Genomic DNA, 52,620 nt, shown 5'->3' with positions numbered 1-52,620 from the left:
TTGCGCGAACACATGCAGTACGAACTGAAGGCGCTGCACGAGAAGCTCGGCGTGACCTTCGTGTACGTGACGCACGATCAGGGCGAGGCGCTGACGATGTCCGATCGCGTCGCCGTGTTCGACAAGGGCATCGTGCAGCAGCTCGACACCGTCGACCGCCTGTACGAATCGCCGTGCAACGAATTCGTCGCGAACTTCATCGGCGACAGCAACCGGCTGCGCGGCACCATCGCACGCGTCGACGGCGAATTCTGCGAATTCCGGCTCGACGACGGCACGAAGCTCGTCGGCCGCCATATCGGCGAAGCCGCCGAGGGCGCATCGGCCGTCGCGTGCATCCGCCCGGAGCGCATGAGTCTCGCCGCGCACGGCGTGAACGGTGCGAACGGTGCGAACGGCGCCGCCGCCAATTGCGTGAGCGGCGAGGCGCGCAGCCTCATCTATTTCGGCGATCACGTGCGCATGCGCTGCGCACTGCCGGGCCAGGACGAATGTTTCGTGAAGGTGCCGCTCGGCACCGGCGCGCTCGACGCGTTCTCGCCCGGCGCCCCGGTCTCGCTTGCGTTCTCGCCCGAACACCTGCGCGTGTTCGCGTGAGCATGGTTTACCCCGGTTTTTCGCAGCACGTCGTCAACAACAAAGCCCACTTCCACCACGAGAGGAGAGGAACCATCATGAAACGAGCAAGCTTTACCGCGCGCCGCACGGCGCTCGCGCTGGCCCTGGTCGCATTCGGCGCATCGGCCACCGCTGCCGAGCTCACGGTCGTCAACTTCGGCGGCGCGAACGGCGACGCACAGAAGGTCGCGTTCAACCAGCCGTTCGAGAAGGCGACCGGCAACAAGGTCACGGCCGTCGAATACAACGGCGAGCAGGCGAAGGTGAAGGCGATGGTCGAGGCGAAGCACGTCAACTGGGACGTGGTGGAAGTCGAATCGGGCGACCTGAACCGCGGCTGCGACGAAGGGCTGTACGAGAAGCTCGACTGGTCGAAGATCGCGAAGAAATCCGACCTGATTCCGGAATCGCCGCAGGTGTGCGGCGTCGGCTTCTTCGTGTGGTCGACGGCGCTGTCGTACAACGCGGACAAGCTGAAGTCGGCGCCCACCGGCTGGGCCGATTTCTGGAACGTGAAGAAATTCCCCGGCAAGCGCGGGATGCGCAAGGGCGCGCGCTACAACCTCGAATTCGCGCTGATGGCCGACGGCGTCGCGACGAAGGACGTCTACAAGGTGCTCGGCACGAAGGCCGGCCAGGATCGCGCGTTCAAGAAGCTCGACGAGCTGAAGCCGTACATCCAGTGGTGGGAAGCAGGCGCGCAGCCGCCGCAGTTCCTCGTCGCCGGCGACGTCGTGATGTCGACCGCGTACAACGGCCGCATCGACGCCGCGCAGAAGGAAGGCAAGAACCTGAAGGTCGTGTGGAACGGCAGCATCTACGACCTCGACTACTGGGCGATTCCGAAGGGTTCGCCGAACAAGGCGCTGGCCGAGCAGTACATCGCGTACTCGCTGACGCCGAAGCCGCAGCAGGCGTATGCGCAGCACATCGCGTACGGTCCGGCGAACATCGCGGCGATCAAGGCGCTCGACGCGAAGACGCTCGCGAACCTGCCGAACTCGCCGGCCAACGGCAAGAACGCGGTGCTGGAGGACATCGGCTTCTGGACCGACCACAGCGACGAGCTCGAACAGCGCTTCGCCGCATGGGCAACGAAGTAACCGGTCAGGCATCCTCACGGGTGTCGTGATGCAACCGGCCGCGCGACGCGTCGATCGCGTCGCGCGGCATTCCGCCGGCACGTGTCCGGCCGGAGAGACCAGTTGAATACGATGACGATCGCGCCTTCCTCGCCGTCGACCGCGGCGCTCAAGCGCGAGCTGAAGGCCGCCGAGGCCCGCAAGCGCACGATGGCGCTGCTGCTGGTCGCGCCGCTCGCGATTTTCCTGCTGCTGATTTTCGTCGTGCCGATCGGCACGCTGCTCACGCGTGCGGTGCAGAACCCGGAGATCGCGACCGCGTTGCCGAACACGGTCGCCGCGTTGTCGGGCTGGGACCGCAAGACGCCACCGGCGGACGCCGCGTATGTCGCGCTCGCGGCCGACATGACGAAGGTGGCCGACAGCGAGGCGATGGGCGCGCTCGCGCGGCGCCTGAACACCGAGATTCCCGGCTATCGCTCGCTCGTCGCGAAGACGGCGCGCGCGATGCCGCTGAAGGGCGACAATGACGCGGCGCTGACGCCCGCGCAGACGCGCGCCAAATTCATCGACCTCGATGCGCGCTGGGGCGACGTCGCGTACTGGCAGTCGATCGCGAAGAACGGCAGCCAGGTGTCGCCGTTCTACCTGCTCGCCGCGCTCGATCACAAGCAGGACGGCTTCGGTCACATCGTGCAGGCCGATCCCGACCAGTCGATCTATCTCGCGATCTTCGGGCGCACGTTCGTGATCGGCATCGCCGTCACGCTGTTCGCGCTGCTGCTCGGCTATCCGCTCGCGTACTGGATCTCGACGCTGTCGGAACGGCGCGCGAACCTCGTGATGATCCTCGTGCTGATTCCGTTCTGGACGTCGGTGCTCGTGCGCGTCGCCGCGTGGATCGTGCTGCTGCAGAGCGAAGGGCTCATCAACACGGCGCTGATCGGCAGCGGGCTGATCTCGCATCCGCTGACGCTGCTGTTCAACCGCGTCGGCGTGTACATCTCGATGACGCACATCCTGCTGCCGTTCATGATCCTGCCGCTCTACAGCGTGATGAAGTCGATTCCGCCGACCTACCAGCGCGCGGCCGTGTCGCTCGGCAGCCATCCGTTCGCCGCGTTCTGGCGCGTGTACGTGCCGCAGACCTATCCGGGCGTCGGTGCGGGCGCGCTGCTCGTGTTCATCCTCGCGATCGGCTATTACATCACGCCCGCGCTGCTCGGCGGGCCGAACGACCAGATGGTCAGCTATTACGTCGCGTACTTCACCAACGTGACGATCAACTGGGGCATGGCGTGTGCGCTCGGCGGGCTGCTGCTCGCGGCGACGCTCGTGCTGTATGCGGTATACGGGCGCTTCACGCGCACCAACGTGAGCCTCGGCTGAGCGCCGGGCACAGGGAAACGGGAAGGGGATGCCGACCATGAAACTCGCCAGGCCGCTGTTCGCGCCGCACATGTCGTTCGTCGAGCGCGCGTGGTACGTCGCGTTGCGCGTGCTCGTCGTGCTGACGCTGCTGTACCTGATCCTGCCGGTGCTCGCGATCGTGCCGCTGTCGTTCTCGTCGAGCACGTTCCTCGTGTATCCGATTCCGGGTTTCTCGCTGCGCTGGTACGAGAACCTGATCGCATCCGACGAGTGGCGCATGGCCGCGAAGAACAGCTTCATCGTCGCGCCGTCGGCGACCGTCGTCGCGACCGTGCTCGGCACGCTCGCGGCCATCGGCCTGACGAAAGCCGATTTCCGCGGCAAGGGGCTGCTGATGGCCGTGCTGCTGTCGCCGATGATCGTGCCCGTCGTCGTGGTCGGCGTCGGCATGTACCTGTTCTTCGCGCCGCTCGGGCTCGCGAATACCTACACGGGGCTGATCGCCGCGCATGCGGCACTCGGCGTGCCGTTCGTCGTGACGACGGTGGCCGCGACGCTGCAGGGCTTCAACCAGAACCTCGTACGGGCAAGCCTGTCGCTCGGCGCGAACCCGGTCACGACGTTCTTCCGCGTGACGCTGCCGGTGATCGCGCCGGGCGTGATGTCGGGTGCTCTGTTCGCATTCGCGACGTCGTTCGACGAAGTGGTCGTCACGCTGTTCCTCGCCGGCGCGGACCAGACGACGCTGCCGCGCCAGATGTTCACGGGCATCCGCGAGAACATCAGCCCGACGATCGCGGCGCTCGCCACGATCCTGATCATTTTCTCGACGAGCCTGCTGCTCGCGCTCGAATGGCTGCGCGGCCGCAATGCGCGGCGTGCGGTGACCTGACCTGACGCGGTGGCGCGACGGCGGTGCACGCGTGTCAAGCGTCGGCGCATTGTCGATGCTTGATGTCGCCGTCGGACGCGGCCGGGCCGGGCGCCGACACGACGAAGCTGGCCGCGAGCCCGACAGGCTGCCCGGCAATCGCCCGATCGTCGATCGTTGTGCGCATCGACGACGCCGCGCGCAAGGCACGGCATCCCGCAAGCTTTCGTTTCGCTGACTGACGGCGCGGCCGTCTGCACGTTCGGTGCGGCTCTGCAACAATACGGCTCGCGGTGCCGCGCGTTCCGTTCTTGCCGCACGGAGCGCTCGTCGCCGCGCCGCTCAATCCGCGACGCCGCGCGTCGCCCGTCAGCCGAGCCCATCTTGTCCGAATTCGCTTCCCCCGCCGGCGCGCACGAGCCGGCCGTCAACTGGCGCGCGATGTCCGCCGTGCTGCTGGCCGTCGCGCTCGCGACCCTCGACACCGCGATCGCGAACACCGCGCTGCCCGCGATCGCCGCCGACCTGCATGCGTCGCCGGCCGCGTCCGTGTGGATCATCAACGCGTACCAGCTCGCGATGGTCGCGACGCTGCTGCCGTTCGCATCGCTCGGCGACATCGTCGGTCACAAGCGCGTGTATGTCGCCGGGCTGGCGGTGTTCACGCTGGCGTCGCTCGGTTGTTCGCTCGCGTCGACGCTGCCGATGCTGACGGCCGCGCGCATCGTGCAGGGCTTCGGCGCGAGCGCGATCATGAGCGTCAACGTCGCGCTGATTCGCGGCCTGTTTCCCGCGCACCGGCTCGGGCGCGGCGTCGGCTTCAACGCGCTCGTCGTCGGCGTGTCGTTCGCGGTGGGGCCGACGATCGCGTCGCTGATCCTGTCGGTGGCCGCGTGGCCGTGGCTGTTCGCGGTGAACGTGCCGCTCGGCGTGTTCGCGCTTGCAGTCGCGATTCCGTCGCTGCCGCAGACGGCGCGCGGCAAGCATGCGTTCGATCCGGTGGCCGCGCTGTTCAACGTGATCACGTTCGCGTCGCTGATCTTCGCGCTCGGCGAATTCGCGCAGCGTGGGCCGCTCTCGGTCGTGTTCGCGGCTGCTGCGGTGGCATTCTCGTTCGGCTGGCTGCTGATCCGCCGCCAGGCCGGGCACCCGGCGCCGATGCTGCCGGTCGACCTGTTCCGCCGGCCCGTGTTCACGCTGTCCGCGCTGACCGCCGTCTGCGCGTTCGCCGCGCAGGGGCTCGCGTTCGTGTCGCTGCCGTTCTATTTCGAAACCGTCCTGCATCGCAGTGCTGTTGAAACGGGGTTCCTGATGACGCCGTGGTCGGCGATCGTCGCGCTCGCCGCGCCGATCGCGGGGCGGCTGTCGGATCGTTATCCGCCCGGGCTGCTCGGCGCGATCGGCCTTGCATTGCTGAGCGCGGGCATGGTGTCGCTCGCCGCGCTGCCGGTGTCGCCGGGCGTCGTCGACATCGGCTGGCGGATGATGCTGTGCGGCGCGGGCTTCGGTTTCTTCCAGTCGCCGAACCTGAAGGCGCTGATGTCGAGCGCGCCGCCGGAGCGCAGCGGCGGCGCGAGCGGGATCATCGCGACCGCGCGGCTGATCGGGCAGGCGACGGGCGCGGCGCTCGTTGCGCTATCGTTCGGGATCGCGGGGCGCCACGGACCGACGCTTGCGTTGATGCTCGGTGCGGGTTTCGCGGGCGCGGCGAGCGTCGCGAGCGGGCTGCGGCTGTTCGCGCCGTCGCATCGGGCCGGCGCGCCGGTCGTGTCGGAGCCCGTGAAGGAGCCGGCGACGGAGTAGGGCACGGGATGTTCACGACCGGCGCGCGGCAAGCCATCGCCGCGCGCCGGTCTTCACGCTTCGCTCAGAACCCGCCCGACTTGATCAGCTGGTTGAGGTTCGCGATGTTCAGGCTGCCGAAGCCGGTCGTCAGATCCCAGCCGGTGCCGGCCTTGTAGCCATACCCCTGATAGCCGTTGTTGCCCGACACGACGTCGTAGCGCACGAGCGACGGATGCGACGGAATGTCCGCATAGAAGTTGCTGGCCGGGAAGCCGAGGCCTGTACCGTTCGCCGCGAGCAGGCGTGCCCAGAAGCCTGTGAAGATCGGTGCGGCGAGGCTCGTGCCGCCGATCTGCTGCAACTGGCCGTAGTTGTAGATGTACGCGCCCGTGCTTTGCGCGGCATCGAACGCGACGTCCGGCAACTGGCGATTGCTGCCCGACTGCCATGACGGCGCGGGCAGGATCGTGCTGACGCCGCCGCCTGTCGCCCACAGCTTGCCGTTCGAATCGAGCCCTTCGTTCCACACCGTCTCGTTCGAGAACGCGCCCGCCGACGTCGTATAGAGCGTCGTGCCGCCGATCGCGAGCACATGCGGCGACGAAGCCGGCCACGATACCGTGTAGTTCGAGCCGTCCGGATAGCCGCGGTTGTTGCACTCGTACACGCCTTCGTCGCCCGACGATACCGAGAACGTCTGGCCCTGCGCGGCGGCCGTCGTGAAGATCTGCTCCTCCGCGTCGAGCGTGCCGTCCGCGTTCGCATCGGTTTCGCACCAGCCGAGCGACACGTTGATCACCTTCGCGGTGTTGTCCGACACCGCGCGGTTGAACGCCTGTGTGAGGCCCGTGTTGCCGGCGGCGTTCAGGTCCGCCATGTAGAACACCAGCTTGCCGACCTGGCCGCCGGCCGAGCCGACGATCGACTGGCTGTCGAGATCCCATTCGCCCTGGCCGTCCTGGTCGTCGGTGTAGCTGCCGCCCGTGCCGTTGGTCTTGACGGTCTGCGTGGAAACCGTGCCGTAGCCGTTGCTCGACGTGAACTGCTTCAGGTCCTGCAGCGTCTGCGACACGCCGCCGATCGTGATGATGCCGACGGTCACGCCGGCCGCGGTCGGTACGCCGGTCGCGTTGTAGAGGCCCGGGAATTCCTTCGGATAGTGGCCTGTGGCCGTGCCGGCCGCGAGCGCCTGCGGTTTCGCCACGTTGCCGATGCGCAGCAGCGGCCGCGCACGCGCGACACTTTGCAGCCCGAGCACCGAGCCGACGACGTCGCCGAGTGCGCGCGGCACCTGCGCGGTCGACGTGTTGGCGAAGCCTGAACGGCCTGCGTACTCGAAGTGCACGAGCGACGTGTTGAAGGCCGTCTTCACCGTGCCGGCCGTGCCGCTGGCGGAGATCAGCAGCCGGTTCGGCGCGACCTCGACGTTCGTGAAGCCGCTCTTGTGCAGATAGTCGACGACCGACTGCACCTGCGCATCGGTCGGCGCGTAGTTCGCGAGGAACTGCTCGTGCGTCAGGTACTGGCGATAATGCGCGCTGCCGGGCCGGTTCACGTCGCGCGCCAGCTGCTTGAGCTGCGCGGCGTTGCGCAGCTTCAGGCTGACGACGACGTTGGTCGTCTCGCCGGCCGCGAGTTCGAGCGACGGCGCCGCACTGCGCGCCATCAACTGCGGGCCGGTCAGAAAGGCTTTCGTATGGGTATCGACCCAATCCGTCGCCGCATGCGCCGCAACGGCGGCGAACACGAGCGGTGCCACGCACGCCAGACGGCGGGGCGACGGAAGGGGAAGGGCAAACCAGGCGTTCCTTTTCATCGGGAGTCCTTTTTAGGAGAGGCGACGTTACTGGAACCCCCGGCCCTTGTGGGGCCGCGAGCGGTGACGAGCGTAGGGCGTCGGTGGCGTTCGGGTAGCTGCCATTTTCCATAGCTGTCAGTTCTGACAATGGGACGCATGAGTGCGCGCGCGGCGTCGTACATGTTGACGATGGCGAGGCCGGCGGGCGGAACCGGTTCGCGGTACGACGGTGCGGCGACGCGCGTCGCTCACACGCACGAGTCGTTCGTTGCAGCGTTGGAATGTGCGCGTTCGTGGAGGTGAGACCGCGTGGATGCATGACGTTTGCGTGTCAATGGCGGCACGCCGTATCGCACTATGTGGTCATTGGAAGCAACCCGTCAGGAACGGCTTCGTGCAGGCACAAGAACGGGGCAGGCCGACTCCGGACGTTTCCCGAACTGTGGAACGGCGCGTCGGGCAGTCTTGCAGGCTGCTTTCGGATCGCGCGTCACAATCGCCGATTAGAAGAAATGCTCGAATCCGGCGCGGGCGCGGGCCGGTGCGACGCACGCACCCGTGGCGCGAGATCGAACGACGTCGTTCGCGAAATCCCGCCTTGACGTGCGGCGCTCAGCAGATATTATCCAATTCATAACCATCGAGTTATGGATTTTGCCCGGCATGCAGACCGCTCACGACACGCTGTTCCGCACACTCGCCGATCCCACGCGCCGCGCGCTTTTCGAGCGGCTCTGCGCGGAGGGCGAGCTGACGGTTGCCGCGCTGACCGCCCACGCGGGCGTGTCGCAGCCGGCCGTGTCGAAGCACCTTGGCGTACTGAAGCAGGCCGGGCTCGTGAACGACCGTCACGAAGGCCGGCAGACGCACTACAGCGCGCAGCCGCAGGCGCTGGCCCCGTTGATCGACTGGACGAGCCAGATGGCGGGCTTCTGGCAGAGCCGGTTCGATGCCCTCGAAGATCTGCTCAAAAGGATGGATCAGTAATGAACCAAGCCACTACCGAAACGCGCTCCGTCGTCGTCGACCGGGAACTGCCGCATCCGCCGGAGAAGATCTGGCGCGCGCTCACGCAACCGCACCTGATCGAGGCTTGGCTGATGAAGAGCGACTTCGAGCCCGTCGCGGGCCGTGCGTTCAGCTTTCGCGCGGACTGGGGCTCGGTCGACTGTACGGTCCTCGCGATCGAGCGGCACCGCACGCTGTCCTATACGTGGGCGGCCCACGGCCTCGAAAGCGTCGTGACGTGGACGCTTACGCCGACGCCGGCCGGCACGCACCTGCGCATGGAGCAGGCGGGCTTCCGTACGGATCAGGAACAGGCCTACCGCGGTGCGCAGCACGGCTGGGTGCGGTTCTTCGATTCGCTCGAACAGGTGCTGGCGCACCCCGACGAAGGCACGGAGGCCCGCTCATGAGCGCAGCATCGGACCCGACCCCGTCGGAGCGTATCGATGCGCTGATCGCCGGCATCGTCGACTGGCGCGGCAAGACGTTCGCCGAGCTCCGGCAGACGATTCTCGCGGCGGACGACAGCATCGTCGAGGAATGGAAGTGGATGGGCAGCCCCGTGTGGTCGTGCGACGGGATGATCGCGGTCGCGAACGCGCACAAGGGCAAGGTGAAGCTGACGTTCATGCACGGCGCGAAATTGCCCGATCCCGACCAGCTGTTCAACGACGGCCTCGAAGGCAATGCGCGGCGCGCGATCGATTTCTTCGAAGGCGACAAGCTCGACAAGCGGGCGTTGAAGCACCTCGTGCGCGCGGCGATCGAATACAACCGCACCCATCTGAAGAAGAACGCGCGGGCGGGTTCCTCCGCGGGCGCGAAGGTGCGAAGCAGCAAGGCGGCGTGACGCGCGAGCCGGATGCCGGCCGGTGACATCCCGCGAAAGCGTGGCGCCGCCGTGCGGTCGACGCTACGCCGCGGGCCCACCGAGCGACAGACGAAAAAAAGCCCGACACGAGGTCGGGCATCCAAATCGGCCGCAACCGCCCGCGAGGCGGCTGCGGCACCTGCAACAGCCGCGCGCTTACGCTGCGAGCAGCGAGCGCAGCACGAACGGCAGAATCCCGCCGTGCTTGTAGTAGTCGACTTCGATCGGCGTATCGATGCGCAGCAGCACCGGCACGCGCTGCGTTTCGCCGTTCTTGCGATGGATCACGAGCGTGACGTCCTGCTGCGGCTTGAAGTCGTCGCCAAGGCCTTCGATGTCGTACGTCTCTTCACCGGTGATGCCGAGCGACTGGACGCTGTCCGCGCCCTTGAACTGCAGCGGCAGCACGCCCATGCCGACCAGGTTCGAGCGGTGGATGCGCTCGAAGCTGCGTGCGATCACGGCCTTCACGCCGAGCAGCTGCGTGCCCTTCGCGGCCCAGTCGCGCGACGAGCCCGTGCCGTACTCTTCGCCCGCGAACACCACGGTCGGCGTGCCGGCTGCGACGTACTGCATCGCTGCGTCGTAGATCGACTGCTGTTCGCCGCTCGGCTGGTGGATCGTCAGGCCGCCTTCGACGCGCGTGCCGTCCGCCTTCGGCGGGATCATCAGGTTCTTGATCCGGACGTTCGCGAACGTGCCGCGCATCATCACGTCATGGTTGCCGCGGCGCGAGCCGTAGCTGTTGAAGTCGGCCTTCTGCACGCCGTTTTCCTTCAGCCACTTGCCTGCCGGCGAGTCTTCCTTGATCGAGCCTGCCGGGCTGATGTGGTCGGTCGTGACCGAGTCGCCGAAGATGCCCAGTGCGCGCGCGCCCTTGACCGTCGGGATCGATGCAGCCGGCTCCATCGAGAAGTCGTTGCCGAAGAACGGCGGCTCGGCGATGTACGTCGACTTCGGCCAGTCGTAGACCTCGCCCGATTCGCCCTCGATCTTGCTCCAGAGGTCGCCCTTCTTGGTCAGCTTCGAGTAGTTGTCCTCGAACTTCTTCGGATCGAGCGCGAACTTGAGCAGCGCGTGGATTTCGTCGCTCGTCGGCCAGATGTCGCCGAGGTAGATGTCACGGCCGCCCTTGCCCTTGCCGACCGGCTCGGTCATCAGGTCACGCGTGATGTTGCCGGCGATCGCGTACGCGACGACCAGCGGCGGCGACGCGAGGAAGTTCGCGCGGATGTTCGGGTGGATACGCGCTTCGAAGTTACGGTTGCCGGACAGCACGGCCGCCGCGACGATGTCGTTCTTCGTGATCGCCTCGTTCAGTTCCGGCGTCAGGTCGCCCGCGTTGCCGATACAGGTCGTGCAGCCGTACGCCGCGACTTCGAAGCCGAGCTTCGACAGGTAGGGCAGCAGGCCCGTCTTCGTCAGGTATTCGGTGACGATGCGCGATCCCGGTGCGAGCGAGGTCTTGATCTTCGGATCGACCGTGAGGCCGGCCTCGACCGCCTTCTTCGCGAGCAGGCCGGCGGCCAGCAGCACGCTCGGGTTCGACGTGTTCGTGCACGACGTGATCGCGGCGATCAGCACGTCGCCGTTCTTCACGTCGACGCCGTTGCTCGTCGTGTATTGCGTGTTCAGGTCTTCCGCCTTCTTCGCGAAGCCGTTTTCCGCGACCGGCTTCGAGAACAGGTCGGTGAACGTCGACTTGACGTGGCCGATCTCGATGCGGTCCTGCGGGCGCTTCGGGCCGGCCAGCGACGGCGCGACCGTCGCGAGGTCGAGCGTCACCGTCTTCGTGTAGTCGATGTCGCCGGCCTTCGGGATGCCGAACAGGTTCTGCGCCTTGAAGTAGTTTTCGAACGCGGCGATTTCGGCCTTCGTGCGGCCCGTGCCTTCGAAGTAGTCGATCGTCTTTTCGTCGACCGGGAAGAAGCCCATCGTCGCGCCGTATTCCGGCGCCATGTTGCCGATCGTCGCGCGGTCCGGCAGCGACAGCGAGCGCGTGCCTTCGCCGAAGAATTCGACGAACTTGCCGACGACCTTCTCCTTGCGCAGCATTTCGGTGATCGTCAGTACCAGGTCGGTGGCCGTCACGCCTTCGCGCAGCTTGCCCTTCAGCTCGACGCCGACGACGTCCGGCGTCAGGAAGTACACCGGCTGGCCGAGCATGCCGGCTTCCGCCTCGATGCCGCCCACGCCCCAGCCGACCACGCCGATGCCGTTGATCATCGTCGTGTGGCTGTCCGTGCCGACGAGGGTGTCCGGGTAGTACACGGTGTCGCCGCCGTCGGTCTTCTTGTGGACGCCGCGCGCGAGGTATTCGAGGTTCACCTGGTGGACGATGCCCACGCCCGGCGGCACGACCTTGAACGTGTCGAACGCCTGCATGCCCCACTTCATGAACTGGTAGCGCTCGTTGTTGCGCTGGAATTCCAGCTTCATGTTCAGGTCGAGCGCGTCCTTCTGGCGGAAGTAGTCGATCTGGACCGAGTGATCGACGACGAGATCGACCGGGACCAGCGGTTCGATCTTCTTCGGGTTCTTGCCCGTGCGTTCGGCGACGCCGCGCATGGCCGCGATGTCGGCGAGCAGCGGTACGCCCGTGAAATCCTGCAGCACGACGCGCGACACGACGAACGGAATCTCGTCGACGCGCTTCGCGGTCGGCTTCCAGTTCGCGAGCTGCTCGATGTGCTCTTCGGTGATCTTCTTGCCGTCGTAGTTGCGCAGCACGGACTCGAGCACGATGCGGATCGACACCGGCAGGCGTTCGATCTTCGTCTTCAGTTCCTTGCCGAGCTGCGGCAGCGAGTAGAACTTGCCTTTGCCGGAACCGCTGTCGAATTCCTTGAGGGTCTTGTGGAGATTGTGGGCCATGGTGATTTTCCTGGGTTTAAGGCTAGGAAACTACGTGTCCTGTAAATGACGGCTATATCACGTACAAGTCGACGTACTCATCGACCGGCATCGCTTCGAGCTTTGCCTGGTCCAGCGACACGTCGAGAATCGCTTGTTGCTGCTTGGCCGGAAAGCGACGGGCGAGGTTGGTCCTGAACTTCTCGACCAGGAGCGGAACGCCTTCGGCGCGCCGCCGCCGATGGCCGAGCGGATACTCGACCGCCACTTCGGCAAGCTTCGATCCGTCCGTGAACGCGATCGTCAGCGCATTCGCGATCGATCGCTTGTCCGGATCGTGGTAATCCTTTGTGAACTGCGGATCCTCGACGCACACGGTTTTCGCGCGCAGCGCGTCGATGCGCGGGTCCGCCGCGGCCGCGTCTTCATAGTCGGCCGCGGTCAGCCGGCCGAACAGCAGCGGCACGGCGACCATGTACTGGATGCAGTGGTCGCGGTCGGCCGGATTGGCGAGCGGGCCCTGCTTGTCGATGATGCGGATCGCGGCCGCGTGCGTGCGGATCGTGATCCGGCTGATGTCGTCGGTCGTGCGGCCCGCCGCGGCGAGCTGCGCGTGCAGCTGCAGCGCGGCCTCGGCGGCCGTCTGCGCATGAAATTCGGCGGGGAATGCGATCTTGAACAGCACGTTTTCCATCACGTACGTGCCGTACGGGCGCTGGAAGCGGAACGGCTTGCCGTCGAACAGCACGTCGTAGAAGCCCCAGGTTTTGGCGGTGAGCGCCGACGGATAACCCATTTCACCCGTTTTCGCGATCAGCGCGAGGCGCACCGCGCGGGACGTGGCATCGCCGGCCGCCCACGATTTGCGCGAACCGGTGTTCGGCGCATGGCGGTACGTACGCAGCGCGTGGCCGTCGACGAATGCGTTGGAGACCGCGTTGATCAGCTCGTCGCGCGTGAGCCCGAGCAGGCGCCCGACGACGGCCGTCGATGCGACCTTCACGAGCAGCACGTGGTCGAGCCCGACCGCGTTGAACGAGTTCTCGAGCGCGAGGCAGCCCTGGATCTCGTGGGCCTGGATCATCGCGACTAGCACGTCGCGCATCGCGAGCGGCTTCCGGCCGGCCGCGCGGGCCGTGCGGGAGAGCCAGTCGGCCGTCGCCAGGATCCCGCCGAGGTTGTCGGACGGATGACCCCATTCGGCGGCGAGCCAGGTGTCGTTGAAGTCCAGCCAGCGGATCATCGCGCCGATGTCGAACGCGGCCTGGACGGGATCCAGCTGGAAGGACGTGCCCGGCACCTTCGCGCCGTTCGGCACGATCGTGCCGGGCACGACGGGGCCGAGCAGCTTGGTGCAGGCAGGGTAGGACAGCGCCTCGAGTCCGCATCCGAGCGTGTCGATCAGGCAATGACGCGCCGTCTCCAGCGCGAGCGCGCCGTCGATGCCGGTGTTCAGCACGTAGTCGACGATGTCGACGAGTACCGAATCCGGCGCGGGGCGGACGTTGGAGACCGGGGCGGACATCGAGGGGCCGGGGGACGCTTAGTTCGCGGCCGGCTTCAGCTCGTTCGACTGCGTCGGCGCTGCGTTGCCCTGTGCCATTTCCGGCGTCACGCATTCGTCCGCGAGACGCTCGCCGCCGTTCGCGTCGGAGAACAGCATCGCCTTGGTCGGGATCACGACCAGCTTGAAGCCGGCTGCCGGATCGTAGAACGTGTCGGCGCCCGTCGTCGTGGCCTGACGCGGCAGCTTGTAGTTCTTCTTCGCCCAATGAACCGTGACGACCTGGTCGCGCTTCATGTCGCCGGCGAGGTCGAACGACAGGCCTTCCTTACAGGCCCACTTGACCGCGCCGTCCGGTACCGGATCGACCTTGGCGGCTGCGCGCGCCTGCGCCTTCTTGCTGCGCGGGATGATGCGCTTGGCCGGCGCCGGGCGCTTGGCCGTGGCCTTCTTCGCGGTCGTGGTGGCCGTACCCTGGGCAAACGCGCTCGGAGCCGACACCAGCATCGTGGCGGACAAGGCGCCGATGGCGGTAGCGATCAGGAGTTTCTTCATGGAGTCAGAACCTTTCGATAATCAGTTGACAAGGGCCGGCAATCGAAACTGCCGGCCGGGTTGAAACTGCACGCGCCCCGAAAGCGCGCAGCGGCCGCTATTTTCACCTATTTGGCCGCGCATATATCAGGTTTTCGGGCTCCGTTACGTTTTTTGTCGTTTCGCAAACCTCTGTCCGGCTTGCGTCCCGGCGAATGCATGAAACGCGTGTATCGGCCGGCGGCGCGCCCTCAAGGCGCGGCGCCCGCGGCGGCCGGGCCGAACAGCGGCGCGGCCTCGTCCGGTACGGGCTGGCCGGTGGCCCGCGCACGGCGCAGCACCGACCAGTAATAACGGTAACTCGCGCGATCGTGCAGCGTATCACCGTGGCGCGTCGGGCCCCAGTCGGCGGCCTGCGCGGCGAGCAGGATCTCGGCGGCCAGCGTGACTTCGTCGGTGCGCGGCGCGAAGGCGTCGACGATCGGGCGGATCTGCGCGGGATGGATGCTCCACATCCGCGTGAAAGCGAATTCGTCGCGCGCGCGGCGTGCATCGCCGGCGACGACGCCCATGTCGCGCACCTCGGTCGTCACGTTGTGCGACGGCGTCTTGCCGTGCGCATGACAGGCCGCGGCGATTTCCAGCTTCGCGCGGCGCACGAGCGGGTGGTCGAACTGGCCGGGCGAGCGCATCGCGGAATCGGGGATCGCGCCGTGGTGCGCGGAGACGAAATCCATCAGCCCGAAGCTCAGCGTGCCGACCGTTGGCAGTGCGGCGAGAGCGGCCGCCTGCGCGAGCGCGCCGTGCGTCTCGATCAGCACGTCGACCGGGATCGGCTGCGCGATGCCCAGTTCGCGGCGCGTGCCTTCGATGAACGCGGTCATTTCGGCCGCGTCGGCGGCGTTCGCGATCTTCGGCAGCGTGATGTAGGCGGGTGCGCGCGACGCACGCAGCACGATGCGCACGTCGTCGCGCCAGTGCGGGTGGGAAAAGTCGTGGATACGGACGCCGACGCGGCCGAAGCGGTTCTCGGCGCTGCCGAGCAGGTCGGCGACGAGCGCCGCGTGGGCGGCTTCCTGGCCGACGGTCGCACCGTCCTCGCAGTCGAGCGTGAGGTCGAACACCGGGCCCAGCTCGGCCTGCAGCGCGAGCGACTTGCGCATCAGCTTCTCGCTGCCCGCGTAGTGATCGCAGCAGGGCAGGATCGCGGGCGGGGACGCCCCGTCGTACAGCACTTGTGCAGGAGTGAGCGCGGCCATCTCGTCTACGTCAGGGGAGCGTGTCAACGTGGAGAAAATCGGATTCGGGCAGGTTCTGGGCCGGTGCGCGGCGGGCGCGGGGCGGCAAAACGTGCGCGGATCGGATCGGCCGGCACGGGCCGGCGGCATGCCGGCCCGTGCCGCAGCCGGGCGCCCCGAAGGCCGCCCGGCACGATGCGTGATGCTTAGTTCTTCAGCAGGTGGGCGACGCCATCGCGCTCTTCGAGCAGCTCGGCCAGCGTGCCGTCCATCTTCTCGCGCGAGAACGCGTCGATTTCCAGGCCTTCGACGCGCTTGTATTCGCCGTTTTCGCAGGTGACCGGCACGCCGTAGATGATGTCTTCGGGAATGCCGTACGAGCCGTCCGACGGGATGCCCATCGTGACCCACTTGCCGTTCGTACCGAGCACCCAGTCACGGACGTGGTCGATCGCCGCGTTGGCTGCCGACGCCGCCGACGACAGGCCGCGCGCTTCGATGATCGCCGCGCCGCGCTTGCCGACGGTCGGGATGAACGTGTCGCGGTTCCACACGTCGTCGTTGATCAGCTTCAGCAGCGATTCGCCTTCGGCGGTCGCGAAGCGGAAATCCGGGTACATCGTCGGCGAGTGGTTGCCCCACACGGCGAGCTTCTCGATCGACGCGACCGGCTTGCCCGACTTCGCGGCGAGCTGCGACAGCGCGCGGTTGTGGTCGAGGCGCAGCATCGCCGTGAAGTTCTTCTTCGGCAGATCCGGCGCCGACTTCATCGCGATGTACGCGTTCGTGTTCGCCGGGTTGCCGACGACCAGCACCTTCACGTCGCGGCTCGCGACTTCGTTCAGCGCAGCGCCCTGAACCGTGAAGATTTCGGCGTTTGCCGACAGCAGGTCCTTGCGCTCCATGCCCTTCGAGCGCGGACGTGCGCCGACCAGCAGCGCGACGTCTGCATCCTTGAATGCAACCTTCGGATCGTCGGTGATCACGACGCCGGCGAGCAGCGGGAACGCGCAGTCGTCGAGTTCCATCACGACGCCCTTGACGGCGCCTTGGGCTTGCGGGAGGTCGAGCAGTTGCAGGATGACCGGCTGGTCCTTGCCGAGCAGGTCGCCGTTCGCGATGCGGAACAGCAGGGAGTAAGCGATTTGACCTGCGGCGCCGGTGACGGCAACGCGCTTTGCGGGCTTAGCCATTGAAAATCTCCAGGACGGGTGAAGCGTTGGACGCGAGCGAAAACGCCATTCTATGCGCGTTGTGCGTAGCGTTGCATTGAAGCAGGGCGGAGGACTCGCGATGGCAGACGCGGTGAACCTGGAGACGGCCGTGGCACGTAGCCGGGGACGCGCTGTTGCACCCGCGAACCCTTGCTCGACCGGGAGTGTAGGAGCCGTCAGGCGCAAAGTCAAACGGTATCATATGTCTTATATAAGACAGATGTTTTGCGGAAATTGAGTGGACGAAAAAGTGCGGTTTGTGATGAAATGCGCGCCATGACATCGAACCAGGCGAACACCGCGAATCAGACCGGCGCAGGCGGCCCAGGGCAGCCGGGCGCGGGCGATCCCGCAGCCTCGCCCGCGGCCTCCGCGTCGCCGACGTTCAGCCCGTTATACCAGCAGATCAAGTCATTGATCACGCAAAGTCTCGAATCCGGCGAATGGAAGCCGGGCGAGATCATCCCCAGCGAAGTGGAGCTCGCGGCCCGTTACAAGGTCAGCCAGGGCACCGTGCGCAAGGCGATCGACGAACTGGCCGCCGAAAACCTCGTCGTCCGGCGGCAGGGCAAGGGCACTTTTGTTGCAACGCACAATGAGGATCGCGCGCAGTTCCGTTTCCTGCGTCTCCTGGCCGATGACGGTGCCGAGCACCCGCACGTGAGCCGCCTGCTCGAATGCCGGCGCCTGCGTGCGCCGGCGGAGATCGCGCGGCAGCTCGACCTGAAGCCCGCCGATCCCGTCGTGCAGGTGCGCCGCCTGCTGGAATTCGACAGCGAAGTGACGGTGCTCGACGAGATCTGGCTGCCGGGCGCGATGTTCCGCGGGCTCACGTTCGAGCGGCTGAGCGAGTACAAGGGGCCGCTCTACGCGATGTTCGAGACGGAGTTCGGTACGCGGATGATCCGCGCGACGGAGAAGATCCGCGCGGTGGCGGCGGACCCGGCGGTGGCCGACCTGCTGCACGTGCCGGCGGGGTTCCCGTTGCTGTCGGTCGAGCGCGTGTCCTATACGTACGGGGACCGGCCGGTGGAAGTGCGTCGCGGCTGGTATGTCACAACCGGGTACTACTATCAGAATGACTTGAGCTGACGACGTTCGGCTCAGCCGCGTGCATTCGCGTTTCCCACGCTCGCGAAGCACGTTTCGGGCCGCCTTTGTTCTTGTTCGCGCAATTATCCAGAGCAGACTTTCGCTGCAGCGCGATATAAAAAGGCGCTAAAATCGCGGATTAGTGTGACAACATAGTAGGGGTCTAGCATGACTGACGCAGTAAGAAAGCCGAGGCCGGAATACCGGAACATCGGAATCGGCGACATCACGTTGAAATATCGCATGCCGCTGGCCGCGATATTGTCGATTCTCCATCGTATCAGCGGCGCGCTGCTGTTCCTGTTCCTGCCGTTCCTGCTGTTCCTCTTCGACCAGAGCCTCACCTCCGAGCTCAGCTTCGAAGTCTTCAAGGCTTTCCTCTCCAACATCGTCGTCAAGCTGGTCGTCCTCGCGTTGTCGTGGGCCTTCTTCCACCATTTCTGCGCCGGCATTCGCCACCTGCTGATGGACGTCAACCACGACGCCGTCACGAAGGAAGGCGGCAAGCGGACGGCAGTCGTCGTCTTTGTCGTCTCGATCGCGCTGACGATCGCCATGGCACTCAAACTGTTCGGAGCATTCTAAGAAAATGGCAGCCAACAACCGAATCGGCTCGAAGCGCCTCGTCGTCGGCGCACACTACGGCCTGCGCGACTGGCTCGCGCAGCGCGTCACCGCCACGATCATGGCGGTCTACACGGTCATTCTGCTCGTCCTGTTCTTCGGCGCGCACGATTTTTCGTACGAAGGCTGGGCATCGATCTTCGCCGCGCAATGGATGAAGCTCGCGACCTTCGTGATGCTGCTTTCCCTCTTCTACCACGCATGGGTCGGCGTGCGCGACATCTGGATGGACTACGTGAAGCCCGTCGGTGTGCGCCTGCTGCTGCAATCGCTGACCATCGTCTGGCTGCTCGCATGTGCGGGCTACGCCGCGCAGATTCTCTGGAGAGTGTAAAGAATGGCTGCAATCAAAACTTCCCTCCCGCGCCGCAAGTTCGACGTCGTGATCGTCGGCGCAGGCGGCTCCGGCTTGCGCGCAGCGCTGCAACTGTCGCGCGCGGGCCTGTCGGTCGGCGTGCTGTCGAAGGTGTTCCCGACGCGTTCGCACACGGTGGCCGCGCAGGGCGGTATCGGCGCGTCGCTCGGCAACATGAGCGAAGACAACTGGCACTACCACTTCTACGACACGATCAAGGGCTCCGACTGGCTCGGCGACCAGGATGCGATCGAGTTCATGTGCCGTGAAGCGCCGAACGTCGTGTACGAACTCGAGCACTTCGGCATGCCGTTCGACCGCAACGCGGACGGCACGATCTACCAGCGCCCGTTCGGCGGCCATACCGCGAACTACGGCGAGAAGCCGGTCCAGCGCGCTTGCGCGGCCGCCGACCGTACCGGTCACGCGCTGCTGCACACGCTGTACCAGCAGAACGTCGAAGCGAAGACGCAGTTCTTCGTCGAATGGATGGCGCTCGACCTGATCCGCGACGCGGACGGCGACGTACTCGGCGTGACGGCCCTCGAGATGGAGACGGGCGACGTCTACATCATGGAAGGCAAGACCACGCTGTTCGCGACGGGCGGCGCAGGCCGGATCTTCGCGGCATCGACGAACGCGTTCATCAACACCGGCGACGGCCTCGGCATGGCGGCGCGCTCGGGCATCGCGTTGCAGGACATGGAGTTCTGGCAGTTCCACCCGACCGGCGTGGCCGGCGCGGGCGTGCTGATCACCGAAGGCGTGCGCGGCGAAGGCGGTATCCTGCGCAACGCGAACGGCGAGCGCTTCATGGAGCGCTACGCGCCGACGCTGAAGGATCTGGCGCCGCGTGACTTCGTGTCGCGTTCGATGGACCAGGAAATCAAGGAAGGTCGCGGCGTCGGTCCGAACAAGGATCACGTGCTGCTCGACCTGTCGCACATCGGCGCCGAGACGATCATGAAGCGTCTGCCGTCGATCCGCGAAATCGCGCTGAAGTTCGCGAACGTCGACGCGATCAAGGAACCGATCCCGGTCGTCCCGACGATCCACTACCAGATGGGCGGCATCCCGACCAACATCCACGGTCAGGTCGTCGGCACGTCGCGCGATCACAAGGAACCGGTCAACGGCTTCTACGCAGTGGGCGAATGCTCGTGCGTGTCGGTGCACGGCGCGAATCGTCTGGGCACGAACTCGCTGCTGGACCTCGTGGTGTTCGGCCGTGCGGCCGGCAACCACATCGTCGAGCACGTGAAGAACCAGAAGGAACACAAGCCGCTGCCGGCTGACGCAGGCGAATTCTCGCTGGCGCGCCTGGCGAAGCTCGAGAAGTCGAGCTCGGGCGAGTACACGCAGGACGTCGCGAACGACATCCGCGCGACGATGCAGAAGCATGCAGGCGTGTTCCGCACGTCGGCGCTGCTGAAGGAAGGCGTCGCTCAGATGGCCGACCTGAAGGCGCGCGTGGAAAACATCCACCTGAAGGACAAGTCGAAGGTGTTCAACACCGCGCGCGTCGAAGCGCTCGAGCTGGAGAACCTGATCGAAGTGGCTCGCGCCACGATGGTGTCGGCCGAAGCGCGCAAGGAAAGCCGCGGTGCACACGCACACAGCGACTACGAACACCGCGACGACGACAACTGGCTGCGCCACACGCTGTGGTACAGCGAAGGCGATCGCCTCGACTACAAGCCGGTTCAAATGAAGCCGCTGACGGTCGAATCCGTGCCGCCGAAGCCGCGCACGTTCTAAGCCGAGTCAAAGGGAATCCGAAATGGCAAAACGCATTTTTGAAGTCTACCGCTACGATCCGGACAAGGACGCAGCGCCGCGCATGCAGACGTACGAGCTCGAGATCCAGCATGAACGCATGCTGCTCGACGCGCTGGTCAAGCTGAAGGCACTGGACGAGACGCTGTCGTTCCGCCGCTCGTGCCGTGAAGGCGTGTGCGGTTCGGACGCGATGAACATCAACGGCAAGAACGGTCTCGCGTGCCTGACGAACCTGAACGACCTGCCGCAGAAGATCGTGCTGCGTCCGCTGCCGGGCCTGCCGGTCGTGCGCGACCTGATCGTCGACATGACGCACTTCTTCAACCAGTACCACTCGATCAAGCCGTACCTGATCAACGACGCGCCGCCGCCGGAGAAGGAACGCCTCCAGTCGCCGGAAGAGCGCGACGAGCTCGACGGCGTGTACGAGTGCATTCTGTGCGCGAGCTGCTCGACGTCGTGCCCGAGCTTCTGGTGGAACCCCGACAAGTTCGTCGGCCCGGCCGGCCTGCTGCAGGCTTACCGCTTCATCGCGGACAGCCGCGACACCGCCACCGGCGAGCGTCTCGACAACCTGGAAGACCCGTACCGTCTGTTCCGTTGCCACACGATCATGAACTGCGTCGACGTTTGCCCGAAGGGCCTGAACCCGACGAAGGCGATCGGCAAGATCAAGGAACTGATGGTTCGTCGCGCGGTATAAAGATTGATGAGCGACGATTCGCATCAATCCGACCCGCACCGCCGCGCGCGCCTTCGCTGGCGCGCGCGGCGGGGTCTGCTGGAGAACGACATCGTTTTCGAACGGTTCTTCGGCAGATACGAGCATGACCTCACCGATGCAGACGTAGGCGCGTTGTCGCGCCTGCTCGATCTGAGCGACAACGACCTGATGGACTTGCTCCTCGCGCGCAAGGAACCAGAGGGCGACCTAGACAGCCCGGACATTCACCGGCTGTTGGAGATGCTGCGCAACGTGTAACGCCAAGGTGTAACGCGCTGTGCCCGTTATCGAATCCCGTTTCTTTATTTCGATTGAGGATGTGCCATGACTCCGTCTGATGTTAAAGCCACGCTATCGTTCAGCGACAACTCGCCGAGCGTCGAACTGCCGATCTACAAGGGCACGATGGGCCCGGACGTGATCGACATCCGCAAGCTGTACGGCCAGACCGGCAAGTTCACTTACGACCCGGGCTTCATGTCGACGGCAGCTTGTAATTCGGCGATCACGTACATCGACGGCGACAAGGGCGAACTGCTGTATCGCGGCTACCCGATCGACAACCTCGCGCAAAACGCGGACTTCCTCGAAAGCTGCTACCTGCTGCTGAAGGGCGAACTGCCGAACGCCGCACAGAAGAAGGAATTCGTCGACACCGTCACGAAGCACACGATGGTGCACGAGCAGATGCACTTCTTCTTCCGCGGCTTCCGTCGCGACGCGCACCCGATGGCGATCCTGGTCGCCGCAGTCGGCGCGCTGTCCGCGTTCTACCACGACTCGCTCGACATCAACGACCCGCGTCACCGCGAAGTGTCGGCGATCCGCATGATCGCGAAGCTGCCGACGCTCGTCGCGATGGCGTACAAGTACAGCATCGGCCAGCCGTTCGTGTATCCGAAGAACTCGCTGTCGTACAGCGCGAACTTCATGCACATGATGTTCTCGAACCCGTGCGAAGAGTACAAGGTCAACGACGTGCTCGTCCGCGCGCTCGACCGTATCCTGATCCTGCACGCCGATCACGAGCAGAACGCATCGACGTCGACGGTCCGCCTGGCCGGTTCGTCGGGCGCCAACCCGTTCGCGTGTATCGCGGCCGGTATCGCGTGTCTGTGGGGCCCGGCGCACGGTGGTGCGAACGAAGCCGCGCTGAACATGCTCGAGCAGATCGGTTCGCCGGACAACATCCCCGAATTCATCAAGCAGGTGAAGGACAAGAATTCGGGCGTGAAGCTGATGGGCTTCGGCCACCGCGTGTACAAGAACTACGATCCGCGTGCGAAGCTGATGCGCGAAACGTGCTACGAAGTGCTGAACGAACTGGGCCTGCACGACGACCCGCTGTTCAAGCTCGCGATGCAGCTCGAGAAGATCGCGCTGGAAGACGAATACTTCGTGTCGCGCAAGCTGTACCCGAACGTCGACTTCTACTCGGGTATCGTCCAGCGCGCGCTGGGCATCCCGACGTCGATGTTCACGTGTATCTTCGCGATGGCACGTACGGTCGGCTGGATCGCACAGTGGAACGAAATGATCGGCGATCCCGAGCAGAAGATCGGCCGTCCGCGCCAGCTGTTCATCGGCGATACGCCGCGCGAAGCGAAGCCGCTCAACGCACGTTAAATCGTGTGCGGCGCGAACGGCCGGCAGGCCGCTCGCGTCCGGCAATCGCCACGCCACGACACCCCGACGGGTCAGCCCGTCGGGGTGTTTTCATTTGTGCGGCCGACGTTGGCCCGATCCGCCGCGGTGCTCCAGCGACGGTGGCCGTGTGTCGAGCGCGGGCGCATCGCCGTCGGGTGCATGGCCATGCTGCTTGAAGAACTGCCGGTATGCGCCGGGCGTCGTGCCGCGCGCGGCGAGGAACTGGCGATTGAAGTTCGCGGTATTCGGAATGCCGCAGCGCGCGGCCACCGTCGCGATCGGCCAGTCGGTGCCGACGAGATGGCGGCACGCGTGCGCGAGCCGCAGCCGCTGCACGTAGCGGCCGACGCTTTCGCCGAGATGCCGGACGAACAGCCGTTGCAGTGTGCGTTCGGACAGGTGCGCGACGGCGGCGAGGGCGTCGATGCGCAGCGGTTCGTGGAAATGCCGGTCGATCGCGTCGAGCACGCGGTCGAGGCGTTCGGCTTCGGGGGCGGCCGGGTCGGCGGGCGACGGCGCGCCATCGGCCAGGTCGTACGCCTGCGCGGTGGCGAGCGGTTCGCCGCCTGTTTCCGCGAGATCGGCAAGCGTGTCGAGCGTGGCCGCGAGCCGCACGCGCGGCGACGGATCGAGCAACCGCGGCAGCCGCGCGCGCATCGCGCGGGCCGTCTCCACGTCGAAGTGCAGGCCCGGCGCCGCACGTCGCAACAGCGAGCGCAGCGGCGCGTATTCGGGGCAGCAGTCGGCCAGCCGCCGCATCCAGTCTCCGTCGAACCAGACGACGAGCGCGACCTCGGGCGCGTCGCGATCGATGCGCGCGTTCGACGACCACGTATGCGGCAGGTTCGGCGGCACGAGCACGAGATCGTCGTCCGCGTAACGCGCGACGTGGTCGCCGATGAAGCGCTGGCCGCGGCTGTTGAGCGTCAGCGTCAGCTCGTACTCGGGGTGGCGATGCCATTCGAACGGAATGCGCGCGAGCTGGCGGTGATAGACGCGGATGGAGCAGCCGGACGCAAACGTCACGTGCTCGTATTGCGGTTTCATCGCGGCCTCCGTTGGGGCAGGCAGCGCGTCGTGGCATGATCGGGAGCGATCGTCACCACGGAGCGATGCCATGTTTTCACATGTTTGCGTGGGCGTCAGCGATACGGCACGCGCCTACGATTTCTACGCGCCGCTGTTCGCGGAACTCGGGCTGCGCCTGAAATTCCGCGAGCCGGACGGCTGGTCGGGCTGGATGCCGGCAGACGCCGAGCGGCCGCTGTTCTTCTTCGGCAAGCCGCTCGACGGCCATCCGCCGGAGCCGGGTAACGGCCACACGATCGCATTCGATGCGCCAACCCGTGCGCACGTCGATCGCTGCCACGCGCTCGCGCTGCGGCAGGGCGGCACCTGCGAAGGGCTGCCGGGCCTGCGACCGCACTATCACCGCGACTACTACGGCGCTTATTTTCGCGATCCGGACGGCAACAAGCTCTGCGTGGTCTGCCATCGTCCAGAGTGACGCATGATTGTCAGGATTGTATCGATCATTGGCTGAATAGTGGTGATGGTGATCACGTGTCGGCCGTACGCTGACAGCACATCACGACATGCTTCAGCGAGGAGACGACGATGCAACTGACGATTGACGATCTGCCCGCCGCGATTCGCGCGGCGAAACGGGCGCTGCGCGCCGACCTGCCCGATTACGCGGCCACGTTCCGCGAAGTGGAGGGCGACATCGCACGGCAGGTCGACGCGATCCGCCGCGCGCACGCGCACGGCCAGGACGTGATTCCGGTCGTGCCGTTCGCGGATATCGCGGGTGGGCGGGTCGATCCGCACGCGATGGCCGCGATCCGCACGCATGGCGCGGTGGTGATTCGCGGCGTGTTCGATGCGCGGCAGGCGCGCGACTGGAATGACGAGATCGGCGCGTATCTGGATGCGAACCGTTTCACCGAGCGGCTGCATGCACGCGCGGAAGACCGCTATTTCGGCAATCTCGCGTCGGGCAAGCCGCAGATTTACGGGGTTTATTGGTCGAAGCCGCAGGTGGCCGCGCGCCAGTCGCCGGCGCTGACGCAGGCGCGGGTGTTCCTGAACCGTCTGTGGCGGCATGCGGACGGTGCGCGCACCCATTTCGATCCCGATCAGGTGCCTGCGTACGCGGACCGGATTCGCCGCCGGCCGCCCGGTTCGACGTCGCTCGGGCTGTCGCCGCATGTCGACGGCGGCTCCGTCGAGCGCTGGCTCGGCGCGAATTTTCGGCAGGTCTATCGTCACGTGCTGGCCGGGCGCTGGCGCGACTACGATCCGTTCGATGCGGCGTTCCGCCCCGACGTCGAGGAAATTCCGTCGCCGGCCGTGTGTTCGATGTTCCGCACGTTCCAGGGCTGGACCGCGCTGACGCCGCAAGGGCCCGGCGACGGCACGCTGCAGCTGATTCCGGTCGCGAATGCGATGGCCTATGTCGTGCTGCGCGCGCTGCAGGACGACGTCGCCGACGACGACCTGTGCGGCGCGCGTCCCGGCCGCGCGCTGTCGATCCGCCCGGAATGGCACGCGCTGCTGCTCGACGCGCTCGTGCCGATCCCGCACATGGAGCCGGGCGACGCGGTGTTCTGGCATGGCGACGTCGTGCATGCGGTCGAGGATGCGCATCGCGGCAGCGGCGACAGCAACGTGATGTACATCGCGGCCGCGCCCGGCTGCGCGAAGAACGATGCGTACCTGCAACGCCAGCGTGTGGCGTTCCTGCGCGGCGACAGCCCGCCCGATTTCCCGGCCGATCATTTCGAGGTCGATTTCGACGGGCGCGCGCAGGCGGGCGAACTCACGGCGCTCGGCCGTGCGCAGATGGGGTTCGCGCCCGACGCGTAAAGCGTGTGAGGCGGGCGAAAACCGCCGTTCGCGAGAGGGCGGGCGGCCGGTCTGCCGAATCCGCTGCGTGACGCGCGCAATTCGACGCAATCGGCTGTCGGCACCGCCGAAATCGACGCGAATTGCGCAATTTGGCTTCCGATAATGGTCCGGACACAACGCCGCCGGCCCGTGCGCCGCACGGGTGCGGCAGACCATGGAGGAGTCGATGCAATTCACGCAAGCGATCGTTCGCCGTCCCGCGCCGTCCTGCGGCGCGGGTCTGACCACCGCCGAACTCGGCGCGCCCGATTACGACAAGACGCTCACGCAGTTCCACGCATACTGCGACGCGCTGCGCGCGCTCGGCGTCGAGTTGACCGAACTGCCGCCGCTGGATGCGTTTCCCGATTCGCACTTCGTCGAGGACGTCGCGGTCGTCACGCCCGAATTCGCGGTGATCACGCGCCCCGGCGCGCCTGCGCGGCGCGGCGAGACCGTTCATATCGAAGCGGCGCTCGCCGCGCATCGCGACCTATTGCCGATGCAGCAAGGCCGACTCGACGGCGGCGACGTGATGCAGGTCGGCAAGCGCTTCTTCATCGGCTTGACGAGCCGCACCGACGCGGAAGGTATCGCCGCGTTCGAGTCGCTGGTGTCGCGCCACGGCTATTCGGTCGTCGCGGTGCCGGTCGGCGCCGGCCTGCACCTGAAATCGGTCGTCAACGCGCTCGGCGACGACACGCTGCTCGTGACCGACGCACTGGCCGCGCATCCGGCGTTCGCCGACTATCGCCGGATCGCGATCTCGGCCGCCGACGAATACGCGGGCAACACGCTGCGCGTGAACGGCACGCTGATCACCCCGGCCGGTTACCCGCGCGTGCATGACGCGATCGCGTCGCTCGGGTTGCCGCTGCACGTGATCGACACGAGCGAATTCCGCAAGATGGACGGCGGCCTGACCTGCCTGTCGCTGCGGTTCTAGCCGATTGGCGCGCGGCCGCTTCGGCCGGATAATGTGGCCCCGCGCGGAACGGCAGACGTTGCGCGCACCAGCCACGACCCGACCGGAGCGAACGCGGATGACCGACAAGAAGATGCAGCTCGACAAGATCGATCTCCGGATCCTCGACATCCTGCGTACCGACGGGCGCATTTCCTACCGGAAGCTGTCGGAACTCGTGAACCTCACGCCGCGGCCGTGCCAGGCGCGCGTGGAGCGGCTCGAGGCGCTCGGCGTGATCGAAGGGTATCGCGCGGTGATCAAGGCGCCGCGCGCGACCAAGCCGATCGTCGTGATCGCGCAGATCGTGCTGGCCGACCACGGGCGTTCGCAGGCGCCGTTCGAAGAGGAAATGCGCGCGAATCCGGCCGTGCTCGACTGCTGGCTCGTCAGCGGCACGTTCGATTTTCTCGTGCGGCTCGCGTGCGAGGATCTCGACGAGTACCGGCGGATCGCGAACGTGTGGCTGGAAAGCCCGCGGTTCCGGATCGAGAAGATCGTGACGACGGCCGAACTGCAGGCGATCAAGCGCAGTGTCGTGTGATGCGACCGGCCCGGCAGGGCCGGTTTCGATGCGAATGACCGGAGCAATCGATTTGCATTCCAAATCAAATCGGCTGGCCGGATCACAATCAGGGTGAGCACTATGGATGCTATGCAAGCGGCAGCGGAGACGGCCGCGCCGTCCGGGACGACGCTGAAGCGCCGTCTGCAGGGCCGCCACATCGCGATGATCGCGATCGGCGGTTCGATCGGCACGGGGCTGTTCGTCGCGTCGGGCGCGTCGGTCGCGCAGGCGGGGCCGGGCGGGGCGATCGCCGCGTATCTCGCGATCGGGATCATGGTCTACTTCGTCGTCACGGGGCTCGGCGAGATGGCCGCGCTGATGCCGGTATCGGGCTCGTTCGCGATCTACGGCGAGAAGTATGTCGACGAAGGCTTCGGCGTCGCGCTGGGCTGGACCTACTGGTACAGCTGGGCGGTGACGATCGCGATCGAGCTGGTCGCCGCGCAGATCGTGATGCGCTACTGGTTTCCGTCGGTGCCGGGCGTGTCGTGGGGCGCGGGTTTCCTCGTGCTGATTTTCCTGCTCAATACGCTGTCGGTGCGCGGCTTCGGCGAATCGGAATACTGGTTCTCGCTGATCAAGGTCGTCACCGTGATCGCGTTCATCGCGGCCGGGCTGCTGATCGCGGCCGGCGTGCTGGGCGACGGGCATACCGGCACCGGGTATGCCGGCACCGGGCATACCGTCGGCTGGCGCAACTTCACGACCGGCGACGCGCCGTTCGTCGGCGGCGTGCACGCGATGATGAGCGTCGCGCTGATCGCGGGCTTCTCGTTCCTCGGCACCGAGCTGGTCGGCATCACGGCCGGCGAATCGGAAAACCCGCGCAAGACGATTCCGCGCGCGGTGAAGCAGATCTTCTGGCGGATCATGCTGTTCTACGTGCTCGCGATCTTCGTGATCGGCCTGCTCGTGCCGTACACCGATCCGAACCTGCTGAAGAGCGACGTGACCGATGTCGGCGTGAGCCCGTTTACGCTGGTGTTCAGCCACGCGGGGTTCCCGCTCGCCGCCGGCGCGATGAATCTGGTGATCCTGACGGCCGTGTTGTCGGCCGGCAATTCCGGCACCTACGCGGCGACGCGGATGCTGTACAACCTCGCGTCGGAAGGGCGCGCGCCGGCGATGTTCGCGACGCTGTCGCCGGGCGGCGTGCCGCGCAACGCGCTGTACGCGACGATGGCCGTCGGCGGGTTGTGCTTCCTCACGTCGCTGACCAACAACCAGCGCATCTATCTGTGGCTGCTGAATACGGTCGGCATCACCGGCTTCATCGCGTGGCTCGGCATTGCGGTCTGCCATTACCGGTTCCGCAAGGGATTCCTGAAGCAGGGCTATCGTCTCGATCAGCTGCCGTATCGCGCGAAATGGTTTCCGTTCGGGCCGTTGTTCGCGATCGCGATCTGCATCGTCATTTCGCTCGGCCAGGATTACCAGGCGTTTTTCGCGGCACGCATCGACTGGATGGAAGTGCTGTCGATCTATGTGTGGATTCCGCTGTTCGTCGCGATCTGGTGGGCGTATCGCCGCGCGCGCAAGAGCCGGCTCGTGCGCTACGAGGAGATGGACATCGGGCCGTGGCTCACGCGCTCGGTCGGGGCCGTCGACGCGGCCGCCGCGCAGCACGGGCAGCCGCATTGATCCTGCGTGAAATCCGCCCGCGCGCGCACTTTCCGCGGTACGTGCCCGGCCGTTACTTGTCCAGCTCCGGATAGTGCCGGAAGATCCCCATGTCGTTGAACGGGATGCGGCGTTCCGACTCGAGGTAGCGCGCGACCGGCGGATGCTGCGCGACGCGATCGTGCAGCGCGACCAGCGCCGCGACCTTGCGCTCCGCGCGCTTCATCGCTTTCGGGAACGCGTAGCGCAGGCCCTCGATCAACTGGAACATCGTCAGGTCCGCATAGGTGAGCGCGCTGCCGGCGATATAGCCGCTCTTGTGGGGATTCTGTTCGAGCAGGCGATCGAAGTAGCCGAGGAATTTCGGCAGCCGGTTCTCGAGGAAATCGGCGGCGCGCTCGGCTGCTTCCGCTTGCTGCTCCTCGTAGTAGAGGCCGCTGCCGATCGGATGGTGGGTGTCGTGGATCTCGGTGACGAAATCGGCGGCGGTCAGCTGGATCTGGTGCACCCACAGCCGGCCGGCTTCGTCGTCAGGCGCGAGCCCGAGCCGCGCGCCGAGAAACAGCAGGATGTTCGCGGTCTGCCCGACGACCACGTCGCCGGCCTTCAGGAACGGCGGCGCGAACGGCACGCATTCGGCCTTCGCGCTGTCCATCATGCGCATCATGGCCGACACGCCCATTCCGCGCCCCGATTCGCGCGCGACGTCGACGTAATCGGCCTCGGCCGCCTCGAGCGCGAGCCGCACGTATTCGCCGCGGCCCTGGATCTCGGGCCAGTAATAGAGTTCGTATTGCATGCAAGTCTCCTGTCCGGTCGATGCGCCGGGATGCACGCATCGCGATGGCGGGGAGGGCGGCCGCGCGCCGCCCGTTGCGAATAGACAGTCTATGAGATCGAGTGCGAAATGCCCGTGGCGCCGCGTGTCATGTGCGGCGTTCGTCGCAGCCATTCGGCCGGTCTCCGGTGAATGGCGACCTGCGTCGTGTCGGGGCCACGCATCGTATGCCTGCTGACGGTTCGCATGGCTTGATTCGGAAATGATCATTTCCTATAATGCCGCATGGCTACGAAAATTGCAGCGAACGTTGGCAGGCCGCGAGAATTCGATATGGATGACGCGCTGGACGGCTTCATCCGCGTCTTTCGCGAGCGTGGCTATCATGCGACTTCTATCGGCGACCTGTCCCGGGAGACGGGGCTCACTGCCGGCAGTCTTTACAAGGCCTTTGCCGACAAGAACGCGATATTCGTTGCCGCGTTGAACCGGTACATCGATCGGCGCGTAAGCGAGCTCAACGTGATCCTTGCCGATGAAAAAAGCGGACGAGACAAGGTGCGAGCGCTCCTGCGCTTTTACGCGGACGTCTCGCATGGAGACGAGGGTCGAAAGGGCTGTCTGGTCGTCGCCGGCGCCATTGTTCTGAGTACGCTGGATAGCGAGATCGCCGGCATCGTCCACAAATCGATGCAGAGGATCGAGCGTCTCCTTCGCGATTTGATCAAGCAAGGGCAGGCCGATGGATCCGTCGATGCCGCGCTGAACGCGCAAGCCGCGTCGAGCTGTCTGTTTGCCATGGTGCAGGGGCTTCGAGTGGTGGGGAAGCTCGGCCAGAGCCGGAGCGACATGTCGATGCTGGTCGACGAGGCAATGCGGCTGCTCGACTAAGGTTTCTGCGTTGCCCGACAGATGACTCGATGTGAGGTAACGCGCGAAACGGCGCATGCACGTGGTCCGGTTTCGCCGAATTGGGAAATGGGTATTTCCGAACGAAATGGCTCCCGCTGCCGGGGGGGGCATCATCCAGGACAGTCGATTCTGTAGAGAGGACGAACTTATGTACCAGCATCAATCAACCGAGGCTGCTTCGCACCTCGAGGCCACGCCCTATTTTCGGGAAGACCCGCGGCTCACCGGCTTTCGTCATCGGTTCGATACGGTAGACGGGGTGCGCCTTCATTTTGTCGAAGGAGGCCGCGCCGACGGCGAGACCATCGTCCTGCTCGCCGGGTTTCCGGAAAGCTGGTACGCGTGGCGGAGAGTCATGCCGCTTCTCGCGGACGAATTCAGGATCGTGGCGCCGGATCTTCCCGGACAAGGCGACTCGGACCGTCCACTCGTCGGTTACGACACACAGACCGTCGCGGCAACGCTTGCGCGCCTGCTGGAGCGGCAAAATATCGCGCGCTTTTACCTGGCCGCTCACGACGTCGGGGCGTGGGTCGCCTATCCGTTTGCCGCGATGTATCCCGAATCAGTGAAGCGATTGGCGTTGCTCGACGCGGGGATACCCGGCGTCACGCTGCCGGCCGCACTGCCGATCGAGCCCGGCAACGCATGGCGCACGTGGCACTTCGCATTTCATACTGTCGCCGACCTGCCGGAGACGCTGATTGCCGGCAAGGAGCGCGAGTATCTCGATTGGTTCTTGCGTCGCAAGGCGGCCAATCCCGAGTCGTTCTCCGACGCGGATGTCGACGAGTATCTCCGGGTGTTCACCCGGGACGGCGGGTTGCGAGCGGGGCTGGCCTTCTATCGGGCCGTGTCGGAGTCGTCGGCGCAGAACCGCAAGCTGCAGGCGCTGGGGAAGCTGAAGATGCCCGTGCTCGCCGTCAGTGCGGATCAGGGATCCATACCTGACATGGCGGGGCCGCTCGAACATGTCGCGGAGGAGGTGACGGCTGCGACGATCGCGTATAGCGGGCATTTCATTCCTGAAGAACAACCGCAGGCGCTGGCGCGCGAGTTGCGCGATTTCTTCCGGTAGCACGCCGCCGCAAGTCGATTGCAATGCCCTGGGGCGGCCTGCGACGGTCGAGAAATCGCGCCGCGCAAGCCAGCATGGGTGCGGCGCACGGATGCGTCGCACGCGTGGGCGCGTTTGGGCGGGTTGCGTATGGCTCGCGACAACCTGCGCCAAGTGCGTATGCCGACGGCGCGACTTGTCCGCGTCCAGCCGCCGCGCTTGCCGGGTAATGCTTATCCGGGTATCGCGTGTACCACCCAACTCACTGTTTTTATTAACTTTTTTCGTTATCGTGGTACTCCGCGGGCCGATTTTGCGTGGCATAATCGACCACATCCGCAAGGCTTGTAGTCACAACGACCCCGCATACCCATGGCACAGACTCTCTACGACAAACTGTGGAACACCCACGTGGTCCACACCGAGGAAGACGGCACGACCCTGCTCTACATCGACCGTCAGCTGCTGCATGAAGTCACGAGCCCGCAGGCATTCGAAGGGCTGAAGATCGCGCAGCGTCCGGTGTGGCGCATCAGCGCGAACCTGGCCGTGTCGGACCACAACGTGCCGACGACGGACCGCAGCCACGGCATCGCCGATCCCGTCTCGAAGCTGCAGGTCGACACGCTCGATTCGAACTGCGACGCATTCGGCATCACCCAATTCAAGATGAACGACGTGCGTCAGGGCATCGTCCACATCATCGGGCCGGAGCAGGGCGCGACGCTGCCGGGCATGACGATCGTGTGCGGCGATTCGCATACGTCGACGCACGGCGCGTTCGGCGCGCTCGCGCACGGCATCGGCACGTCGGAAGTCGAGCACGTGCTCGCGACGCAGACCCTGCTGCAGAAGAAGAGCAAGAACATGCTCGTGAAGGTCGAGGGCGCGCTGCCGCGCGGCTGTACCGCGAAGGACATCGTGCTCGCGATCATCGGCAAGATCGGTACCGCGGGCGGTACGGGCTACGCGATCGAATTCGGCGGCTCGACCATTCGCGCGCTGACGATGGAAGGCCGCATGACCGTCTGCAACATGGCGATCGAGGCCGGCGCGCGCGCAGGCATGGTCGCGGTGGACGACACGACGATCGATTACCTGAAGGGCCGTCCGTTCGTGCCGACCGGCGCGGAATGGGATCAGGCCGTCGAATACTGGCGGCAGTTCAAGTCGGACGACGGCGCGCAGTTCGACCGCGTGGTCGAGCTGAACGCGGCCGAGATCGTTCCGCAGGTCACGTGGGGCACGTCGCCGGAAATGGTCACGTCGATCGACGGTCGCGTGCCCGATCCCGAGCGCGAGAAGGATCCGGTCAAGCGCGACGCGATGGAGCGCGCGCTGGCATACATGGCGCTCGAGCCGAACACGCCGATCGAATCGATCAAGGTCGACAAGATCTTCATCGGCTCGTGCACGAACGCACGGATCGAGGACATCCGCGCGGCCGCGTACGTCGTGAAGAAGCTGAACCGTCGCGTCGCGTCGAACGTGCGGCTCGCGATGGTCGTGCCGGGCTCGGGCCTCGTGAAGGCGCAGGCCGAGCGCGAAGGGCTCGACAAGGTGTTCACCGATGCGGGCTTCGAATGGCGCGAGCCGGGCTGCTCGATGTGCCTCGCGATGAACGCCGACCGGCTCGAGCCGGGCGAGCGCTGCGCGTCGACGTCGAACCGCAACTTCGAAGGCCGGCAGGGCGCGGGCGGTCGCACGCACCTCGTGAGCCCCGCGATGGCGGCGGCCGCGGCGATCGAAGGTCACTTCGTCGACATTCGCCAGCTGGGGTAACACGTGACGGCATCGAAGGTCATCGCGCGGCTGGTTGCCGCGCTGGCGCTGGCGGGGTTGGGCTTCGGCCTGGCCGGCTGCAATACCGTCCGAGGCTTCGGGGAAGACGTCAACGCCGCCGGCAGCGCACTGAAGCGCGCCGCGGAGTGACGTTTCCCGCCGAGAATTTGTCGATGTGCGCCGGCTGAATGCCGGCCCTTCAACCGGATAGACGGATCATGGAAAAATTCACTGTACATACCGGCGTCGTGGCGCCGCTCGATCGCGAGAACGTCGACACCGACGCGATCATCCCGAAGCAGTTCCTGAAGTCGATCAAGCGCACGGGCTTCGGTCCGAACGCATTCGACGAGTGGCGCTATCTCGATCACGGCGAGCCGGGCCAGGACAATTCGAAGCGTCCGCTGAACCCGGACTTCGTGCTGAACCAGCCGCGCTACCAGGGCGCCTCGGTGCTGCTTGCACGCAAGAACTTCGGCTGCGGCAGCTCGCGCGAGCACGCGCCGTGGGCGCTGCAGCAGTACGGCTTCCGCGCGATCATCGCGCCGAGCTTCGCCGACATCTTCTTCAACAACTGCTACAAGAACGGGCTGCTGCCGATCGTGCTGACCGAGCAGCAGGTCGATCACCTGTTCAACGAGACGGTCGCGTTCAACGGCTTTCAACTGACGATCGACCTCGACGCGCAGGTCGTGCGCGCGGGCGACGGCCGCGAGTATCCGTTCGAGATCGCCGCGTTCCGCAAGTACTGCCTGCTGAACGGCTTCGACGACATCGGCCTCACGCTGCGCCACGCGGACAAGATCCGCCAGTTCGAAGCGGAGCGGCTCGTGAAGCAGCCGTGGCTCAACACCAAGCTGGTCGGCTGATCGCGCGTGGCGGGCGGGCGCGCCGTGCGTGCGCTCGCCGGCTTGCCTCCATAACAATCTACTCAGTCAGGAATTTCGCATGAAGATTGCAGTGCTGCCCGGCGACGGCATCGGTCCGGAAATCGTCAATGAAGCGGTGAAGGTGCTGAACGCACTCGACGAGAAGTTCGAACTCGAACAGGCGCCGGTCGGCGGCGCGGGCTACGAGGCGAGCGGCCATCCGCTGCCCGACGCGACGCTGGCGCTCGCGAAGCAGGCCGACGCGATCCTGTTCGGCGCGGTCGGCGACTGGAAGTACGACTCGCTGGAGCGCGCGCTGCGCCCCGAGCAGGCGATTCTCGGGCTGCGCAAGCACCTCGAGCTGTTCGCGAACTTCCGCCCGGCGATCTGCTATCCGCAGCTCGTCGATGCGTCGCCGTTGAAGCCGGAGCTCGTCGCGGGCCTCGACATCCTGATCGTGCGCGAACTGAACGGCGACATCTACTTCGGCCAGCCGCGCGGCGTGCGCGCGGCGCCGGACGGCCCGTTCGCCGGCGAGCGCGAAGGCTTCGACACGATGCGCTATTCGGAGCCGGAAGTGCGCCGCATCGCGCACGTCGCGTTCCAGGCCGCGCAAAAGCGCGCGAAGAAGCTGCTGTCGGTGGACAAGTCGAACGTGCTGGAAACGTCGCAGTTCTGGCGCGACATCATGATCGACGTGTCGAAGGAATACGCGGACGTCGAGCTGTCGCACATGTACGTCGACAACGCGGCGATGCAGCTCGCGAAGGCGCCGAAGCAGTTCGACGTGATCGTCACGGGCAACATGTTCGGCGACATCCTGTCGGATGAAGCGTCGATGCTGACGGGTTCGATCGGCATGCTGCCGTCGGCGTCGCTCGACAAGCACAACAAGGGGCTGTACGAGCCGTCGCACGGTTCGGCGCCGGACATCGCGGGCAAGGGCATCGCGAACCCGCTCGCGACGATCCTGTCGGCCGCGATGCTGCTGCGCTACTCGCTGAATCGCGCGGAGCAGGCCGATCGCATCGAGCGCGCGGTGAAAACGGTGCTCGAACAGGGTTATCGCACGGGCGACATCGCGACGCCGGGCTGCAAGCAGGTCGGCACGGCGGCGATGGGCGACGCGGTGGTCGCCGCGCTGTAAGTGGACGGAAGTGCAGTCCGGTAATTAAGATGAAAAGGGCGCGAACGGGCCGAAAAAATCGGCCGGTTCGCGCACCGTTGGCCGTTGTGCGGGCCAGCGGCTTTGTGTAGACTCGAACGATGGCGCTGATTTCCCTGATCTCCCCGGTCCTGAAACTCCACGGCAACACTGCCCGTGCGGGTGCGCGCGCCATCGTCATCACGAAAACCATTACCACGAAAACGATCATTAAACGCTGATCGCCGTCGTGCCCGCCTGTTTCCCCGCGCGGTCACGCGGGGACGGAAATGGCGGGGAAGCTCCATTCAAGCAAAGGGTTAGTCATGAACGTAGGTCTCGTAGGTTGGCGCGGCATGGTCGGCAGCGTCCTGATGCAGCGCATGCAGGAAGAGGGCGATTTCGACCTGATCGAACCGGTGTTCTTCAGCACCAGCAACACGGGCGGCAAGGCGCCGTCGTTCGCGAAAAACGAGACTACGCTCAAGGACGCGACCAACGTCGACGAGCTGAAGAAGTGCGACGTGATCATCACGTGCCAGGGCGGCGACTACACGAACGACGTGTTCCCGAAGCTGCGCGCGGCCGGCTGGAACGGCTACTGGATCGACGCGGCATCGTCGCTGCGGATGCAGGACGACGCGGTCATCATCCTCGATCCGGTCAACCTCGACGTGATCAAGGACGCGCTGGTCAAGGGCACGAAGAACTTCATCGGCGGCAACTGCACGGTCAGCCTGATGCTGATGGCGCTCGGCGGCCTGTTCCGCGAGAACCTCGTCGACTGGATCACGGCGATGACCTACCAGGCCGCATCGGGCGCGGGCGCGCAGAACATGCGCGAGCTGCTGTCGCAGATGGGCACGCTGAACGGCGCGGTGCAGGAACAGCTCGCCGATCCGGCGTCCGCGATCCTCGACATCGACCGTCGCGTGCTGGCCGCGATGAACAGCGACGCGATGCCGACGAGCCACTTCGGCGTGCCGCTGGCCGGTTCGCTGATTCCGTGGATCGACAAGGATCTCGGCAACGGGATGTCGAAGGAAGAGTGGAAGGGCGGCGCGGAAACCAACAAGATCCTCGGCAAGCCGGCGATGGGCGAGCCGGGTTCGATCCCGGTCGATGGCCTGTGCGTGCGGATCGGCGCGATGCGCTGCCACTCGCAGGCGCTGACGATCAAGCTGAAGAAGGACGTGCCGCTCGACGAGATCAACGGCATCCTCGCATCGGCGAACGACTGGGTGAAGGTCGTGCCGAACGAGCGTGAAGCGTCGATGCGCGACCTGTCGCCGGCGAAGATCACCGGCACGCTGTCGGTGCCGGTCGGCCGCCTGCGCAAGCTCGCGATGGGCGGCGAATACCTGTCGGCGTTCACGGTCGGCGACCAGCTGCTGTGGGGCGCGGCCGAGCCGCTGCGCCGCATGCTGCGCATCCTGCTCGACAAGTAAGCACGCTGGCGGTCCGGCCCGCGGGCCGCGCTGCACGATACGACGCGCCGCGTCGGCCTTGGGATTCAGGGGCGGCGCGGCGCATTTTTCATGGGCGGTCGTTCAGCGCAGGTTCAGCAGCGTCTGGTCGACGGCCTGCTGGGTCTTGATCGTCTGCGCATTCGCCTGGTAATTGCGCTGCGCGGTGATCAGGTTCACGAGCTCGGTCGTCAGGTTGACGTTCGAGTTTTCGAGCGCGCTACCCTGCAGCGTGCCGTGGTTCGTGCTGCCAGGAGCTGAGATCTGCGGCACGCCCGACGCGGCCGTTTCCGCATACTGGTTGCCGCCGATGTTCACGAGCCCGTTCGGGTTGTTGAAGTTCGCCAGCGCGATCAGGCCGAGCACCGCGCTCTGGCCGTTCGAATAGTTGCCGGTCAGCTTGCCGTCGGTGCCGATCGAGAACGTCGTCAGCGTGCCGCTCGCGAATCCGTCCTGCGCGAGATTGTTCACGCCGTCCTTGCCGCCGTACTGCGTCGTGCCGCCGAGGTCGAGCGTCAGGTTCTGCGGATTGGCGCCGCCCGTCGTGTTCGGGATCGAGAACGCGAACTGGCCGAGGCTTGGCGTCGGCTGGCCGGTCGCGGCCGACGTCGTCGAGCTGAGCCGGCCCGATGCATCGAACGTGACGGTGCCGAGATTCGTCGGCGTCTGGCCCTGCACGCCCGCGTAGGCTTGCCACGTGCCGGCCGCGTTCTTCGCGAAGTACATCGTGACCTGTTGCGAGCCGCCGAGCGTGTCGTAGACCTGGATCGACGAATTGTAGTTGTACGTCGTGTTGTCGGTCGCGTTGAACGGCGTCTTGGCCGGCACCTTGTCTTGCGCGTTCAGGTTGAACTGGCCGGTGATCTTGCTCGTCGCGCGCGGTGCGATGTTGCTGGTCGGCGCCTGCAGCGGCACGGTCTGCGCGGTGTTGATCATGCCGCCGGCGCCTGCCGCATAGCCCATCAGGTTGCGGCCTTGCGCGTCGACGATCGCGCCGTTCTTGTCGCGGTGGAACGTGCCGTCGCGCGAGTACGTGGTCACGCCGTTGCTCGACATCTGGAAGAAGCCGTTGCCGTTGATTGCAACGTCGAGCGACGACTTCGTCGAGTTGATCGTCCCCTGGCCGAAATTCTGCTGCACCGACGCGAGCCGCGTGCCGATGCCGATCTGCGTGTTGACCGACGTCGCGACCGAATTCGCGTACATGTCGGCGAAGTTCGCGCGTCCCTGCTTGAAGCCGACCGTGTTTGCGTTCGCGATGTTGTTGCCGATGACGTCGAGATTGCTCGACGCCCCGGCCAACCCGCTCAAACCCTGCTGATAGCCCATGTTCGTCCCCGTAACGAGCTCGTGAGTGAATGCAGTCGTGCGACTGCGCGATGACCCTCCGGTACTTCACGGCATCAGTCCGACCGCGTGCTGCTGTCTTTCCGACATGGGCGGGCGCGAGGTCGAAATGTGCCGATTCCTGTTTGAAGGCGATCGTATCGACGGCGGTTATCAGGTCTGTGTAATTTTGTGTAATGCAATTGAATTGATGCAGAAACGATCGCTTTTGTATGAGCAATGGGTCGTGTGGAAGGGGTGAAAGCCTTGCGGGGCGGGGCTTTGGCGGTGTGAATTTTCATTTTCTCCGATAAGAGCGGGAAATTGCCTTCTTATCGACGAATTGGAATTGATCGGGATGGGATTAATCGCCGGTCGAGATTTGTTTTGATTGTGCGGCTGGTCATTCATTAACGGCGGGCGGGATGGATTGTTGAGGAAACGCTTGCGATTCTGTTGCTCCGGTCCTTCGGAGGATGTCCGCTGAGCGCCACAAGGCCGTGTCATTCGAGTGGGGCGCGAGTCTGCGTGAGGCGGCTTTCGACTGCGGCAAGCAGGTTCATTTTTACGGGTTGGATACATGGACTGCGACACGCGCACCCGCTCGACATGAGCGCCCGCCCGCGCCCGGTGGCACCTGCCGGCGACGAATTCGGCCGGAACCCGATCGCGTGAAGTAAACTACGCGGTTACGACGCACAGACCCGCCGAAAGCGTCGCGTTCCGCGCGACGCTTTTGCATTTCTGCCGCCACTTTATTGACGCTTCCAACCGCGAATCCGAGCCGCGCCCGCGCGCGGCGATAGAGCCAACGATGTCCCGAATTTCCTTGTTTTCGCGTCAGTCCCGCTTGTCGCGCGCCGTGCGTGGCGCGCTGGCGATCCTGGCGCTCGGCGTAGCCGCATCGGCGTGGGCAGTCGGCACCGGCGAATTGCCGGCGTCCGCCGCCGGCGCCGCCGCTCCGCTTACCGTGACGGTCCAGCCGGGCCAGTCGCTGAACGACATCGCGAAAGCGGCCACGCAATCGCATGATCCGGCCGTGCTCGCACGCGCTGGCCGTGCGTTGTTCGATGCCAATCCGCAGGCGTTCATGAAACGCGACGCGAGCCGCCTGAAAGTCGGCGCGACGCTGACCGTGCCCGCGCTCGACGCGACCGGCGCGGCGCTCGTGCCGGCCGGCGCATCCGCTGCCTCCGGTGCGGCGGCTGCTTCCGCGCCCGCCGCCGCATCGGGCGGAGCGGCGCTCGCGCAGCACGGCGCATCCGCGCCGCATCCCGGCTCGGCCGTGCAACCCGCGCCGGTGGCGCCGGCCGTGCACGCGGCTCCGGTGAGCGGGGCGAGCGTCTCGACGGCGACGGCGGCGGGGGCGTTGGCTTCGAGCGGTGCTTCGGCTTCGATCGGCGCGTCGGCCGCATATGGCGCGTCGGCTGTCGAAAGCACGCAGCCGGCGGCGTCCACGGCCGGGGCAAGCGGCCCGCACGTGTGGAGCGGTGCGATCCAGTCGGCGCCGTCGTCCGCGAGCGAGGCTGCGGGGCAGGCGGTGCCGGGTAGCCCGGTTTCCGGCGTGCATGAACCGGCCGGCGCGGCGCCCGCCGTGAGTGCGTCGCAGCCGCGGCCGTCGAGCCTGCAGCAATTGCTGGCGTTGAAGAATCGCGTGCTGATGGAGTTGCAGAAGCACGGCATCGGCAAGCCGGCGACGACGACCGGCGTCGCGCCTGCTCCGGTGCCCGCCACGCCGCGTCCGGCCGTGAATGACGCGGGTGCATCGGCCGCGGCATCGACGGCGGACGAAGCCGCGTCGGGTGTGGCAGCCAGTGCGCCGCAATCGGCATCGGCTTCGGTACAACGGGTCGCGCCTGTCGCGACGCCTGCACGGCGTACCGAACAGATGGACTGGCGCCCGGTCGCCGTGGCCGGCGCTGCCGTGATCGTGCTTGCGGCCGGCTTCGCATGGCGCAAGCGCCGCAAGGGTCGCCGCGCTGACGATGCGGGTACCGTTGCGACCGCGGCCGCAGGGGGCGGTGCCGTGGCTGCGGAAGCCGAAGCCGCGTCGTCTGTCGAACGAGAACTGCCGATCACGCCCGAGATGCCGGTCGCACGCGATGCGGCGTCCGACCTGAACCTCGCCGCGGCGACTGCCGCTGCGGCGGAGACGATCGAGCCGCCCGCAGCGGACACATCGCCTGTGCCCGAAGTGGCGGCACCGCACGACGGGTCGCCCGAATTGCCGGCTGCTCACGCTACGGGGCCGCTTGCGAACGAGGCGACTCCGGCTCCGGTCGAGGCTCCGCACGACGCAGAACCGGCGGAAAAAACCACCGCAGCGGACCAGCCAGCCGACCCGACCGCCGCATCCGCCGCACCTGCGACGACCGAAGCGCAGCACGCGTCGCTGATGCAGAACGCGATCAGCGCGCTCAACAGTCTCGACATGCCGTTGCCGCCGCGGACGGCGGACGAGCCATCGTCGACGGCGGAGGAACCGTCTGCGCGGGCAGTGCAGTCCGATGTCGATAAAATCGCAACTAACGGTCAATCCGCGCAGCACCCGCCAACGGGCGCGAGTGAACCGGCACCGGAACATCCCGCCGACCAGGACGAGGAGTTCGATTGGGACCCGGACGCAGCGACGCCCGCCGGCCAAGCTGGCAGCCCGCCCGTGACGACATCGCTGCCCCCGCTCGGCGGCGCGCAGTTCGGCGCGCTGAAGCTCGACTTCGATCTCGACCTGCCGTCCACGCCGGGCGCCGCGCTGCCCGCGCTCACCGCGGACGAGCTCGCGCGCATCGCCCGCAACAAGCTCGACCTCGCGGCCGAATACGTCGAACTGGGCGACCTGTCCGGCGCGCGGACGCTGCTGCAGGAAGTGATCGACGCGAACGACGCCGCGACTCGCGACGATGCACGCGCGCTGCTCGCGAAACTGGCGGACGAGGCGTGATGCGGATCGCGCTGGGCATCCAGTACGACGGCGCGGCGTTCTGCGGCTGGCAGGCGCAGCCGCACGGCAAGACCGTGCAGGATCGGCTCGAACATGCGCTGGCCGAATTCGCGCGGGTGCCGCTGCACACGACGGTGGCGGGGCGCACCGACACCGGCGTGCACGGGCTCGGACAAGTCGTGCATTTCGACACCGATCTCGAGCGGGAGGTGTTCTCGTGGGTGCGCGGCACCAATGCGTTCCTGCCGTCGACCGTGTCGGTGCAATGGGCGAAGCCGATGCCGGATACGTTCCATGCGCGTTTCTCGGCGTTCGAGCGCACCTACTACTACGCGCTGTACGTGCATCCGGTACGTTCGCCGATGCTGGCCGGGCGCGCCGGCTGGATCCACACGCCGCTCGACGACGACGCGATGCGCGCCGCCGCCGCGCACCTGATCGGCGAGCACGACTTTTCGTCGTTCCGGTCGTCGGAATGCCAGTCGAAGACGCCGGTCAAACACCTGTATCAGATCGATGTGCGGCGCGCGGGGCATTTCATCCATTTCCGCTTCCGCGCGAACGCGTTCCTGCATCACATGGTGCGCAACCTGATGGGCTGCCTCGTCGCGGTCGGGCGCGGCCGCTATCCGGCCGACTGGCTCGCCGACGTGCTGGCCGGGCGTGACCGCAATCTCGCGGCGCCCACGTTTATGGCCGACGGGCTGTACCTCGCCCACGTCGGCTATCCGGCGGAATTCGCCGTCCCGCCCGCGCAGCTCGGCAGCGTACCGTGGAGCAGCGTCTGGGCGGATCTGGACCCACAAACATGACGGAGCACGCCGTGTCTTCTTCGAATTCCGTCGCGGCCGGCCTGGCGCCGCGCACGCGCATCAAGCTGTGCGGGCTGTCGCGTCCCGAGGACGTGCTGCATGCGGCGGCGCTCGGCGCCGATGCGATCGGCCTCGTGTTCTACCCGAAGAGCCCGCGCGCGGTGACGATCGCGCAGGCGGCCGAGCTGGCGAGCCTCGCGCCGCCGTTCGTCTCGGTGGTCGGGCTGTTCGTGAATGCGACCGAAGCCGACATCGAAGCCGTCGTGCGCGACGTGCCACTGACGGTGCTGCAGTTCCATGGCGACGAGACGCCGGCGCAGTGCGACGCGCTCGGCCGCGCGGCACGGCTGCCGTGGTTGCGCGCGGTGCGCGTCGGCCCCTCGACGCAGCGTGCCGATTTGGTAGAATCGGCTCTTCATTATTCGAAAGCGCGCGGCCTCCTGTTCGACACTTTGGTGCCGGATTACGGCGGTAGCGGCAAGGTCTTCGATTGGTCTCTTATTCCCGCAGAGCTCGCGCGTCGGGCCGTTTTGAGTGGTGGCTTGAACGCGCAAAACGTCGGTGATGCGATCCGCCAGTTGCGTCCGTTTGCTGTCGATGTCTCGAGTGGCATCGAAGTGGAGGGCGCGAAGGGCGTGAAGGATCACGCCCGGATGGCGGCGTTCGTACGCGCGGTGCGCGCAGCGGACGCCGGGTGATGCAAGCCGGTGCGACCCCCAAAGCGGGCACACCGACCGATCGAGAGAGACACCATGTACAACCTTCCTGATGATCGCGGCCATTTCGGCCCGTATGGCGGCGTGTTCGTCGCCGAGACGCTGATTCACGCGCTGGACGAACTGCGCGCGGCGTATGAAAAGTTCCAGAACGATCCCGACTTCGTCGCCGAATTCGAGCGCGAGCTGAAGTATTTCGTCGGCCGCCCGTCGCCGATCTATCACGCGCAGCGCTGGAGCGAGATGCTCGGCGGCGCGCAGATCTACCTGAAGCGCGAAGACCTGAACCACACGGGTGCGCACAAGATCAACAACGTGATCGGCCAGGCGCTGCTCGCGAAGCGCATGGGCAAGAAGCGCGTGATCGCGGAAACGGGCGCCGGCCAGCACGGCGTCGCGACCGCGACGATCTGCGCGCGCTTCGGGATGGAGTGCGTCGTCTACATGGGCTCGGAGGACGTGCGCCGGCAGGCCGCGAACGTCTACCGGATGAAGCTGCTGGGCGCGACCGTCGTGCCGGTCGAATCGGGTTCGCGCACGCTGAAGGACGCGCTGAACGAAGCGATGCGCGACTGGGTCACGAATATCGAAAGCACGTTCTACATCATCGGCACGGTCGCGGGCCCGCACCCGTACCCGATGATGGTGCGCGACTTCCAGCGCGTGATCGGTGACGAGTGCAAGGTGCAGATGCCCGAGCTCGCCGGCCGCCAGCCGGACGCGGTGATCGCGTGCGTCGGCGGCGGGTCGAACGCGATGGGCATCTTCTATCCGTACATCGACGATACCTCGGTGCAACTGATCGGCGTCGAAGCGGCCGGCGACGGCCTCGACACGGGCCATCACGCTGCCTCGCTGATCGCCGGCAGCCCCGGCGTGCTGCACGGCAACCGCACGTACCTGCTGCAGGACGACAACGGCCAGATCATCGAGACGCATTCGGTGTCGGCGGGCCTCGATTATCCGGGCGTCGGTCCCGAGCACGCATGGCTGAAGGACAGCGGCCGCGCGCAGTACGTGCCGATCACCGACGCGGAAGCGTTGAAGGCGTTTCACGACTGCTGCCGGATCGAGGGGATCATTCCCGCGCTCGAGTCGAGCCACGCGATCGCGTACGGCGTGAAGCTCGCGCCGACGTTGCCGAAGGACAAGCTCCTGCTCGTCAACCTGTCGGGCCGCGGCGACAAGGACATGCACACGGTCGCCGAGCGATCGGGCATCGAGCTCTGACCCCGACCGATGCGTGACCTGATCGAAGAGCCGGGCGGCGGCGCCGCGAGCGAGGCGGAGGCGGTTCAGCCCGCCGCTGCCGCGCCGCGCGCGCTGCCGTCCGGTATCGAACTGCACAACCGCGACTTCCTGACCCATGCCGCGTATTTGCCGGATGCGTCGATCGACCTGATCGTCGCCGATCCGCCGTACGGGCTCGGCAAGGACTACGGCAACGATTCGGACAAGCGTTCGGGCGACGATTTCCTCGCGTGGACGCGCGGGTGGCTCGAGCTCGCGATTCCGAAGCTGAAGCCGAGCGGGTCGATGTACATCTTCTGCACATGGCAGTACGCGCCGGAAATCTTCAGTTTCCTGAAGACGCAGCTCACGATGGTCAACGAGATCATCTGGGACCGGCGCGTGCCGAGCATGGGCGGCACGACGCGCCGTTTCACGTCGGTGCACGACAACATCGGCTTTTTCGCGGTTTCGAAGGCGTATTACTTCGATCTCGATCCGGTCCGCATCCCGTACGACGCCGACACGAAGAAGGCCCGCTCGCGCAAGCTGTTCGAAGGCAGCAAGTGGCTGGAGATGGGCTACAACCCGAAGGACGTCTGGTCGGTCTCACGCCTGCACCGGCAGCACGCGGAGCGCGTCGATCACCCGACCCAGAAGCCGCTGGAAATCATCGAGCGGATGGTGCTCGCCAGCTGCCCGCCGGGCGGCCGCGTGCTCGATCCGTTCATGGGCAGCGGCACGACCGCGGTGGCCTGCGCACGGCAGGGGCGCGACTTCGTCGGCTACGAGATCAACGAAAGCTATTGTGCGATCGCGCACGAGCGCGTGAGCGCGCTCGCCGCGCCGGCGTGCGCGTGAATCGCGCCGCCGCATCGCCGAATGCTGCTTTGCATGGGACCGGAGTAAGCGCTAAAGCGCTAACTCCGGTCGACATAGGAAAATTATCATGAATCGTATTAAGCAGACCTTCGCCGCGCTCGCCGAACAAGGCCGTAAGGGCCTGATCCCGTTCATCACGGCCGGCGACCCTGATCCCGCGAAAACCGTCGAATTCATGCACGCGCTCGCCGCCGGCGGCGCGGACGTGATCGAACTCGGCGTGCCGTTCTCGGACCCGATGGCCGACGGCCCCGTGATCCAGCGCTCGTCGGAACGCGCGCTCGCGCGCGGCGTCACGTTGAAGAGCGTGCTCGCCGACGTGAAGCGTTTTCGCGAAACCGACCCCAAAACCCCCGTCGTGCTGATGGGCTATGCGAACCCGATCGAACGGATGGGCGTCGACGCATTCGCGGCCGAAGCCCACGCGGCCGGCGTCGACGGCGTGCTGGTGGTCGACTATCCGCCGGAAGAGGCGGGCGTATTCGCCGAGAAAATGCGTGCCGCGCAGATCGATCCGATCTTCCTGCTCGCGCCCACGTCGACCGACGAACGCATCGCCGACGTCGGCAAGATCGCGAGCGGCTACGTGTATTACGTGTCGCTCAAGGGCGTGACCGGCGCGGGAAATCTGGATGTTTCGAGCATTGCAGGTAAAATCCCGGCCATCAAGTCGCGCGTGCCGGTTCCGGTGGGCGTCGGCTTCGGTATCCGCGACGCCGAAACGGCGCGCGCGGTGGCCGAAGTGTCGGACGCCGTCGTGATCGGCAGCCGCCTCGTGCAGCTGCTCGAGAGCGCCGCGCCGGAAGGTGCCGCCGCCGCGTTGAAGACTTTCATCGCCGAGCTGCGTGCTGCGCTGGACGGTGCGGGCAACACGGCGCGATAAACACAACACAGGAAGCGGGAACGGGCCGGTTGGCCCGCCCCGCCACGGAACAGGAAACCATACGATGAGCTGGCTCGACAAACTGTTGCCGCCGAAGATCAAGCAGACCGACCCGAAAAGCCGCAAGGGCATTCCGGAAGGCCTGTGGGTCAAGTGCCCGTCCTGCGAGGCCGTTCTCTATCGCAACGACGTGGACGCGAACCTGCACGTGTGCCCGAAGTGCGATCACCACATGCGTATCGGCGCGCGCGAGCGCCTCGACGGGCTGCTCGATCCGGAAGGCCGCTATGAAATCGGCCAGGAAATCGTGCCGGTCGACACGCTGAAGTTCAAGGACAGCCGCAAGTACCCCGATCGTCTGAAGGAAGCGATGGACGAAACCGGCGAGACCGACGCGATGGTCGTGATGGGCGGGGCGATTCACACGCTGCCCGTCGTCGCGGCCTGCTTCGAGTTCTCGTTCATGGGCGGCTCGATGGGTTCGGTCGTCGGCGAACGCTTCGCGCGCGGTGCGCAGAACGCGCTGGAACAGCACGTACCGTTCATCTGCTTCACCGCATCGGGCGGCGCGCGGATGCAGGAAAGCCTGCTGTCGCTGATGCAGATGGCCAAGACCACCGCGATGCTGACCAAGCTGGCCGAAGCCAAGCTGCCGTTCATCTCGGTGCTGACCGACCCGACGATGGGCGGCGTGTCGGCGAGCTTCGCGTTCCTCGGCGACGTCGTGATCGCCGAGCCGAAGGCGCTGATCGGCTTCGCCGGCCCGCGCGTGATCGAGCAGACGGTCCGCGAGAAGCTGCCGGAAGGCTTCCAGCGCGCCGAATTCCTGCTGAAGACGGGCGCGATCGACATGATCGTCGACCGTCGCAAGATGCGCGACGAGATCGCGCAGTTGCTCGCACTGCTGCAGCGACAGCCGGCCGACGCGCTGGCTTGACCGGCGCAAGGTTGTGACGCTGCGCGTCGCCTGGCTTCAACGTCAGGCGGCGCGCTTCGTTTTTTTGGCGTAGTGGCGGTACCGATCCAGATTTGATCCGATGAGCACTTTTCCCACTCTCGACGCGTGGCTTTCGCATCTCGAACGCGCGCACCCGGTCGGCATCGACATGGGCCTGACCCGCATCGGGCAGGTCAAGGCGGCGCTGCAGCTCGAATTCGCGTGCCCGGTGATCACCGTCGGCGGCACGAACGGCAAGGGTTCGACCTGCGCATTCCTCGAGACGATCCTCGTGCGCGCGGGCTACAAGGTCGGCTGCCACACGTCGCCGCACCTGCTCGAATTCAACGAGCGCGCACGCGTGAACGGGCAGAACGTGACCGACGACGAGCTGCTGCCGCATTTCGAGGCCGTCGAAGCCGCGCGCACGTCGCTGGCCGAACCTGTATCGCTCACGTATTTCGAATTCACGACGCTCGCGATCCTGCATCTGTTCGCGTCGCGCGGGCTCGACGCGGTGATCCTCGAAGTCGGCCTCGGCGGCCGGCTGGACGCGGTCAACATCATCGACACCGATTGCGCGATCGTCACGAGCATCGACATCGACCACACCGAATACCTCGGCGACACGCGCGAGAAGATCGCGTTCGAGAAGGCCGGGATCTTCCGCGCGGGCAAGCCGGCGATCTGCGGCGATCCGGCCGCGCCGCAGACGCTGATCGACCACGCCGAAGCGATCGGCGCCGACCTGTGGCTGGTCGGCCGCGATTTCCGCTACGAGGCGCAGGCGGGCGCCGAGCGTCAGCAATGGAGCTATCTCGGCCGCGAGAAGCGCTATCCGGCGCTCGCGTATCCGGCGCTGCGCGGCGCGAACCAGCTGATCAATGCGTCGGCCGCGCTCGCCGCGCTCGAGGCGCTGCGCCCGGTGCTGCCGGTGTCCGCGCAGGATATCCGGCTCGGACTGGCCAACGTCGAACTGCCGGGGCGCTTCCAGGTGCTGCCCGGCAAGCCGGCGATCGTGCTCGACGTCGCGCACAACCCGCATGCGTCGGCCGTGCTCGAGCAGAACCTCGGCAACATGGGCTTCTTCCCGTACACGTACGCGGTGTTCGGCGCGATGCACGACAAGGACATCGACGGCGTGCTGCAGCACCTGAAGGGCGAGATCGACCACTGGTGCGTGACCGACCTGCCGCTGCCGCGCGCGGCCTCCGCGGAGCAGCTCGAAGCCGCGCTGCGCAAGGCCGGCGTGGAGGAGGGGCCCGATTCGAGCGTGACGCGGTACGCGTCGCCCGCGGAAGCGTTTCGCGATGCGCTAAAAAGAGCATCCGAGAATGATAGAATCGTGGTTTTCGGCAGTTTCCATACGGTTGCCGGCGTGCTGGCCTACCGTAAATCGCAGCAACACTGACTGACGGGCAGTTTCGGACTCAGCCATTCATGGGAATTTTCTCGTTCGGCAAGAAAGACGACGACGCGCCCCCGCGGCGCGGCGGTCGCACCGGGGCCTCCCGGAACGTGCGCACGGAGCGCACTGAACGCGTCGAGCGCCGCTCGCGCCGCACCGAGCGTCCGGAATCGGATGCACTGCTCCTCGATCCGACCCTTCCAGAAAAGCAACGCGCGCGCCGTCGCCTTGTCGGCGCGATCGCGCTCGTCGTGGCCGCGGTAATCGTGCTGCCGATGGTGCTCGATTCGCACCCGAAGCCGGTCACGGACGACATCGCGATCGACATCCCGAACCGCCCCGCGCACCAGGCGGTCGCGCCGCGCGACGACGATGTGTCCGACGTGCAGGCGGGTGTCGCGCACGACGAACCGCCGGCCTCCGACACGGCCGTTGCGGCCGCACCGGCGCCCGCGCCTAAGGATGCCGCGAAGCCGGCCGCGAAACCCGATACGACCACCACCGCGAGCGTGACGCCGCCGAAGCCCGCGCCGAAGCCGGCTGCGCCCGCCGCGAAACCGGCCGCGCCGAAGCCTGCGCCCGCAACGGTCGCGAATGACGGCGCCGCGAGCCCGGATAGCAGCGACGCATCGTCGCCGGCATCGCCGGCCGGTGCGCGCTTCGCGGTGCAGCTCGGCTCGTTCAAGGACGACGCGACGGCCCGTTCGTGGGCGACCAAGTTGAAATCGGCGGGTGTGCCCGCATATGTCGAGCATCGCAAGCAGGCAGACGGCAGCACGGCTACACTGTTGCGGGCCGGCCCGTTCGCGGATCGTTCGGCGGCTTCCGCCGCGATCGCGAAGGTGCGCGAAGCCGGTCTGACGCAGTAATGCCACGATGCTGACGGCTTTCGACTACGCTGTATTGGCGGTGATCGTGTTGTCGGCGCTGCGCGGCGCGTGGCGCGGCTTCGTGTCCGAGATTTTCGGGCTGATCGGCTGGATCGCGGCGATCGTGATCGCGAGCCGCTACGTCGGGCTGGTCGTGCCGTACATTCCGGCGAACTGGCCGGGCGGCGCGCTGACGCAGTGGGTGATCGCCTTCGCGTTGCTCGTGATCGGCGTCGTGCTGGTCGCCGGCGTGGCGAACGCGCTGCTGTCGCGGATCGCGCAGGCGAGCGGCCTGGGCGGCGTCGACCGCTCGCTGGGCATGATGTTCGGGCTCGTCCGCGGCTGCGTGCTGGTGGTGCTGCTGGTCGCGGCGGCCGGGCTGACCGAACTGCCCAAACAGGATTTCTGGCGCAATGCGCTCTTGCGTCCTTTTGCCGAACAGGGCGTGCACGAGCTGAAGCAGCTCTTGCCCGACGGCATGGCCCAGTACGTACGCGTGTGACGACGCGGCCGGGCAGGACGGAACCGATTTTGTCATTCTGAAGGACATGCCATGTGCGGCATCGTAGGCGTTATCTCCCAATCCCCGGTCAATCAGCTGATCTATGACAGCCTGCTGCTGCTGCAGCATCGCGGTCAGGACGCGGCGGGCATTGCGACGGCGGACGGCAGCAATTTCCACATGTACAAGGCGAACGGCATGGTGCGCGACGTGTTCCGCACGCGCAACATGCGCAGCCTGCCCGGCACCTACGGCATCGGCCAGGTGCGCTACCCGACGGCCGGCTCGGCGTCGAGCGAGGCCGAGGCGCAGCCGTTCTACGTGAACGCGCCGTTCGGGATCATCCTCGCGCACAACGGCAACCTGACGAACTGGCAGCAACTGAAGGACGAGATGTTCCGGATCGACCGCCGGCACATCAACACCAATTCCGACAGCGAAGTGCTGCTCAACGTGTTCGCGCACGAGCTGCAACTGTCGACCACGGGCCTCGAGCTCGATCCGGCGTCGGTATTCAAGGCGGTCTCGGGCGTGCATCGCCGCCTGCAGGGTTCGTACGCGATCGTGTCGCTGATCGCCGGCTACGGCCTGCTCGCGTTCCGCGATCCGTTCGGCATCCGTCCGCTGTGCATCGGCAAGCTCGAGACCGAGCACGGCACCGAGTGGATGGTCGCATCGGAGTCGGTGGCGGTCGAAGGCATCGGTTTCGAATTCGTGCGCGACCTGGAGCCGGGCGAAGCGATCTTCATCGACAAGGCCGGCAATTTTCACAGCCAGCAGTGCGCGGAGAACCCGACGCTGAATCCGTGCATGTTCGAATACGTGTATCTGGCCCGTCCGGATTCGTGCCTCGACGGCGTGCCGGTCTACAACGTGCGCCTGCGCATGGGCGACTATCTCGCCGAAAAGATCAAGCGCGAACTGCCGAACGTGCCGATCGACGTCGTGATGCCGATTCCCGATTCGTCGCGCCCGGCGGCGATGCAGGTCGCCGCGAAGCTCGGCGTCGAGTATCGCGAAGGCTTCTTCAAGAACCGCTACGTCGGCCGGACCTTCATCATGCCGGGGCAGGCCGTGCGCAAGAAGTCGGTGCGCCAGAAGCTCAATGCGATGAGCATCGAGTTCAAGGACAAGCACGTGCTGATCGTCGACGATTCGATCGTGCGTGGCACGACCTCGCACGAAATCGTGCAGATGGCGCGCGATGCGGGTGCGAAGTCGGTGATCTTCGCGTCGGCGGCGCCGCCCGTGAAGTTCCCGAACGTGTACGGCATCGACATGCCGACGCGTGGCGAACTCGTCGCGCACGGCCGCACCGACGAAGAAGTCGCGAAGATCATCGGCGCCGACCACCTGATCTATCAGGACGTCGACGATCTGCGCCGCGCGGTGCGCGACATCAACCCGAAGCTCGAGCACTTCGAGGCGTCGTGTTTCGACGGCAACTACATCACCGGCGCGGTGACGCCCGAGTACCTCGATGCGATCGAGCGCGCGCGCCTCGCGCCGGCGTCGCAGGCCGATCGCGATACGGCCGGCGATACCGAGCGTTCGCAGATGAACCTGCAACTGTCGGTCGAGTAACGCCGGCGCACGCTTTTATCGAGGCGTGATAGGATGTGGCCTTGCGTCGATTTGATATCAGCTTGCGGACGCGGGGCAACTTCCCAAAACAGCTAAAGCGAAGGCCGGCGGCAGCCGGCCCGAGTCGATCGCTGTCGTACCGCACCGAAGCCCGCTGATGCCGACGCATAGCGGGCTTTTTGTTTTTTGGCCTCGGTTTTGACCGGGTCCGCGCTTCATGAACGACCGTCGGCGCGGCCCTCGAATACGGAAAACGGAACATGGACGACTCCCTCAACTTCGACACGCTTGCCGTGCGCGCGGGCACGCTGCGCAGCGACTTCAACGAGCATTCGGAAGCGCTGTTCCTCACGTCGAGCTTCTGCTTCTCGAGCGCGGCCGACGCGGCCGAGCGCTTCGCGAATTCGGAAGACTATTTCACCTATTCGCGCTTCACGAATCCGACCGTCACCATGTTCCAGGAGCGTCTCGCGGCGCTCGAGGGCGGCGAGGCGTGCATCGCGACGGCGTCGGGCATGGCCGCGATCATGTCGGTCGTGATGTCCGCGCTGCAGGCAGGAGACCACCTCGTCAGCTCGCGCAGCCTGTTCGGCTCGACGCTCGGGATGTTCTCGCAGATCTTCAGCAAGTTCGGGATCACGACGACCTTCGTCGACCCGACCGACCTGAACGCGTGGCAGGAAGCGGTGCGGCCGGAAACGAAGATGTTCTTCCTCGAGACGCCGTCGAACCCGCTGACCGAGCTCGCCGACATCGAGGCCATCGGCAAGATCGCGAAGGCGGCGAACGCGCTGTTCGTCGTCGACAACTGTTTCTGCAGCCCGGTACTGCAGCAGCCACTGAAGCTCGGCGCGGATGTCGTGATGCACTCCGCAACGAAATTCCTCGACGGGCAGGGCCGCGTGCTCGGCGGCGCACTGGTCGGCTCGAAGGAATTCATCATGGGCAAGGTGTTCCCGTTCGTGCGCAGCGCGGGCCCGACGCTGTCGGCGTTCAACGCGTGGGTGCTGCTGAAGGGGATGGAGACGCTGTCGCTGCGCGTCGAGAAGCAGTCGGCGAACGCGCTGGAGATCGCGCGCTGGCTCGACTCGCATCCGGCGGTGGCGCGCGTGTTCTATCCGGGGCTCGAATCGCATCCGCAGCATGAACTCGCGAAGCGTCAGCAGAAGGCGGGCGGTGCGATCGTGTCGTTCGAGCTGAAGGGCGACACGCCCGAGCAGCAGCGCGCGAACGCATGGCGCGTGATCGACGGCACGAAGCTGGTGTCGATCACCGGCAACCTCGGCGACACGCGTACGACGATCACGCATCCGGCCACCACGACGCACGGCCGGATTACGCCGGAAGCGCGTGCGGCGGCGGGGATCACCGAAGGGTTGATCCGCCTCGCGGTCGGCCTGGAGCATGCGGGCGACATTCGCAACGATCTGGCGCGTGGTCTGGACGGCTGAGCGAGATAGCACTTTTTGGCTGGGCATCAATGAAAACGGGCCGCTCGAAAGAGCGGCCCGTT

51 protein-coding genes are annotated in these 52,620 nt (G+C 66.1%); 41 read left to right on the top strand and 10 right to left on the bottom strand.

The window, feature by feature from the left end; translation table 11 throughout:
* From AP428_RS22580 to AP428_RS22565, 4 genes are all read left to right on the top strand, one after another.
* On the top strand, window positions 1-597 hold a 597-nt coding region (locus AP428_RS22580; RefSeq protein WP_156349346.1), incomplete at its 5' end, for an ABC transporter ATP-binding protein.
* 77 nt (window positions 598-674) lie between these two features.
* A complete protein-coding gene (locus AP428_RS22575; RefSeq protein WP_011548116.1) occupies window positions 675-1,721 on the top strand; it encodes an ABC transporter substrate-binding protein in 1,047 nt (348 codons plus the stop codon).
* A gap of 111 nt (window positions 1,722-1,832) precedes the next feature.
* Complete coding sequence (locus AP428_RS22570) at window positions 1,833-3,089, top strand: ABC transporter permease (protein WP_011548115.1); 1,257 nt, start codon at window positions 1,833-1,835, stop codon at window positions 3,087-3,089.
* Window positions 3,090-3,126: 37 nt separating this feature from the next.
* On the top strand, window positions 3,127-3,963 hold the full coding sequence (locus AP428_RS22565; RefSeq protein WP_006479368.1) for an ABC transporter permease: 837 nt from the start codon (window positions 3,127-3,129) through the stop codon (window positions 3,961-3,963).
* A 34-nt stretch (window positions 3,964-3,997) separates the two neighbouring features.
* Here the strand turns inward: AP428_RS22565 and AP428_RS37700 are convergent, their stop codons facing one another.
* Complete coding sequence (locus AP428_RS37700; protein ID WP_260525827.1) at window positions 3,998-4,129, bottom strand: hypothetical protein; 132 nt, start codon at window positions 4,127-4,129, stop codon at window positions 3,998-4,000.
* Window positions 4,130-4,326: 197 nt separating this feature from the next.
* Between AP428_RS37700 and AP428_RS22560 the strand changes: the two genes are divergently transcribed.
* Window positions 4,327-5,745 (top strand): MFS transporter, encoded by a 1,419-nt coding sequence (locus AP428_RS22560; RefSeq protein ID WP_012338487.1) that lies wholly within the window; start codon window positions 4,327-4,329, stop codon window positions 5,743-5,745.
* A 64-nt stretch (window positions 5,746-5,809) separates the two neighbouring features.
* On the opposite strand, the gene AP428_RS22555 is transcribed toward AP428_RS22560, so the two are convergent.
* Window positions 5,810-7,543: a protease pro-enzyme activation domain-containing protein gene (locus tag AP428_RS22555; RefSeq protein WP_011548113.1), complete on the bottom strand. Its 1,734-nt coding sequence runs from the start codon at window positions 7,541-7,543 to the stop codon at window positions 5,810-5,812.
* A 645-nt stretch (window positions 7,544-8,188) separates the two neighbouring features.
* Here AP428_RS22555 and AP428_RS22550 point away from each other — a divergent pair.
* The 3 genes from AP428_RS22550 to AP428_RS22540 are packed head-to-tail and all read left to right on the top strand — an operon-like array spanning window position 8,189 to window position 9,383.
* A complete protein-coding gene (locus tag AP428_RS22550; RefSeq protein ID WP_011548112.1) occupies window positions 8,189-8,512 on the top strand; it encodes a helix-turn-helix transcriptional regulator in 324 nt (107 codons plus the stop codon).
* On the top strand, window positions 8,512-8,943 hold the full coding sequence (locus AP428_RS22545) for an SRPBCC domain-containing protein (RefSeq protein ID WP_011548111.1): 432 nt from the start codon (window positions 8,512-8,514) through the stop codon (window positions 8,941-8,943). The genes AP428_RS22550 and AP428_RS22545 overlap by 1 nt, the downstream gene beginning before the upstream one ends.
* Window positions 8,940-9,383: a DUF1801 domain-containing protein gene (locus tag AP428_RS22540; protein WP_006479363.1), complete on the top strand. Its 444-nt coding sequence runs from the start codon at window positions 8,940-8,942 to the stop codon at window positions 9,381-9,383. The genes AP428_RS22545 and AP428_RS22540 overlap by 4 nt, the downstream gene beginning before the upstream one ends.
* Window positions 9,384-9,560: 177 nt before the next feature.
* On the opposite strand, the gene acnA is transcribed toward AP428_RS22540, so the two are convergent.
* The 5 genes from acnA to AP428_RS22515 form a co-directional block, all read right to left on the bottom strand.
* Window positions 9,561-12,278: an aconitate hydratase AcnA gene (gene acnA / locus AP428_RS22535; protein WP_011548110.1), complete on the bottom strand. Its 2,718-nt coding sequence runs from the start codon at window positions 12,276-12,278 to the stop codon at window positions 9,561-9,563.
* A gap of 52 nt (window positions 12,279-12,330) precedes the next feature.
* Window positions 12,331-13,782: a bifunctional 2-methylcitrate dehydratase/aconitate hydratase gene (locus AP428_RS22530; RefSeq protein ID WP_011548109.1), complete on the bottom strand. Its 1,452-nt coding sequence runs from the start codon at window positions 13,780-13,782 to the stop codon at window positions 12,331-12,333.
* A gap of 18 nt (window positions 13,783-13,800) precedes the next feature.
* Complete coding sequence (locus AP428_RS22525; RefSeq protein WP_006479359.1) at window positions 13,801-14,316, bottom strand: hypothetical protein; 516 nt, start codon at window positions 14,314-14,316, stop codon at window positions 13,801-13,803.
* A gap of 230 nt (window positions 14,317-14,546) precedes the next feature.
* On the bottom strand, window positions 14,547-15,554 hold the full coding sequence (locus AP428_RS22520) for a CoA ester lyase (protein ID WP_006479358.1): 1,008 nt from the start codon (window positions 15,552-15,554) through the stop codon (window positions 14,547-14,549).
* Between the two features lie 185 nt (window positions 15,555-15,739).
* Entirely contained in the window at window positions 15,740-16,726 is a 987-nt protein-coding gene (locus tag AP428_RS22515) for a malate dehydrogenase (RefSeq protein ID WP_006479357.1), read from the bottom strand.
* Window positions 16,727-17,014: 288 nt separating this feature from the next.
* On the opposite strand from AP428_RS22515, the gene AP428_RS22510 reads away from it, so the two are divergent.
* The 7 genes from AP428_RS22510 to gltA all read left to right on the top strand — a co-directional run bounded on the left by AP428_RS22510 (window position 17,015) and on the right by gltA (window position 22,947).
* On the top strand, window positions 17,015-17,839 hold the full coding sequence (locus tag AP428_RS22510; protein WP_006479356.1) for a GntR family transcriptional regulator: 825 nt from the start codon (window positions 17,015-17,017) through the stop codon (window positions 17,837-17,839).
* 168 nt (window positions 17,840-18,007) lie between these two features.
* Complete coding sequence (gene sdhC, locus AP428_RS22505) at window positions 18,008-18,424, top strand: succinate dehydrogenase, cytochrome b556 subunit (protein WP_006479355.1); 417 nt, start codon at window positions 18,008-18,010, stop codon at window positions 18,422-18,424.
* A 4-nt stretch (window positions 18,425-18,428) separates the two neighbouring features.
* Complete coding sequence (gene sdhD / locus AP428_RS22500; RefSeq protein WP_006487767.1) at window positions 18,429-18,797, top strand: succinate dehydrogenase, hydrophobic membrane anchor protein; 369 nt, start codon at window positions 18,429-18,431, stop codon at window positions 18,795-18,797.
* Between the two features lie 3 nt (window positions 18,798-18,800).
* Window positions 18,801-20,576, top strand: coding sequence for a succinate dehydrogenase flavoprotein subunit (gene sdhA / locus AP428_RS22495; RefSeq protein WP_006479353.1), 1,776 nt, complete (start codon window positions 18,801-18,803; stop codon window positions 20,574-20,576).
* Window positions 20,577-20,598: 22 nt separating this feature from the next.
* Entirely contained in the window at window positions 20,599-21,300 is a 702-nt protein-coding gene (locus AP428_RS22490; protein ID WP_006479352.1) for a succinate dehydrogenase iron-sulfur subunit, read from the top strand.
* A gap of 6 nt (window positions 21,301-21,306) precedes the next feature.
* Window positions 21,307-21,579, top strand: coding sequence for a succinate dehydrogenase assembly factor 2 (locus AP428_RS22485; protein ID WP_011548107.1), 273 nt, complete (start codon window positions 21,307-21,309; stop codon window positions 21,577-21,579).
* Window positions 21,580-21,645: 66 nt separating this feature from the next.
* Entirely contained in the window at window positions 21,646-22,947 is a 1,302-nt protein-coding gene (gene gltA, locus AP428_RS22480) for a citrate synthase (protein WP_011355741.1), read from the top strand.
* 90 nt (window positions 22,948-23,037) lie between these two features.
* Here the strand turns inward: gltA and AP428_RS22475 are convergent, their stop codons facing one another.
* Window positions 23,038-24,015: an AraC family transcriptional regulator gene (locus AP428_RS22475; RefSeq protein WP_011548106.1), complete on the bottom strand. Its 978-nt coding sequence runs from the start codon at window positions 24,013-24,015 to the stop codon at window positions 23,038-23,040.
* Between the two features lie 70 nt (window positions 24,016-24,085).
* Here AP428_RS22475 and AP428_RS22470 point away from each other — a divergent pair, with 70 nt between their 5' ends.
* The 5 genes from AP428_RS22470 to AP428_RS22450 all read left to right on the top strand — a co-directional run bounded on the left by AP428_RS22470 (window position 24,086) and on the right by AP428_RS22450 (window position 29,030).
* Window positions 24,086-24,475 carry a VOC family protein gene (locus tag AP428_RS22470; RefSeq protein ID WP_011548105.1) on the top strand — a complete coding sequence of 130 codons (390 nt, stop codon included), beginning with the start codon at window positions 24,086-24,088 and terminating at the stop codon, window positions 24,473-24,475.
* Window positions 24,476-24,585: 110 nt separating this feature from the next.
* Complete coding sequence (locus AP428_RS22465; protein ID WP_011548104.1) at window positions 24,586-25,836, top strand: DUF1479 domain-containing protein; 1,251 nt, start codon at window positions 24,586-24,588, stop codon at window positions 25,834-25,836.
* Between the two features lie 208 nt (window positions 25,837-26,044).
* A complete protein-coding gene (locus AP428_RS22460) occupies window positions 26,045-26,803 on the top strand; it encodes a dimethylarginine dimethylaminohydrolase family protein (RefSeq protein WP_023474468.1) in 759 nt (252 codons plus the stop codon).
* Between the two features lie 97 nt (window positions 26,804-26,900).
* Window positions 26,901-27,365 carry an Lrp/AsnC family transcriptional regulator gene (locus tag AP428_RS22455; protein ID WP_006487769.1) on the top strand — a complete coding sequence of 155 codons (465 nt, stop codon included), beginning with the start codon at window positions 26,901-26,903 and terminating at the stop codon, window positions 27,363-27,365.
* Between the two features lie 102 nt (window positions 27,366-27,467).
* Complete coding sequence (locus tag AP428_RS22450) at window positions 27,468-29,030, top strand: amino acid permease (protein ID WP_011548102.1); 1,563 nt, start codon at window positions 27,468-27,470, stop codon at window positions 29,028-29,030.
* A gap of 52 nt (window positions 29,031-29,082) precedes the next feature.
* Here AP428_RS22450 and AP428_RS22445 read toward each other — a convergent pair whose 3' ends face one another.
* Window positions 29,083-29,808: a glutathione S-transferase gene (locus AP428_RS22445; protein ID WP_011548101.1), complete on the bottom strand. Its 726-nt coding sequence runs from the start codon at window positions 29,806-29,808 to the stop codon at window positions 29,083-29,085.
* A gap of 264 nt (window positions 29,809-30,072) precedes the next feature.
* On the opposite strand from AP428_RS22445, the gene AP428_RS22440 reads away from it, so the two are divergent.
* From AP428_RS22440 to asd, 8 genes are all read left to right on the top strand, one after another.
* A complete protein-coding gene (locus tag AP428_RS22440) occupies window positions 30,073-30,678 on the top strand; it encodes a TetR/AcrR family transcriptional regulator (protein WP_011548100.1) in 606 nt (201 codons plus the stop codon).
* Between the two features lie 169 nt (window positions 30,679-30,847).
* Complete coding sequence (locus AP428_RS22435) at window positions 30,848-31,777, top strand: alpha/beta fold hydrolase (protein WP_011548099.1); 930 nt, start codon at window positions 30,848-30,850, stop codon at window positions 31,775-31,777.
* Between the two features lie 351 nt (window positions 31,778-32,128).
* Window positions 32,129-33,538, top strand: a complete 1,410-nt coding sequence (gene leuC / locus AP428_RS22430) for a 3-isopropylmalate dehydratase large subunit (RefSeq protein ID WP_006479340.1) — start codon at window positions 32,129-32,131, stop codon at window positions 33,536-33,538.
* A gap of 3 nt (window positions 33,539-33,541) precedes the next feature.
* Window positions 33,542-33,688, top strand: a complete 147-nt coding sequence (locus tag AP428_RS22425) for an entericidin A/B family lipoprotein (protein WP_011548098.1) — start codon at window positions 33,542-33,544, stop codon at window positions 33,686-33,688.
* Between the two features lie 68 nt (window positions 33,689-33,756).
* Window positions 33,757-34,407, top strand: a complete 651-nt coding sequence (gene leuD / locus AP428_RS22420; RefSeq protein WP_011548097.1) for a 3-isopropylmalate dehydratase small subunit — start codon at window positions 33,757-33,759, stop codon at window positions 34,405-34,407.
* Between the two features lie 79 nt (window positions 34,408-34,486).
* Window positions 34,487-35,554 carry a 3-isopropylmalate dehydrogenase gene (leuB, locus tag AP428_RS22415; RefSeq protein WP_011548096.1) on the top strand — a complete coding sequence of 356 codons (1,068 nt, stop codon included), beginning with the start codon at window positions 34,487-34,489 and terminating at the stop codon, window positions 35,552-35,554.
* Between the two features lie 119 nt (window positions 35,555-35,673).
* On the top strand, window positions 35,674-35,793 hold the full coding sequence (locus tag AP428_RS22410) for a hypothetical protein (RefSeq protein ID WP_006756675.1): 120 nt from the start codon (window positions 35,674-35,676) through the stop codon (window positions 35,791-35,793).
* 84 nt (window positions 35,794-35,877) lie between these two features.
* Window positions 35,878-36,999: an aspartate-semialdehyde dehydrogenase gene (gene asd / locus AP428_RS22405; RefSeq protein ID WP_012338485.1), complete on the top strand. Its 1,122-nt coding sequence runs from the start codon at window positions 35,878-35,880 to the stop codon at window positions 36,997-36,999.
* A gap of 102 nt (window positions 37,000-37,101) precedes the next feature.
* On the opposite strand, the gene flgE is transcribed toward asd, so the two are convergent.
* Window positions 37,102-38,346, bottom strand: a complete 1,245-nt coding sequence (gene flgE / locus AP428_RS22400; protein WP_011548095.1) for a flagellar hook protein FlgE — start codon at window positions 38,344-38,346, stop codon at window positions 37,102-37,104.
* 25 nt (window positions 38,347-38,371) lie between these two features.
* Here flgE and AP428_RS36815 point away from each other — a divergent pair, with 25 nt between their 5' ends.
* The 13 genes from AP428_RS36815 (at window position 38,372) to AP428_RS22340 (ending at window position 52,558) form a co-directional block, all read left to right on the top strand.
* Window positions 38,372-38,605 carry a hypothetical protein gene (locus AP428_RS36815; RefSeq protein ID WP_125381456.1) on the top strand — a complete coding sequence of 78 codons (234 nt, stop codon included), beginning with the start codon at window positions 38,372-38,374 and terminating at the stop codon, window positions 38,603-38,605.
* Window positions 38,606-39,157: 552 nt separating this feature from the next.
* The gene (locus tag AP428_RS22395) at window positions 39,158-41,284 is read left to right on the top strand and encodes a FimV/HubP family polar landmark protein (protein ID WP_011548094.1); all 2,127 of its coding nucleotides are present in this window, start codon (window positions 39,158-39,160) and stop codon (window positions 41,282-41,284) included.
* Window positions 41,284-42,096 (top strand): tRNA pseudouridine(38-40) synthase TruA, encoded by an 813-nt coding sequence (gene truA, locus AP428_RS22390; RefSeq protein ID WP_011548093.1) that lies wholly within the window; start codon window positions 41,284-41,286, stop codon window positions 42,094-42,096. The genes AP428_RS22395 and truA overlap by 1 nt, the downstream gene beginning before the upstream one ends.
* Window positions 42,093-42,794 carry a phosphoribosylanthranilate isomerase gene (locus tag AP428_RS22385; RefSeq protein WP_011548092.1) on the top strand — a complete coding sequence of 234 codons (702 nt, stop codon included), beginning with the start codon at window positions 42,093-42,095 and terminating at the stop codon, window positions 42,792-42,794. Before truA ends, AP428_RS22385 begins: the two co-directional genes overlap by 4 nt.
* Before the next feature lie 54 nt (window positions 42,795-42,848).
* Window positions 42,849-44,042, top strand: a complete 1,194-nt coding sequence (gene trpB / locus AP428_RS22380; protein WP_011548091.1) for a tryptophan synthase subunit beta — start codon at window positions 42,849-42,851, stop codon at window positions 44,040-44,042.
* Window positions 44,043-44,051: 9 nt separating this feature from the next.
* Window positions 44,052-44,903, top strand: a complete 852-nt coding sequence (locus tag AP428_RS22375) for a site-specific DNA-methyltransferase (protein ID WP_011548090.1) — start codon at window positions 44,052-44,054, stop codon at window positions 44,901-44,903.
* Window positions 44,904-44,991: 88 nt separating this feature from the next.
* The gene (gene trpA, locus AP428_RS22370; RefSeq protein ID WP_011548089.1) at window positions 44,992-45,807 is read left to right on the top strand and encodes a tryptophan synthase subunit alpha; all 816 of its coding nucleotides are present in this window, start codon (window positions 44,992-44,994) and stop codon (window positions 45,805-45,807) included.
* 64 nt (window positions 45,808-45,871) lie between these two features.
* A complete protein-coding gene (accD, locus tag AP428_RS22365) occupies window positions 45,872-46,744 on the top strand; it encodes an acetyl-CoA carboxylase, carboxyltransferase subunit beta (protein ID WP_006484412.1) in 873 nt (290 codons plus the stop codon).
* Between the two features lie 100 nt (window positions 46,745-46,844).
* On the top strand, window positions 46,845-48,155 hold the full coding sequence (gene folC / locus AP428_RS22360) for a bifunctional tetrahydrofolate synthase/dihydrofolate synthase (RefSeq protein ID WP_006479330.1): 1,311 nt from the start codon (window positions 46,845-46,847) through the stop codon (window positions 48,153-48,155).
* Window positions 48,156-48,184: 29 nt separating this feature from the next.
* Window positions 48,185-49,021, top strand: a complete 837-nt coding sequence (locus AP428_RS22355) for an SPOR domain-containing protein (RefSeq protein ID WP_011548088.1) — start codon at window positions 48,185-48,187, stop codon at window positions 49,019-49,021.
* Window positions 49,022-49,028: 7 nt separating this feature from the next.
* Window positions 49,029-49,523: a CvpA family protein gene (locus AP428_RS22350; protein ID WP_006479328.1), complete on the top strand. Its 495-nt coding sequence runs from the start codon at window positions 49,029-49,031 to the stop codon at window positions 49,521-49,523.
* 51 nt (window positions 49,524-49,574) lie between these two features.
* On the top strand, window positions 49,575-51,107 hold the full coding sequence (purF, locus tag AP428_RS22345) for an amidophosphoribosyltransferase (protein WP_006479327.1): 1,533 nt from the start codon (window positions 49,575-49,577) through the stop codon (window positions 51,105-51,107).
* 260 nt (window positions 51,108-51,367) lie between these two features.
* Entirely contained in the window at window positions 51,368-52,558 is a 1,191-nt protein-coding gene (locus tag AP428_RS22340) for an O-succinylhomoserine sulfhydrylase (protein ID WP_011694679.1), read from the top strand.
* The last annotated feature ends 62 nt before the right edge of the window (window positions 52,559-52,620 follow it).

The organism is Burkholderia sp. E168m22 (assembly GCF_001319805.1).
Classification (GTDB): Bacteria; Pseudomonadota; Gammaproteobacteria; order Burkholderiales; family Burkholderiaceae; genus Burkholderia; species Burkholderia orbicola.
Note: the sequence above shows the minus strand (reverse complement) of the source record. Positions and strands in the feature narration are given on the sequence as shown.

Bases quoted from the DNA above. Each gene is read 5' to 3' on its own strand.
- AP428_RS22570 (WP_011548115.1), top strand. From the start codon at position 1,833: ATGACGATCGCGCCTTCCTCGCCGTCGACCGCGGCGCTCAAGCGCGAG.
- AP428_RS22465 (WP_011548104.1), top strand. From the start codon at position 24,586: ATGCAACTGACGATTGACGATCTGCCCGCCGCGATTCGCGCGGCGAAA.
- asd (WP_012338485.1), top strand. From the start codon at position 35,878: ATGAACGTAGGTCTCGTAGGTTGGCGCGGCATGGTCGGCAGCGTCCTG.
- folC (WP_006479330.1), top strand. From the start codon at position 46,845: ATGAGCACTTTTCCCACTCTCGACGCGTGGCTTTCGCATCTCGAACGC.
- flgE (WP_011548095.1), bottom strand. From the start codon at position 38,346: ATGGGCTATCAGCAGGGTTTGAGCGGGTTGGCCGGGGCGTCGAGCAAT.
- AP428_RS22460 (WP_023474468.1), top strand. From the start codon at position 26,045: ATGCAATTCACGCAAGCGATCGTTCGCCGTCCCGCGCCGTCCTGCGGC.
- AP428_RS22490 (WP_006479352.1), top strand. From the start codon at position 20,599: ATGGCAAAACGCATTTTTGAAGTCTACCGCTACGATCCGGACAAGGAC.
- AP428_RS22510 (WP_006479356.1), top strand. From the start codon at position 17,015: ATGCGCGCCATGACATCGAACCAGGCGAACACCGCGAATCAGACCGGC.
- AP428_RS22575 (WP_011548116.1), top strand. From the start codon at position 675: ATGAAACGAGCAAGCTTTACCGCGCGCCGCACGGCGCTCGCGCTGGCC.
- AP428_RS22375 (WP_011548090.1), top strand. From the start codon at position 44,052: ATGCGTGACCTGATCGAAGAGCCGGGCGGCGGCGCCGCGAGCGAGGCG.
- AP428_RS22470 (WP_011548105.1), top strand. From the start codon at position 24,086: ATGTTTTCACATGTTTGCGTGGGCGTCAGCGATACGGCACGCGCCTAC.
- AP428_RS22450 (WP_011548102.1), top strand. From the start codon at position 27,468: ATGGATGCTATGCAAGCGGCAGCGGAGACGGCCGCGCCGTCCGGGACG.
- acnA (WP_011548110.1), bottom strand. From the start codon at position 12,278: ATGGCCCACAATCTCCACAAGACCCTCAAGGAATTCGACAGCGGTTCC.
- AP428_RS22540 (WP_006479363.1), top strand. From the start codon at position 8,940: ATGAGCGCAGCATCGGACCCGACCCCGTCGGAGCGTATCGATGCGCTG.
- AP428_RS22455 (WP_006487769.1), top strand. From the start codon at position 26,901: ATGACCGACAAGAAGATGCAGCTCGACAAGATCGATCTCCGGATCCTC.
- sdhC (WP_006479355.1), top strand. From the start codon at position 18,008: ATGACTGACGCAGTAAGAAAGCCGAGGCCGGAATACCGGAACATCGGA.
- purF (WP_006479327.1), top strand. From the start codon at position 49,575: ATGTGCGGCATCGTAGGCGTTATCTCCCAATCCCCGGTCAATCAGCTG.
- AP428_RS22440 (WP_011548100.1), top strand. From the start codon at position 30,073: ATGGCTACGAAAATTGCAGCGAACGTTGGCAGGCCGCGAGAATTCGAT.
- AP428_RS22410 (WP_006756675.1), top strand. From the start codon at position 35,674: ATGGCGCTGATTTCCCTGATCTCCCCGGTCCTGAAACTCCACGGCAAC.
- leuB (WP_011548096.1), top strand. From the start codon at position 34,487: ATGAAGATTGCAGTGCTGCCCGGCGACGGCATCGGTCCGGAAATCGTC.
- AP428_RS22565 (WP_006479368.1), top strand. From the start codon at position 3,127: ATGAAACTCGCCAGGCCGCTGTTCGCGCCGCACATGTCGTTCGTCGAG.
- AP428_RS22555 (WP_011548113.1), bottom strand. From the start codon at position 7,543: ATGAAAAGGAACGCCTGGTTTGCCCTTCCCCTTCCGTCGCCCCGCCGT.
- trpB (WP_011548091.1), top strand. From the start codon at position 42,849: ATGTACAACCTTCCTGATGATCGCGGCCATTTCGGCCCGTATGGCGGC.
- AP428_RS22530 (WP_011548109.1), bottom strand. From the start codon at position 13,782: ATGTCCGCCCCGGTCTCCAACGTCCGCCCCGCGCCGGATTCGGTACTC.
- leuD (WP_011548097.1), top strand. From the start codon at position 33,757: ATGGAAAAATTCACTGTACATACCGGCGTCGTGGCGCCGCTCGATCGC.
- trpA (WP_011548089.1), top strand. From the start codon at position 44,992: ATGAATCGTATTAAGCAGACCTTCGCCGCGCTCGCCGAACAAGGCCGT.
- AP428_RS22475 (WP_011548106.1), bottom strand. From the start codon at position 24,015: ATGAAACCGCAATACGAGCACGTGACGTTTGCGTCCGGCTGCTCCATC.
- AP428_RS22520 (WP_006479358.1), bottom strand. From the start codon at position 15,554: ATGGCCGCGCTCACTCCTGCACAAGTGCTGTACGACGGGGCGTCCCCG.
- truA (WP_011548093.1), top strand. From the start codon at position 41,284: ATGCGGATCGCGCTGGGCATCCAGTACGACGGCGCGGCGTTCTGCGGC.
- AP428_RS22395 (WP_011548094.1), top strand. From the start codon at position 39,158: ATGTCCCGAATTTCCTTGTTTTCGCGTCAGTCCCGCTTGTCGCGCGCC.
- leuC (WP_006479340.1), top strand. From the start codon at position 32,129: ATGGCACAGACTCTCTACGACAAACTGTGGAACACCCACGTGGTCCAC.
- AP428_RS22545 (WP_011548111.1), top strand. From the start codon at position 8,512: ATGAACCAAGCCACTACCGAAACGCGCTCCGTCGTCGTCGACCGGGAA.
- sdhA (WP_006479353.1), top strand. From the start codon at position 18,801: ATGGCTGCAATCAAAACTTCCCTCCCGCGCCGCAAGTTCGACGTCGTG.
- AP428_RS22350 (WP_006479328.1), top strand. From the start codon at position 49,029: ATGCTGACGGCTTTCGACTACGCTGTATTGGCGGTGATCGTGTTGTCG.
- AP428_RS22385 (WP_011548092.1), top strand. From the start codon at position 42,093: ATGACGGAGCACGCCGTGTCTTCTTCGAATTCCGTCGCGGCCGGCCTG.
- AP428_RS22515 (WP_006479357.1), bottom strand. From the start codon at position 16,726: ATGGCTAAGCCCGCAAAGCGCGTTGCCGTCACCGGCGCCGCAGGTCAA.
- accD (WP_006484412.1), top strand. From the start codon at position 45,872: ATGAGCTGGCTCGACAAACTGTTGCCGCCGAAGATCAAGCAGACCGAC.
- AP428_RS22340 (WP_011694679.1), top strand. From the start codon at position 51,368: ATGGACGACTCCCTCAACTTCGACACGCTTGCCGTGCGCGCGGGCACG.
- AP428_RS22525 (WP_006479359.1), bottom strand. From the start codon at position 14,316: ATGAAGAAACTCCTGATCGCTACCGCCATCGGCGCCTTGTCCGCCACG.
- AP428_RS22445 (WP_011548101.1), bottom strand. From the start codon at position 29,808: ATGCAATACGAACTCTATTACTGGCCCGAGATCCAGGGCCGCGGCGAA.
- AP428_RS22550 (WP_011548112.1), top strand. From the start codon at position 8,189: ATGCAGACCGCTCACGACACGCTGTTCCGCACACTCGCCGATCCCACG.
- AP428_RS22485 (WP_011548107.1), top strand. From the start codon at position 21,307: ATGAGCGACGATTCGCATCAATCCGACCCGCACCGCCGCGCGCGCCTT.
- AP428_RS37700 (WP_260525827.1), bottom strand. From the start codon at position 4,129: ATGCGCACAACGATCGACGATCGGGCGATTGCCGGGCAGCCTGTCGGG.
- AP428_RS22355 (WP_011548088.1), top strand. From the start codon at position 48,185: ATGGGAATTTTCTCGTTCGGCAAGAAAGACGACGACGCGCCCCCGCGG.
- gltA (WP_011355741.1), top strand. From the start codon at position 21,646: ATGACTCCGTCTGATGTTAAAGCCACGCTATCGTTCAGCGACAACTCG.
- AP428_RS22435 (WP_011548099.1), top strand. From the start codon at position 30,848: ATGTACCAGCATCAATCAACCGAGGCTGCTTCGCACCTCGAGGCCACG.
- sdhD (WP_006487767.1), top strand. From the start codon at position 18,429: ATGGCAGCCAACAACCGAATCGGCTCGAAGCGCCTCGTCGTCGGCGCA.